Below are 57,671 nucleotides of genomic sequence, written 5' to 3'. Positions count from 1 at the left end.
CTGAAATTAAATGCACAATACGCAGTGTTAATTATTTGTCAATTACAAATAATTTTAGTTAAATAGAAAATGTATAAAATTCGCACCCACACCAACGTGTGAACGGCGAATTTGGCCTATTCCTACTATTTTAGTTGGGTTAAGTAAAGTGAATATAAGAACGGTTCTTAGAGTTTTAAATCTCTGCTCAAGAAAAAAAGTGTCCCATCTTTTCATAACGATAAAGAGTATGAGGATATAGTGTTCACTTCTGTGCCCTAATTCTGCCTTGCTCGGGGTGTAGCAGCTTATCCAATTTGTCGTTAATCGAATTTTTTGAGCTATTATCATGCAAGCTGTCTTAATCTTCTCAATCATCGCGCCCCCTATTTTAGCCTTTTTATATGACGTAAAATTTCAAACCGTGATTTCGCGGGGGGAATTCGTTGTTCGTTTTGTGGCGGTCATGGCATTTAATATTATTGCCAGTATGATTATGGAAGAAGCCTTGGCAGGCATGGAAATCATTGTGGTGAATTATCTTCTGACCTTTGCCAGTTCCACATTTATGTATGCGTCCATGATCGGTCGTATCCGTTCAACGGCCTTGCGCCCGGTTGGACGATATTATCTGGTTAATCTGGTTTTGTGCGCAGGTGTCGTGGTGGTCTTTGGCGCCCTTTCTCCCTTGGTTGGGTTTGTGGCGGCATTGGGGATTGTCTTGTTGTTCTGTATCTATCCCCCAAAAAGGGACGAGTTACAAACAAGCGAGGCGGTATAAAAAAAGCCCGCTGTCCTGTTCAGGATCAGCGGGCTTTTTTTATTGATTGTGTCAGCGTTTAGCCAGCAACAGCTTCTTCGTCTTCGTGCTGTTTGACTTCGCCACGGTTACGTTGAACCCATTCTTTGATTTGGCGACGTGCAGCATCAAACGCATCACGGATTGTGACATAGACGTCTTCGTGTGCGTGGTCATCTTTGTGGTTTTTGTTCACAACGATTTCTTCGCCCGGCATGCTGATGTCGAGACGGATGTCATACAGTTTGCCTTTAGTCTGGCTTTTGTGCGGCGCGCTCACGGTGACGCGGCAGCTAACGATTTTGTCAGAATGTTTTTCCAACATTTCTACTTTTTCGCGGATACGCGCTTCGACAGCGTCGGAGTGGTCAACATCGCGAAAAACGATTTGCAAAGGAGACTGCATTTATCTCGTGCCCTAAAAAAAAACTTTACAGATTGCGACCTTGCGTGCCGGAAAACGGCGCAATGGTCAGTGAATTTCCCACTCTCATACCTGCTTATTTTTGATTACGCAACATAAGAGATGCAAGTTTTGCAGATTCTTTATACAAGAAGGGTTGCATACGGGTGTTTTTTTAGACATATCCACCACATCCATTTTCAATATAGGGATATTTAATTTTAGCCATGACCGAAGAAAAACTATCGTTTCAGGCAGAAGTCAGCAAACTTCTGCATATTGTCACCCACTCGTTGTACAGCAATAAAGAGATTTTCCTCAGGGAACTGATCTCTAACGCATCGGATGCGTGCGATAAATTGCGTTATGAAGCGCAAACCGATTCGTCTCTTCTTGATGGTGATTCAGATTTTAAAATCTCGTTGTCGCTTGATAAAGAGGCCAAAATCTTAACGATTGCCGATAACGGTATCGGTATGAACCATGACGACCTGATTAATAATCTGGGTACGATTGCCAAATCCGGCACCGAAGCCTTTTTAAAGGCGGCAGAAGAATCCGGTAAGTCGGATGTGAACTTGATCGGCCAATTTGGGGTCGGGTTCTATTCCTCCTTCATGGTGGCCGAAGAAGTGGTGGTGACCACCCGTAAGGCGGGCGAAGACAAGGCCTGGTCCTGGACCAGCAATGGTGAAGGCGATTATGTGATCGGGGATGCGACACGCGACGGCCACGGCACAACCATTCAATTGAAGATGCGCGAAGATCAAAGCGAATTTTTAGAAGATCATCGCCTGCGCCATATCGTCAAAACCTATTCCGACCACATCAGTATTCCGATTGAGCTCAAAGGCGAAGAAGACGAAACGCTGAATTCTGCCTCTGCCATCTGGACACGTTCGCAAAGCGATGTCAGTGAAGAACAGTATAAAGAGTTCTATCACCATGTGGCCCATGCCTTTGATGAACCGTGGCTGACTTTACATAACCGGGTTGAAGGGGTGATTGAATATACCAACTTGCTGTTCATTCCCGGTTCACGCCCGATGGATTTGTTCACACCGGAACGTAAAAACCACCTGAAGCTATACGTCAATCGTGTGTTTATCACCGATGATTGTGATGAAGTTATCCCGCAATACCTGCGTTTTGTACGCGGTGTTGTCGATAGTGGGGATTTGCCGTTGAATGTGTCACGCGAAATGCTGCAACACAATCCGGTTCTGGCGAAAATCAAAGCCGGTCTCACCAAGAAAATTTTGGGCGAGCTGAAGAAAAAGGCTGAAAAAGACACCGAAGGCTATGTCACATTTTGGGAAAACTTTGGCGCGGTGATGAAAGAAGGCATCTACGAAGATTTTGCCCATAAACAAGACTGTCTGGCCTTGGCTCGTTTCAAATCAACACAGGATGATGATTGGGTTTCCTTGGCGCAATATGTCGAACGCATGAAGGAAGGTCAGGACCAGATTTTCTATATTTCCGGTGATGATATCGATGCCTTGAAGAAATCTCCGCAATTGGAAGGCTTTAAGGCCAAAGGGGTTGAGGTTCTGTTTATGACCGACCCGATCGATGAATTCTGGATCCCCGGTGTCGGTGCTTTTGAAGAAAAGCAATTCCAGTCGATCACCAAAGGTGGGGCTGACCTGTCCAAGATTAAAAAAGACGGGGAAAGCGACGAGGACGCCAAAGAAGAGAGTGCAGATAAAGACGGTGTCGACCGTTTATGCGCTGCTTTTAAGGCCGTATTGGGCGATAGCGTTCAAGAAGTTCGTTCCACGGACCGTTTGACCGATAGTGCGGTTTGTTTGGTCGCCGGCGAAGGGGCGATGGATCGCAACTTGCAACGCATGTTGAAACAACATGGTCAGGCCGTACCGGACGATGCCCCAATTCTGGAACTGAACCCAACACATAGCTTGATTAAGAAATTGGTTGACCTGTCTGCAGACGGCACCACGCCGACGATTGATGATGCAGCCCATCTTTTACTGGATCAGGCCCGTATTATTGAAGGTGAAACCATTCCCGATATGACGGCTTTTGCCCATCGTATGACATCGGCAATGGAAAAAGGCTTGGTTTAAGCCATGTAAAAAATGGGCCACGAAAGAGTTTTCCTTCGTGGCCCATTCTTTTTATCGATATCTTCTAGCGCCTAGAAGTCTGTGTGCCTTAATGTTTGGAACCGATTTTTTTGCGCATTTGTTCGACGCAACCGGCGAGTTCGTGAGGTGCAATTTTGTCGGATTTTGCGATTAAATGGATAATCGGGTCGTCCAGAAGTTCTTTTAATTTGGGTTCTTGCCCACCGCTACCGTAGGGTCCGATAACGGGAAGCTCGACCTTTTCCTTCGGGGACTTCAGGATATTCAGGCCTAATAGCATAGCTTCCTCCTTCACGATGTGACTAGAACCGATATAGTTTGCAGGAGGCTGGTTTCAAGGCATGCTTTGGTTGAAAGACGCTAATCCAGTTTAAAGGCAGCTACGATTTCAAGGGTTTCAGGGTGTTGTAAAAAAAATCCCTGTCCGATGTTGTTTTTCTTTTGTGCGGATAGGTCAAAGTGACTCTGTCCACCCGACCAAGCGCCAACTTTTTGCAAGGATTGGACAATGTGATAATTGGTCAGGCTGCGCCCGCGATTTTCCCCACGGCGGACTTCGGTTGTGTTTTCTTTCAGGTAATTGATCAGATATGCGTTGAGCGGACTTTCTTGCTTCGGACCGCTGAGGGAGAAACCGTCTGATTTGTATTCAAGGGTAATATCCGTTTGGTTGGCAAGCTCACGTGTGATTGCTTTTAAGATACGATCTTGTTGATTGCCGCTGTCTTGATATCGACCAGACACCACCATTTGAGGCGTATAGACATAACGTAAATTAAAGCTGTGGGCATAATCGCGCTGGCGCTGGGTAAAGGCTGCTTTGGCATGGACATCTTTCCAGCCAATATAATCCCAATAATCCACATGATAGGCCAAGGCAAGCACATCCGGGCGCATGGCAAGCTTCCCTAAAAACGCATCGGCAGGCGGGCAGCTTGAACACCCTTGTGAGGTAAAAAGTTCAACAAGGGCCACCGGCTGGCTGGCATTCACCGGAAAGCTGAAACCGAGAAGAAGGCTGAGGCTCAGAAACGTTGCTTTTTTCATCTGTAGGGGCTTTCATTATGGATCACCCCTCAAGAATAGGTATTGTGCCCTTCACAAGCCAATCACATCATAGTGAACACCCTGCATATGTGCCAAGACCCGTCCTGCCATACCAAAGCCGCCGAGACAGAGAATAACGCCATCCTCAGGTCGTTTGTCTTTTGCGAACGTAAGGGCATGCTCGATATCGTGTGCGGTGTCTTTATATGTGGCGTTCAAGTGGGTGAGGATATGATCTGGTGTGTGCATATCGGCATCAAATTGAAGGGCAATCACATGATGAAATGTCCCTTTTATTGCAGCGAGGTCTTTATCATTTTTAAAAGCACAAATCAGACTGAGGGGACGCTCAGGAAAAGCTGAAACAGCCGTTGCAACGCTTTGGGCGTTATGGGCCACATCCACATAGATCGGTGGATGGGTGGACAGTTTTTGCAACCGTCCCGGCACCTGAACACCATATGTTTCGGGTAAGGTATCCAGCGCAAAATGCTGTTTTAAGGCATGGGCGGCAAGTCGGGCATTGCTGTGCAAGGGATCAAGGGGCGGGCAGGAGAGATCAATATAGGTCACACCGTTGGGTATGCAGTCTTCAAGACCACCAACGGCGCTGAGGAGTGTGTCACCTGCTTTGCAAACAGCGGCTTTTTCGCTTGCAATGGCGTGAAGGTTTTCCCCCAGAATGGCGGTATGTTCCAGATCGATTGAAGTCAAAACCGAAATGGTGCCCGGTGCAATGCGAACTGGATCAAACCGCCCGCCCAATCCGATTTCCATAATGGCGAGATCGACGTTTTGTTCGGCAAAAAAAATTAGGGCGGCAAGGGTCAGGATTTCAAACCGCCCACTTTGTGGAAGGGCGACCGCGTGATTTAAGGCCTGTGTCAGGCAGGCATCGAGGTCTTCATCCGTGATCATGCATCCATTGATCTGGATGCGTTCGTTGACCTGCAATAAATGGGGGGAGGTATAAAGCCCGACAGATTTCCCCAATCCCTGTGCCATTCGGGCCATCAGGTGTGCGGTGGTGCCTTTGCCGTTTGATCCGACAACTTTGATGCTGGGCACCATGTTCAGCCCTTGGCAAAGTTGGGCCATGCGTTCATTAACACCGGGTGGACCGAAACGGGGATGTTGAAGCAGGCGATCTATAGCCGTCATATAAAATAAGCCCGTTTAATCAAGCGCAGATAGGTTTGCGTACCGATAAAATAGATCAATCCCGTTTGGGGTAAATCAAGACCGGATTGCAGGGCGCAAACATCGTTGAAATCCCCTTGATAGGCGACCTGATGTTGTTTTGCCTTTTCATATGACAGAAAGCCACGTTCCCCGGTCAGGATGATTTGGGAGACTGTGGCACCCGTTTTTTGCAACAGGTCCATAATACCATCGAAATCTTTATCATCGGGCAGCGACAGATAAAAATGCACCTGTCCGTTATGATCTTGCATAAGTCGTTGTAGAAAGGCCTCGTCCGCGCTGTCGCGCGCGATCATGCCTTCGTACATCAAAGTCCGGTTGACATCTTGTCGTGTTGCGAAAGACGCACAAGGGATATCGATAATATCAATGGCGCGTCCACGAAAGGCGCGTAAGGCTTCGGTGGCACTTTGGCGGGCCAGCTCGTACCAATGTGGATAGGCAAGGTTGGGTGTCTTTGTGTCACGTGCACCTATGACCAGATGGTCACAGGTTTCTGAAATAGAGAGTTTATCGGCGCGTATATCATCCAGTGTCGGCCCCAGATAATCGCCATGTTCAAAAAAGATAGAGGTCACGACACCGGTATGGGCCGGGATTTGACCGCCTTCGTCAAAACGCACACCGCGCCCGGTTTCAATAACAAACAGATCGACGTTTTCCTCTTTGAACCAGTGCAGGGCAATCAATAAAAACAGACCGTAGGGGGAGAGATAATCAGGTGCCGATGGTATCTTAATTTGTGTCCATATTTTCTCAAAACAGGCAATAAAACGGTCTTGGGGAATTGGCTGTCCGTTAATACGCATGCGATCGGTATGGTCGATTTCTTCAGGCGAAATCACCAGACCCACTTTGCCAAACGGTTCAAGACTGCTGGCACAAAGTCGCGCAACCGTGCCTTTGCCCTTTGACCCGGTGACTTTCAGGATTTTATCGGCGGGTGGGATTAAATCCAGTTGCCGGGCCATATTCAGGATAATATGCGGGTTGCGAACATCGCGGTCCAAACGCCCTTTTAACAAAGGTTTGACCGCAATGTAGCTTTCAAAAATCAGATCAAGTGCGTGATTGTAATTCATAGAAGTTAGCCACAAGACTGAGAGAGCCGCAAATCACGATCCGTCCCGTTTTTTTACGTTCGCGTTTAATCAATTCCAAGGCAAGCGGCAAGTCTTCACAGACCGTTGCCGTTGCCCCGATATCCATGACGTTCAGGGCGAGTCTTTCCGGTTTTTTGCACGGCTGGTTCGGGATGGGAACGGTGTAGACATGATCGACAACATCGGCAATTTCACGAATAAAAGGTTTGCTGTCTTTTCGTTTCAGCATGCCAAGCACAAGATAAAGCGGACGGTCATCCCATTTTTTGAGTTGCCGCCGTAACGCTTTTCCCGCTGCTTCGTTATGGGCACCGTCCAGCCAAATCTCCCATTTCGGATCGAAGGTCGGCAGAACGACACGTTCCAGTCGCCCCGGCCAGTGAACGGAACGCATGGCGTTGTTTAAGGCTTCATCAGGGAAATTGAAGCGGTCTTTCACCAGTTCCAGACAGGCCAAGGCCACACCGGCGTTTTGAACTTGATGAGATCCGATCAGGGCGGGGCGGGGCCATGCACGATCAATGCCTTGCCATCCTTCAAAAATGACCCGTTCGCCTGCTTTTTTAATGAACCATTCGCGCCGTTCGCGATACATCAGCACATTCAGTTGCTTGGCCCGTTCGCGAATGGCGTGATAGGCTTCGTCTTCCTGTTTGGCAATGACAACGGGAACGTCTTTTTTCAAAATCCCGGCCTTATGGCAGGCGATTTCAGCAACGCTTTCCCCCAGAAATTCTTTATGATCCAGTGAGATCGGCGTAATGGCACAGGCGATCGGGGCTTCAATCACATTGGTGGTGTCGCCCAATCCGCCCATTCCGGTTTCCAGCAACAGGACATGGCCTTTGCTGCGGCTAAACGCCAGAAAGGCAGCGGCGGTCATGGCTTCAAATACCGTGAGGGGCGCACCCGCATTGGCATCTATGACTTCTTGAAGAAGGGCGCAATAGATGTCTTCGTCTATTTCATTGCCTGCTAAGTTAACGGTTTCGCGGGCATTGAAAAAATGAGGCGAGGTAAAACTGTGCACCTTGTATCCAACGGATTCAAAAAAGGCGCGTAAAAAAGCGATGGTGGATCCTTTACCGTTGGTGCCTGCAACATGAATGGTGGGCGGCAGTTTTTTCTGCGGATTGTCCAACCGTTCCAGCAGGGTCAAAAATCGCTCAAGCCCCAGATCAATATCTTTGTCATGGAGCTTGGCAATTTCTGAGAGAAGGATATCGCTAGTCAGCTTTATGGTCCTCGTCCTTTTCGTCTTTTTCTTCTGTGCCCGGAAGCGGTTCACTGTCAGGGCGGCGGATATCCGGCGGTGGCGGGATGTCGTTGATGTTATCTTCGACTTCCGGCTCGATCGGTTTATCACCGTGCGCCAGTTCGACCAGATCCCCTGCCGGTTTTGTATGGCGCAACAGGCTGAGAACGTTGATCAGGGTCGGGCGCAGTTCGTGACGGCGCACAACCATATCGACCATGCCGTGTTCATACAAATATTCAGCGGTCTGGAAATCATCGGGCAATTGTTCGCGAATGGTTTGTTCGATCACACGGCGACCGGCAAAACCGATAACAGCGCCGCTTTCAGCAATCGCAATATCGCCCAGCATCGCAAAAGAGGCAGAAACCCCACCCGTTGTCGGATCGGTCAGAACGACGATATAGGGCAAGCCGGCTTCCTTGACACGTTCCACACCGATTGTGGTACGTGCCATTTGCATCAGGGACAGGATGCCTTCTTGCATACGCGCCCCGCCTGAGGCTGGGACAACAATCAAGGCTGCATCTTGTACAATCGCCAGTTTGGAGGCCGCAACCAATCCTTCACCGACAGCCGTTCCCATAGACCCGCCCATATAGGCAAAGTTAAAGGCGGCAATGACCACGTTCTGAGCGCCCATTTTACCATGTGCGACAACAAGGGCATCTTCTTCCTTGGTTTTGCTATTTGCTTCTTTGATGCGGTCTTTATATTTGCGGCGATCACTAAATTTCAACGGGTCTTGTTTGACCTTGGGCAGTTCGGCGCGGGTATATTTTCCATCGTCAAATAACAGTTCCAGCCGCTCTGTGACTGACAGGCGCATATGATGACCGCAATGCTGGCAGACATGATGGTTTTTCGCCAGATCACGGTGGAAAATCATTTGACCGCATTTGGTGCATTTGTGCCAAAGGTTATCGGGGATTTCTTTGGGGCGCACAAGGTCGCGCAGTTTCGGTTTTACGTAGTTTGTTAACCAGTTCATCGATTAAACCCCTTTAAGCTTTGGCGGCGCGTACGCCGTCAGCCAATTCTTGTACATAAGAGAGAACGGCCTCGGACAAGCCCGCTTTGGCCTTGCCGTTTTCGTCCAGATTATCTGCGATCCGCTTGACAATGGCAGAACCGACAACCGCCGCATCACTGAGGCCCGCCATTGTTTTTGCCTGATCGGGCGTGTTGATACCGAAACCGATGGCAACAGGCAAGTCACTATGTTGACGAATGCGTTTGACAGCCGCATCCACATCGGATGTGACGGCGGATGCCGTGCCGGTCACCCCGGTGATGGATACATAATAAATAAAGCCACTGGCCCGATCTGCGATCAATTGCAGGCGGGCATCATCTGCGGTCGGTGTGCAGAGATAAATAAAATCCAAACCGGCCTTTTGGGCGGGAATGGCAAATTCGCGTTCTTCTTCCGGGGGCAGGTCCACAATAATAAACCCGTCAACCCCGGCTTGTGCAGCATCTTTGAGGAAACCGTCCACACCATAAGAATAAATCGGGTTGAAATATCCCATCAGGACAATCGGTGTGTCGTTATCAGCTTGGCGGAATTCACGCACCATCGCCAAAACATTTTTCAGGTTCATACCTGCTGCCAAGGCGCGTTGTGATCCCAATTGAATGGCTGGGCCATCGGCCATCGGGTCGGAAAACGGCATACCCAGTTCAATGACATCGGCACCCGCACCGGGCATGCCCATCAGCAATTTTTTCGATGTGGCAAGGTCCGGGTCACCGGCGGTGATAAAGGTGACAAGCGCGGAACGCCCTTCGGCCTTGAGCTGGTCAAAACGTGTTTTTAATCGGGTCTGGCTCATAATACGGTCCCCATCGCCTTGGCAATCGTGTTGACATCTTTATCGCCGCGCCCGGACATATTGACCACGAGGATTTCATCCTTGGACATTTGTTTGGCAAGCTTTTCAGCCTCAGCTAATGCGTGGGAAGATTCAAGGGCGGGAATAATCCCTTCCAGTTTGGTGCAAAGCTGGAACGCCGCGACCGCTTCGTCATCTTTGATCGAATGATATTCCACCCGTCCGGCATCAAACAGAAAGCTATGTTCCGGCCCAATGCCCGGATAATCCAACCCGGCAGAGATGGAATGTGCTTCGATAATCTGCCCATCGTCATCTTGCAGCAAATAGGTCCGGTTGCCGTGTAACACACCGGGACGCCCCCCTGTCAGGGACGCCGCATGTTCATCGGTATCGACACCATGCCCGGCGGCTTCGACGCCGATAATGCGCACGTCTGTATCATCAAGGAAGGGATAGAACAGACCCATTGCGTTGGACCCGCCACCGACACAGGCCACAAGCATATCAGGCAGGCGGCCTTCCTGTTCCATAATCTGTTCGCGGGCTTCTTCGCCAATGATTTTCTGGAATTCGCGGACCATAACCGGGTAAGGGTGCGGTCCTGCGACCGTGCCGATCAAATAATAGGTATCATGCACATTGGCGACCCAATCGCGCAAAGCTTCGTTCATCGCGTCTTTTAAGGTGCCGGACCCGGCGGTTACCGGGCGAACTTCTGCGCCCAGCAATTTCATGCGAAAGACGTTGGGTTGCTGGCGTTCAATATCGGTTGCGCCCATAAAGACGGTACAGTCCAACCCGAACAGGGCGCAAACGGTTGCGGTTGCCACACCGTGTTGACCTGCACCGGTTTCCGCAATGATGCGTTTTTTACCCATGCGTTTTGCCAGCAGGATTTGACCGATGCAGCTGTTGATTTTATGCGCACCTGTATGGTTCAGGTCTTCGCGTTTGAAATAAACCTTTGCCCCACCGCAATGTTCGGTGAAACGTTCTGCGAAATAAAGCGGGCTGGGGCGACCAACATATTGTTTCAGGTAACCTTGAACTTGGGCCTGAAATTCCGGGTCGTCTTTGACCTCGTTAAAATGTTTTTCAACATCAAGGATCAAGGGCATGAGCGTTTCGGCAACAAAGCGTCCGCCGAAAATACCAAAGCGCCCATCTTCGTCCGGGCCTGCCATAAATGTATTGGGTGTGTTCATCGTTAAACGTGACCTATAAATATTTGCTTGTCTTATAGCGCATGTGGAAAAGGACTGGCAAAGAAAAATGGCGTTTTTTACTCAGCCTTTTACGGCTTTGAGGAAAGCTTCTATCAACTCGGGGCTTTTTACGCCTTTTTCGGCCTCAACCCCGCTGGAAACGTCGACCGCTTTGCACCCGCTTTGTTTCACAGCGTCAAGAACGTTATCCACGGTTAAACCGCCCGCCAGCATCCACGGCACCGTCCATTGGGTATCGCGCAGCAAGGACCAGTCAAAGGCAATGGCGTTTCCGCCCGGACGTGTCGCCCCTTTGGGTGGTTTGGCATCAAATAACAAACGATCCGCCACACCGTCATAGGTCCGCGCTTTTTCCACATCCTCAGTCGTTTCGATGGGCAGGGCTTTCATAACCGGCAGGCCAAAGGTCTGGCGAACCTCTTCCACACGTTCCGGGCTTTCGTCACCATGAAACTGGATCAAATCAAGGCGAACCTGATTAAGCACGCTCATCAATTCGTCATCGCTTGGATTAACGAACAGGCCGACTTTTAAAACATCGGCGTCACCGACCATATCAAAAACTTCTGCGGCCTGTTTGGCACTGACATTGCGCGGGCTGGGCGGGAAAAAGACACACCCCAACAGGTCAGCCCCGGCCTGTATGGCAACATGGGCATCCTCGGGTGTTTTTAATCCACAGATTTTAACGGCTATCGACATGGCGTCCTCTCGTTCTTCCATAGGCGAGTGCCCATAACATAGCGAGTAATCCGCCCCCGATAAAGGTTTTGGCGGTTTCCAAAGTTAAAAAGAGTAAATTCCAGACTAGGGCAGATGCTTCATCCCCCATTGCCAATTGGGTGAAAATCGGCATATGCAGGACAAGGCGCAGGATAAACACGGCGACCCATAAAGGCAAGGCGACCAGCACACTGGCGGCAAACAGGCGGGTGAAATCTTGGCGTAAGGCATGAAATGACATGGCGAACAGGTCACGGGCCGGACGGGGGGTGTCTTCCGCAATTGCAGGCAGAACAAAGGCAAAAACCTGCATGATCCAGCCTAAAAACAAACTGGCGTATAAATGCAGGCTGACCCCGTCCAAGGCCGTAATGCCGCCCATCACCAACACATCGGGTTGATGGAAAAACAAGGGTTGGTCAAACCAGAAGGCAAAGATCGTCAGCGGCATCAATACCAGCACGGAGGCCTTGAAAAAACGCCATTCGCGCATATTCAATTTCGGCAGGAAAGATGTCGCACCTTCAAAGGATCCTTTGAGGACAAAGCGTTGTAATTGTAGCGCATAAAAGGTCCAAAGTGTGAGGATCAGCAGCCATTCAACAACCCGTATCCCGTAAAAAGCTTCGAGTCCCCAGCTTTGCGGCGTGTGCCACAAATTAATGGTGAGCAAAAGTAAAAAGGGAAATAATCCCGCCCGGACAAAGATCATGGGATTGCGAAATAAGACGGCATAAACCCCGTTTACAAGGGCGAAAACCGGCAGTTTGTCGTCTAGTTTTGGGATGTCCAGCATGTTTTAAGGCCTTTTCAGGACAATATTTTCATAGAATTTAGCCAGCACCAGCGACGACCAGAGCATTGAGAAGACAATCAGGACATCTGAAAAAATCAGTTGGGGCAGGCTGGCCCAGAAATTATCCAGTGACGGTGTCAGGTCCGGCACCTGCATCAGGGCAAGGGTAAAGAAAATGACCGGGAAATAACAGAACAGGAATGCTGCAATAATGCGAAACCCGTATCCTGTCGTCCAATTGAAACTGGCTTTAACATTGTCCCAGACCGACCCCGGATGATCCATTGCAAGGGCGGGAAAGGCAAGGCAGATTTTCAGATTGACCCAGAAACCGAGCAACATCCAGATAAACATACCCCCCATATATTCTGGCGGGAGGTATTCGAAAATCTCCGCCATATGCCCCAAAAATGTCAGGCAGAAGGTCAGGAAAAAGAAACGGACGAAAGGACGGTTTGCCCCGTCAGCAACAGCATCGGCATCGCGCAGCAGATAAAACCGGGTGGAAGACACCCCCAGTAAAGCAAGCGCAAATGAATTGGAAATTGTCGACAGCGTTAAGCCGACAACAGGAATTTTGACCAGAAACAACGAGGCAATGGACAAGCACAGCGGCAGGAAAATATATTTGCGAAAAACCTTTGCATTTGCGCGCATAAAGGCCAATGCGTCAAAAACGATGGTCATAATTTGCATTTCCATGTCGGCTTACAGCCCTTCCAGTTCGTGTGCAATTTTTTGGGCGGCTTCCACCGGATCATCGGCTTGAGTGATCGGGCGCCCGATGACTAAAATATCGGCACCTGCGAGAACAGCGTCACGCGGGGTCATCACACGTTTTTGGTCGCCTTTGGCGGCCCATGCCGGGCGAATGCCGGGGACGATCAATTTAAAATCGGGACCACAGGCCGCGCGGATCGGGGCAATTTCTTTGGCAGAACAGACCACACCGTCCAAACCATTGTCTTGGGTCAGTTTAGCAAGGCGCACGACCTGATCTTCGATGGTGTCATTGATACCAATAGCATCGAGATCGTCTTGATCCAGTGCGGTCAGGATCGTCACGGCAATGGTCAGGGGAATACCAGCTTCGCGTCCAGCGTTTGCGGCCTGTTTCAACATTTCCGGTCCGCCTTGGGCATGCACGTTGATAATCTGTGGCGCAATCGGTTTTGCCGCACGAATGGCCCCGGCAACGGTATTGGGAATATCATGAAATTTTAAATCCAGAAAAACCGGCATGCCGACATCGCGAATGGCAGCAACCCCTTGCGGGCCATTGGCGGTAAAAAATTCTTTGCCAACCTTCATTCCCCCGACAAGCCCTTTCAGCTTTTGGGCCAGTTCAACAGCATAGGACACATCGGTTGTATCCAAGGCGACATAAATACGTTCAAAAGCTTTCATCGGTAAGGCTCACTTGATCGAAAAGGGGAACAGAAAGAACGTTTTTTGGCTTAGGGGATTTAGGCATCGATGTCAAAGAAAGAAAGGGGGGAAGAGGGGCTATATCAAAGTCATTTTGTGGAAATCCCAATCTTTACCTTGGCAAAAAGACCGTGTCTGCGTTATGAAAATAGGAGGGCAAGGTGAATTGAGGGAACGATGCGGGTTTTAATTGCAGATGATCATCCGATGTTTCGAAGTGGAATATGCGGGTTGATGGCGCAAGCGTTTGACGGGGTGACATGTACGCAGGTTGGTGAGGGAGAAGCCCTCATGGAAGCATTCGAACAGCCGTATGACCTTGCAATTTTGGACCTGTTCCTCCCCAATTTTGATTACAAGAAAGATCTTCCCGATATTCGACAATCCTATCCGTTGGTTCCTTTGGTGATTGTGTCGATGCTGGATCGTAAAGGTGATATTCAGCAGATTATGGATATGGGGGTAAACGGGTTTGTCTCAAAAAGTTTGGACCCGCAAGACATCAGTGCTCATATTCAGGATGTTTGGGCCGGGGAACGGGTCTTGGCGATGGGGGAGTTTCTGATTGATGTCGATACAGAGGAACGCAAAATTCTGTCGAATTTACCACCGCGCCAACGTGAAGTCCTTGACCTGTTGAGCCAAGGCATGAGCAATAAAGAAATTGCCCGCGTTCTGGATTTATCGCCCTTTACAGTGCGCAGTCATATTTCAGCCCTGATGCGGGCGTTAAATGTCAATTCACGCACCGCTGCGGCATCATGGGCGCATAAAATGGATCAGGACGTTAGCGCCTGATCCGGGCAAGCTGGCTTTCAATCGCGGCGCGCAGGCGGGCCGGTTGAACCGGTTTTGGGATCAATAAAAGACCGCGTGTGTGAATTTCATCAATAATCTTTGGATCGGTTTCACCGGACAGGATAATAAAGGGTACCGGATGGGGACTTTGTTGGTTAATTTGTTCCTGCACATCAAAGGCGGTCACGCCGTTTCCCAATGAAAAATCGCTCAAGACCAGATCGGGTGCATCCGAGGGTTTAACTTCATAAAGCGATTGCGCATAACTGACACGTGCCCCCCAATGGGCGAGCAAGGTTTCGCTGGCCCGCAGGCTGTCAGGGTCGTCATCAACGATGAGGATATGTAAACCGTTTAATGAATTGTTTAACGTGGTTTCAGGCGGTGTCGCAGCTTGTGCATGCCCCAGCTTAAGGCCGGAAACGGTGAAAATGGACCCTTTGATTGAGCTGTGCAAATCAAGGTCTAAGTGTAAAGGTATGCAGAGCTTTTTGACAATGGCAAGACCCAGACCGATGCTGTCTTGTGTCTGGACATGGTCTGGTGTGGTGGCGGCACGTTTAAATTCTTCAAAAATCTGGGTGCGTTCTTTCTGTGCAATTCCCCGACCTTGATCTTTTACATGCAGGTTCAAAGTGTTGGAGGTGTGTGTAATCTCCAGCGTAACAGTGCCTTTGCCGCCATATTTCAAGGCATTGGATAGTAAGTTTTGTACAATCCGGCGCAAGAGGACCGGGTCACTTTCAATCCAGTAAGGGGCGCATTTGATGTGAATGGAGGCCTCGCAAATATCAGCCAATGGCTTGAATTCTTCGGCAATGTTTTTGAGAAAGGCCGCAAGGTCAATCACTTGGGTTTGAAATGTAAAATTCCCGGTTTCCAACAGGCTGATATCCAGCAAAGAGGTGAACATATTGCTGAGGTTGCGAATGGATTGACGCAAATGGGCAACGGTTTTTTGCGCAGCTTCAGGTAACGTACTGTCAGATAGTGTTTCCAGATGCAGCCCCATTGCATGAACCGGTTGGCGCAAATCGTGACTGGCAGAGGCAAGCAGCCGGGTTTTTTCCCGATTGGCCAAACGGGCCTGTGCATTGGCATTTTGAAGCTGGGCAATCAGGTCGAGGTTTTCATTCTTGATAGCAACGTAGTCCATGAAAGAGGCCAAGACGTCCTTGGCCAGTAATAACATCATTAACAAAAAGATCAGCACGAGAACGGCCAATGCAACAAAGTCTCCGCCCAATAGAATAAGTTTGAGGGATAACAGGCCCAGATAGGGAATGCCGTAACAGATAAAGGTCCAGCGAAATAAACCAAGGGATTTGACAGACGCCGCCGTTGATCCGGCTGCAATTGCCATTTGCATGGCAAATGACGCCGGGTCATCTGTCGCAAGGGAAAGATAAAGCATCATCCCCCAACTGGTGCCGACCAGACAGACCAAGGCATTGAGAAAACCAATCCAGCGTGCTTGTTGCGGTATTTCTTCCGGGAGGTCTTTTGCCCATATTTTCATGTACAACAGAAGTCCGGGTGTGAGGACAAGTTCCAGAATCGCCCATGCGATCAGAAGACCCGATGGGAGGGCTGAGGATTTCGTTGCCAAATACAATAAAACGGCAAACGAACTGATATGCCCGATCACAATGGTTTTAGGGGCTTTGGCAAATAGTCGGATTTGTTCAGTCTGCACAGATGTCATTTTGTCAACCTATGGTGTTGTCGGCTGTTAAGTATATCCCTGGATGGAAAAAGTGCATGTTCATTGTGTACTAATTAAGAGATGTATGCTACATGTGTAGCAATTGAGTTAAGGGTAAGAACTCATTAATTTAGCCAAGGTTTTGAAGAAAGAGCAAGTTTTTGCTCTCAGGGGAAATGGTTAGGTCCAACTAGAATGTCTCAAATTAACTTTAAATATATGTGTCGTGCGACAATTTTTGCGGGCATATCTGCGGGGTGTGTCACGTTGGCAAACGCCGAAGATCCAAATGCGCAAAAAACATATCAGAAAGTGGCGCAATCCGTTCAAATGGCGGCCAGCAACAATGTTGAAGGGGCAGCTGTTAATCTGGGGCAAGCTGCGATTGAATATTTTTTACCGGCAATCGGCGAAGATTTGCCCGCATGGGCACAACGTATCGAATTTGAGGCTGAAATACAGGATGACGGCAAACCCTATTGGTCTTTGCTGACTGTGCAACCGCTTTACGAGAGTGAAGGCAAGGAACAAACCGTTTTTACGCAACTCAGTCAAAACCGGTATGAATATCTGGGGACGGACCGTGATGTAACTAACATCGGTTTGGGTTATCGTCAGTTATTAAACGACAATACAATTATGTTAGGGGCGAACACCTTCTTTGATTGGGAATGGAAACGCCGCCATAAACGGTTGGGTATGGGGGTTGAAGCCAAATGGTCCGGTCTGGATTTCGCCAGCAATGCCTATTGGGGGCTTGGCGGGGCAACCTCACACGGCCTGAGCGGCGATACCCGCGAAGAAGTTCTGGACGGCTTCGATGTCGAGCTTGGTCTGCAAATCCCTTACATGCCGTGGGCACGGGTCTATAGCAAACGCTATTTTTGGGAATCCGTTCTCAATACTGAAGATATCAAAGGCTGGACAGCCAGTCTGGAAGCCGACATTCATCAAAACCTGACGGTTGAAGCGGGTTGGCGCGATGACAATTTCAGCGACGATGAAGTCTTTATGAAGCTGAGCTTCAATTTCGGCCCCGGTGGGGGACAGCCCAATCGGCCTGCGGCCTTCAGTTCCTCCTTTATTGCCGATCAGGCATGGGATATGCGCGATATGAGCGAACATAATCTGGATAAAGTACGCCGCGAAAATCGTATTATCGTTGAACGTCGTTCCAGCGGCGTTGTGATTAGTCGCAGCAACTAAGCCGGATCGGAGAAAAAAATGTTAAAATTCACGAACATGTTTTTTGTTTTGTTTGCGTTGTCCTTGGCTTCATCGGCCCATGCGAGTCCGATCACAGGGACGAACTCGGGGCAGGCAACACGTTATGATGTGACGATTACCAAGGTTGAGCTCTGCCAAAGTGCGACATGTACCGCGCCATTCGTTTTGGGGAGTTCGTCCAAAGTTTTTGATATTGCTTCTGCCAGTGTCGGGGAAGAAGTCGGTAAATTTATCGATCTGCAAGGCATTCCGCTTTTTCAAACCTGGTCTCATGTCCGGGTAACCATGTCCACATCCTTTGTGATCAGCGGGGATGACGGCACATGTAAAACAAACGGTGGCAGCGGCGCGCGTGGTGCGTTTTTAGCCGGTGCGGCCTCTGGCGGGGCGGTGTTGCCGGCGACCATGCAGCTTCCCAATCAGGCAACGGTTCAAGCGGTGCCGGGGTTAGGTGGGTTTGATTATTCGACCTATGGCATTACGCAAACAGATGGGGCCAGCCAGTTTACAATGACCATCGCACTTGCATCGCCTTACACCTGTAAAGGTGAGCTCCCGCGTATTGATGTGAAGTTCGATACCTCCCAGGCTTTTGGACATGGTGGTGGTGCCTGTACAGTCACTTTCCCGCAACCACCAACCGTAACCATTACGGCAGAAGATCCTTAAAGTCGGTTCTGTAAATCGGTAAACCCACAAAAATACCCTCGCTTGATCAGAGCGAGGGTATTTTTTTGGATATATCCCGATGATGAAAACGCTGTGGGATATGTCCGAAATCAAGGGCTTTTGTCTTTCAGCGTTAAAGACAAAAGCCGTGTATATAAAGAAAAAGGATTAGCTCGCCATTTCAGCGCGGACCTGTTCACGAAGTTCGTCGATACAGACGCGATTGCCCGCTTTTTCCATATGCCAGAAGGTCCAGCCGTTGCAGGCTTGTGCATTTTGAACACGGGCACCGACCTGATGGATAGATCCCCGGAAATTGGCGGCACTGAGCGTCCCGTCTGCACGGACCTTGGCTTGGTAACGGCCCTTTATATCGGTCAAGGTTGTACCCGGTTCCAGCAGGCCGCGTTCCAGCAATGTGCCGAACGGAATGCGCGGGGCTTGACGTTTGGCCGGTGTGGTGAGTAAGGAGGTATCAACAGTGCCCTTGATCGCCTTGATCCGTTTTTCAGCAACTTTGATATAATCTGTTTCACGTTCCAGACCGATGAAGTTGCGCCCCAGTTTTTTGGCAACAGCCCCTGTTGTGCCGGTGCCGAAGAAAGGATCAAGAACCACATCGCCGGGTTTGCTGGAGGCCATGATCACGCGATAAAGCAGGCTTTCCGGTTTCTGGGTCGGATGTGCTTTTTGTCCGGCATCGTCTTTCAGGCGCTCGCCGCCATTACAGATGGGCAGCAGCCAGTCGGAACGCATTTGCACATCGTCATTGAAGGCTTTCATGGCTTCGTAATTGAAATTGTATTTGGCTTTTTCCGATTTGGAACACCAGATCATTGTTTCATGCGCGTTGGTGAAGCGACGACCCCGGAAATTCGGCATTGGGTTTGTCTTGCGCCAGATAACATCGTTGAGCATCCAATAGCCCAAATCCTGCAAGGTGACACCGACACGGAAAATATTGTGATAAGATCCGATCACCCAAATCGTGCCGTCATCTTTTAAAATGCGGCGTGCGGCTTTCAACCAGGCTTTTGAAAAATCATCGTAAGCCTTGAAGCTGTCGAACTGGTCCCAATGATCATCGCAGGCGTCAACCTTGGTATTGTTGGGGCGGTGCAGGTCACCACCGAGTTGCAGGTTATAGGGCGGATCCGCAAAAATCAGATCAACAGATTTTTCCGGAAGGCTGTTCATCATCTCAATACAATCACCTTGCAAGATCTGATTCAGCGGTAAAGTTTGTAGCGTTTTCATAAGAGCGAATCTACGGCGAATCGGGTAAAAAAAGTCTTAACGGCTACAAAGTTTTTTATTAATAACTTATTGATTCTAAATAAAAATTTACCTTTTGTTAACGAATGTATCAAAGCATGAAAAAGCCCGCAGAAACACACGGTTTTGCGGGCTTAGAGATTGTTTGGTTTGTGTATTTTTATTACTTGGCGACAATCGGGCTAAGGCCGTGTTTTTTGGCAGAATCTGCCAGCCGCCCGTCTTTCTTAACGGTTTGCAGGAATTCATTGACCTTTACCAACCAGGCAGGTTCCCCTTTGGGGACGGCATAGGCATAAGGTGTCGGGGCCAATGCTTTTTTCGGCTCCATCAAATGTGCCCAGGTGGTGAGGGATGCCATGCGCCGACCATAGGGAAAATCAGTCATAAAGACATCGGCGCGTCCAGCTTCGACTTCCTGTTCACGGGCTTTGAAGCTATCTACAACGGAAAGTTCGGCCTTTTTCAGATAGTCCCGCATGACCGGTTCCATATAGGTTCCTTTTTGAACCACAACAATGTGACCGTCTTGATCAATATCTTCCCAATGTTTGATCGTCGGGTTGGATTTCATAGAAACCGCATAAATCCCGCTGATCAAGTGTGGTTCGGAAAAATCCATAAAGGGTTTGCGATCTTCACGCACGCCCACACCATGCATGGAAATATCACAGGCGTCATTGGTCATATTCTCTTTGATTTTACCAAAAGAGCTATCGACAAATTTAAGGTTTACCTTCAGATACTTGGCAAATTCATGCGCCATATCAATGTCGATACCTTCCAGTTCCCCCGTTCTGGGATTGCGATAGGAAATGGCAAAGTATCCCGGCCAGATACAAACGCGCAGTTCATTGTTTTTTTGAATTTTTTCCAGTCGGTCTGCGGCATAAGAGTTTGCAGGCATTGTAAGAAGTGTAAATAAAATCACACTCACAATTATACGCAACATTTTCGTAATTCCCCCTCGAAATTAGCTGGTCATTAGTAATTCAGGGTTTAATGTGAAGCAAGTTGTAACTTTTATAATTACTGATATCGTGGTGTTTCTTTAAATATTTGTATATAGAATAAATACAAAAATATATTTTCGGGAAAGTGGGTCTCTTGGCATCGAAGAAGTATCGTATATTTAAAAGACACCGTCCGCCTTTTCTGCGCTATACGATTATTTCGTTTGGGGTATTGGGGCTGGTGATTTCGATGCTTTGGATCAGTTTTCAGGCTTCGATTGCCGAACGCGACAACCTCAGTAAGCTTTATGCACGTATGATCGAAAGCAGTATCACGCGCATGGTTGAAGCGGTTGAAAATAACCTGTTCGGAATTTTACAGGATTTGGAACTGGAAGAAGGTGACATTGATTTCGCCATTTATGAGCGGCGCATTGATAACCTAATTCGATTTGCGCCTCATATCCGGCAGATTATTCTTCTGCGCGGGGATGATGTTCTGTTTAACAGCAATATGCGCAGCCCTGCCAAGATTGATCTTGCACGTTTAAATTTTCCTGAGGAATTGTCGAATGCATTGTCATTGGGCATACAAATCGGTGATACCGTTCATGGACGTTTTTTACCGGAAGTCGGTGATGTCACGTCGAAATCCTCACCGCGCAAGCTGATCCCGTTACTCTTAAGTCTCAAAAACAATCCGCCGGAGGCGACCTATCGGGTTTTGGTGGGGATGAATGCACATTATCTGGATCGTCTGTTTAAGACAACCGATCTGGGGGACCGTGATAGCTATGCTTTATTGCGTGCCGATGGGACCATCCTTTTATCCAGAGGGCGCGAAAGTACGAGTCTGCATGTCATTCAAAAAGCGATTTCCAGCTTCAAAGAAGGGCGTGATGAAAGTCATCTGAAAGAACAAGACGGCGGGTTTGAAAAAAGTAAAACGACAATCCGTTTTTCCAGCAAATACCCCTTGGGCATTGTGGTCAGTGTCGATCATGGGGCAACATTTAGCAATTGGCTGGATGAAAACAAAATTCTGATTTTGGCCCTTTTTCTTGCCACGCTGGGTGTCTTGTTTATTGCGTTCTGGCTTTATATGGATTTGCAGCGTTCGAAAATTTTACGCAAAGAAATTCGCCTGTTGTCGTCGGCTGTCCAGCAATCTCCGGTATCTTTTTTAATTACGGATAAACAAGGCGTCATTCATTATGCCAACCCGGCGTTTGAGAAACTTTACGGCTATTCAAGGGCCGAGTATATCGGTCAGCACCCTTCAATTATCAAAAGTGGATTAGCATCAGAAGAGGTTTATAAAAACTTATGGGACAGCATCAACCGGGGCGAGACATGGCAAGGAGAGTTTATCAATAAAACCAAGCAAGGCCGGTTGATCCCGACATCGAGCGCGATTTCACCTGTCATTGATGACGATGGTAATTTTGATTATCTGGTCGGTGCGCTGATGGATATTTCTGTGCAAAAAGCCTTGCAGGAAAAAGCCTTGGCCGCGTCTCGTGAAGCACAGTTGGCAAGCGAAGCCAAGTCGCATTTTCTGGCAACGATGAGCCACGAATTACGTACCCCCATGACCGGGATCAACGGGATTATCGAACTTTTGCAATCAAATCAATGTAACCCGCAACAAGTTTCTGACCTTTTGGATGATCTGGGCAGTTCCTCCAACGCCTTGATGATGTTGTTGAATGATATTCTTGATTTGTCGAAAATCGAGGCCGGAAAGCTACAAATTGAACTTTTACCCTGTAATCCCGGTGCCATTATTGAAAATGTGCTGCATTTGTTTCGGGAAACAGCGCAAGCCAAAGGCATGGAACTGGTTTCAAATGCCCAAGAATATAGCGATATCTGGGTGAAAACAGATGGTTTGCGATTGCGCCAAATTGTATCCAATCTGGTGAGCAATGCGGTTAAGTTTACGGAAATAGGCCATGTGCGGGTGAACCTGCGCATCACTCCCTTGGTGGCGGGCAAGGTTTCTCTGAAAATTGTGGTGGAAGATACGGGTATCGGCATGACTCCGCAACAAGTGGATACCGTGTTTCAACCCTTTACGCAGGCGGATGCATCGACAACGCGCAAGTATGGTGGAACGGGGCTTGGGTTGACGATTACACAACAGTTATGTCAACTCCTTGGTGGTCGTTTAACAATCAAGAGTGCGCTGAATTCAGGTTCGACCTTCGCCGTAGATATACCCGTTGATCAGGTGCATGCCCCTCATGGGGATGCATCTCGGGATGTGGATATAGGCTCGCTTCAAATGTTGTTGGCCGAAGACAATAGGGTTAATCAAAAAGTTGTTTCGACCCTTCTGCGACAAAAAGGGCATACGGTTGATATTGTTTCAAATGGTCAGGAAGCCGTCGAGATTGCGCAGCAAAAGAAGTTTGATATCATTCTCATGGACATGCAAATGCCGGTGATGGATGGCGTTGAGGCCATTTCACATATCCGAAAGGAACAGGGCCTTAATTATACAACGGCCATTTTTGCATTTACGGCCGATGCGTTCCCCGAACATCGGGGCAAATATTTGGAAGCCGGTGCAAATGACGTGGTGACCAAGCCCTTGAACTGGGTGCAGTTACACGAAAAACTCACGGAAGTCTTTCGGGCACGTGTGAAATGAATTAAATAAAAAACGGCGCTGTTTTCAGCGCCCAGATTATTGACAAAGCCCCTAAACTGTCATCCCCGACCCTGATCGGGGATCCATGTTTATCGCATGAGTAATGTTTAACTCATTGATTTTAAATGGATCCCGTATCAAGTGCGATGAATTATTTTGCACCCGTTGGAATTGGGCCGAGGATCATAATCATCTGGCGGCCTTCCATCTTCGGCTGATGTTCGACTTTTGCGATTTCTGTCGTGTCGGCTTTCACGCGGTTGAGAACTTCCATCCCCAATTCCTGGTGAGCCATTTCACGTCCACGATAGCGCAAGGTAATCTTTACCTTATCGCCACTTTCCAGGAATTTGACGACATTGCGCATCTTGACTTCATAGTCGTGTTGATCAATGCCGGGTCGCATTTTGATCTCTTTGACCTGAACGACTTTCTGTTTTTTCTTGGCTTCAGCTTTTCGTTTCTGAGCTTCATATTTGTATTTCCCTGAATCCAGGATTTTACAAACAGGCGGCTCGGCATTGGGCGACACTTCGATCAGGTCGATGCCTGCCTTTTGTGCGCGTTTCAGTGCCTCATCAATTGAGACAACGCCAACCATTTCACCATTCTCATCTACGAGCCGAACTTGCGGAGCGCGGATTTCTTTATTGACGCGAGGACCATCTTGGGCCAGTTGCGCCTTCATCGGACGACGAGCTATTGAAATTCTCCTATATCTTGCTACGCCAAAAAAACGAAGAAGGGCCGCCCTATTTACCGGTCGGGCGGGCCGCTTCGCTCACTAGTTTATCTACCGCTTCGTCAAGTGCAAGAATTTCTTGCGTTTTTCCACCCAAACGGCGCATGGCAACGCTGCGATTTTCGACTTCTTTGCCACCGACGACCAGAATAACTGGCACTTTTGCATGGGAATGTTCGCGGATTTTATAGTTGATACTTTCATTACGGAAGTCCGTTTCACAAGACAAACCGTGCTGTTTAAGCGTATCGCACACGTCCTGAGCATAATCGTTATGATCACTTGTGATGGAGGCAACGACAACTTGCTGCGGTGCCAGCCATAACGGGAAGCGTCCGGCGAAGTTTTCGATCAAAATGCCGATAAAACGCTCGAAGGATCCGAGAATCGCACGGTGTAACATCACGGGGCGGTGTTTTTGTCCGTCTTCACCGATGTAATCCGCATCCAGTCGTTCCGGTAAAACGAAATCAACCTGCAGGGTACCGCATTGCCAATCCCGACCAATGGCATCGCGCAGAACGAATTCCAGTTTCGGACCGTAGAACGCGCCTTCACCCGGGTTCAATGTCCATTCCAGACCGGCCGCTTCGGTTGCTTCTTTCAAAGCATTTTCGGCCTTGTCCCATGTTTCGTCGGAACCGGCCCGTACGTCTGGTCGGTCAGAAAATTTAACTTTGACCTCTTCAAAACCGAAATCTTTATAAACGGATTTGAGAAGGTCACAGAAAATCTTGGTTTCAGAAATAATCTGATCCGGGCTACAGAAAATATGCGCATCATCCTGTGTAAAGGAACGCACGCGCATCAAGCCGTGCAAGGCACCAGATGGTTCGTTACGGAAGCAAGAACCGAATTCCGCCATACGTAACGGCAGGTCACGGTAGGATTTCAAACCTTGGTTAAAGATCTGGACGTGACAGGGACAGTTCATCGGTTTGATGGCGAGAACTTTGTCTTCAGCCCCGGTGATGAACATATTTTCACGGAATTTTTCCCAGTGACCGGAATCTTCCCATAGTTTACGGTCCACCATTTGCGGTGTGTTGACTTCAACGTAGCCTGCGTTTTCCAGACGATCACGCATGTAGCCCTGAACGGTGCGATAGATTTTCCAGCCGTGCGGGTGCCAAAAGACGGAACCGACAGCCTCTTCCTGAAAATGGAACAGGCCCATTTCCTTACCGAGTTTACGGTGGTCACGTTTTTCGGCTTCTTCCAGCATATGCAAGTATTGGCGCAGGGCTTTTTTATCTGTCCAGGCTGTCCCGTAGATACGTTGCAACATCTCGTTATTGGAATCGCCACGCCAATAGGCGCCCGCCACTTTCATCAGTTTGAACGCCTTGCCCAGTTTGCCGGTTGACGGCAGGTGCGGGCCGCGACATACATCGAACCAGTCGCCTTGACGATAGACGGTGACATCTTCGCCTTCTGGGATGCTTTCGATAATCTCGGCCTTATAATGTTCGCCCATTTCTTTGAACTTGGCGATGAGTTCGTTGCGTTCCCAGACTTCGCGCTCGATGGGGAGATCGCGGTCCACGATGTCTTCCATACGCTTTTCGATCTTTTCCAGATCGTCCGGGCTGAACGGTTTGTCGGTTGCAAAGTCGTAGTAATAGCCGTTTTCAATCGCCGGGCCGATGGTGACCTGAACATTGTCGAACAGTTCCTGTACGGCCTGTGCCATGACGTGAGCGGCATCGTGGCGCAAAAGTTCCAGTGCGTCTTCGTCTTTGGCCGTGACAATGGACATCTCGCAATCTTGCGTGATCGTCAAAGACAGGTCTTTCATTTCGCCATTGATGCGCACAGCCAAGGCAGCCTTGGCCAAGCCCGCACCAATGTCGGCAGCCACTTGGGCGCCGGTGACAGAACCGTCGAATTCACGTTTAGAGCCATCGGGCAAAGTAATCGCGACCATTGATCTCGCACTCACTCTTTAAAATAAGAAATTAACATCAAGAGGGGCAAATTAGCGAGATTGTGCGGTGTGTCAAGGTAAACCGTACCTTGCGGATAATAAGCTAATGCCCTGCACCTTATTTGCACAGAAGAAAGGGCAGGGCATTTTTATCTAGCTGAGCAACAACTTGTCATCGTCGATTTCTTCGCCGCGTACTTTTTCAAACATATGCAGCAGGTCTTCGACTTTCATATTTTTGCGTTGATCGCCTTCCACATCCAGAACAACGCGGCCTTCGTGCAACATGACGGTTCGTTGACCGTGATCAAGAGCTTGTCGCATGGAATGGGTGACCATCATGGTCGTCAGTTGGCCTTCGTTGACCAGTTTTTCGGTCAGTTCAAGCACGAAAGCGGCTGTTTTGGGGTCAAGGGCAGCGGTATGTTCATCCAGCAAAAGGATTTTCATCGGATTCAATGTCGCCATGACAAGGCTAACGGCTTGACGTTGCCCACCGGACAGCAGGCCCATTTTGTCTTCAAGACGATTTTCAAGGCCAAGACCAAGGACGGAGATTTTTTCGCGGAATAATTCACGACGTTCTGCGGTGACCGCGTGGGAAAAACCACGCTTTTGACCGCGCCCGGAAGCCAAAGCGAGATTTTCTTCGATGGTCAGGCTTTCACATGTTCCGGCCATCGGGTCCTGAAAAACGCGGGCGACCAGACCGGAACGCTGTGCCGTTGACCAGTTGGTAACATCCTGTTCATCGATTTTAACCGAGCCTGCGTCCGCTTTAATCTCACCCGCTAACACATTCAGGAAAGTGGATTTCCCCGCCCCGTTTGATCCGATCACGGTGACAAACTGGCTTTCGGGGATTTGCAGGTTCATGCCGCGCAGGGCTTTGTTTTCAATGGCGCTACCCGGATTGAAGACGACTTGAATGTCTTTTGCTTCGATCATTGGCCGGCTCCTTTCACGGATTTACGTTTTGCCCATTTTTGGCGTGCGCCGGGTAATGTCATGGCGAGAACCACGAGAACGGCGGTGACGAGTTTCAGGTCTTGGGCTTGCAAACCGATAAAGTCGGCGTTCAGGGCAACGGCAACAACAACGCGATACAGGATTGATCCGATCACGCAGCCGATTGTTGCTAAAATGATGGTGCGCGTCGAAAAGGTTGCTTCGCCCAGAATAACGGCGGCCAGCCCGACGACAATCACACCGACACCCATTGTAATATCAGCCCCGCCTTGAATTTGGGCAAACAAGGCACCGGCCAAGGCAACCATTGCGTTGCTCAGTGCAATACCGACCAGTTTCATTTTACCGGTATTGATGCCTTGTGCGGCTGCCATACGTCCATTGACACCTGTGGCCCGCATACCAAGCCCGGTTTCCGAAGACAGGAATAAATTTAACAAAATCAGCAAGACAACGATAACGGCGAATAAAACAATGGGGGTGACCCAATAATAAGGCAGGTCGATCAGTTTTTCGAACGGGGTAAAGACGGTTTCTTCCCCCAGCAAGGCCTGGTTGGGTTTGCCCATGATGCGCAAATTCACCGAATAAAGCGCGATCATGGTCAGTATACTGGCAAGAAGGTGCAAAATGCCGAGTCTTACGTTCAACCATGCCGTGACCAGTCCGGCCAATGCCCCGGCAATAATCGCCCCCAGAAGGGACAGAAAAGGATTGACGCCCGCAACGATCAGGGTTGCACTTGTGGCTGCCCCCATAGGCAGACTGCCGTCAACCGTCAAATCGGGAAAATCAAGAACGCGGAAACTAATAAATACCCCAAGCGCGACAATACCGAACAGGAGGCCGGTTTCTATTGCACCGAGAAAGGCGATTAAACTCATACCAGAACCTTACATCTATATAGTATGATCCGCCGCCCTCAAGGATGAAGGCAGCGGATCAATCAGAACAGGTCGTGAAATCAAGAAAGATTATTCAACGACTTTTGCGGCCTTTTTAACCATTTGTTCGTCGAAAGTCAGCCCCATTTGTTTGGCTGTCCCCAGATTGATGTGCAAATTGGTTTTATCCACGCCTTGAACATCGATATCACCAGCTTTTTTGCCTTTCAGAACATCCAGAACGATCTGGCCTGTTTGACGCCCGATGTCGTAATAGTCAAAACCAAGGGCGGCTGCCGCGCCGCGCTCAACCGAACCCGTATCGCCAGCAAAGACCGGGATTTGGGCATCGATACCAACTTTGACAACGGATTCAAATGCGCTGACGATGGTGTTGTCGGTTGTGACATAGATCGCATCGACTTTACCGACGAGGCTGCGAACGGCCATCAAAACGTCACCACTGGAGGGGGCAGAGGCCGTGACAACATTGATGCCTTTGCTTTCGGCAATTTTTTTGAAGTTTTCGACCAGAACAACGGCGTTGGTTTCACCCGGATTGTAGGGAACACCAATGGTTTTTGCGTTCGGCAGAGCATCTGTGATGAGTTGCAGGTGTTTTTCCAGCGGTAACATATCGCTGACCCCGGTGACAGAACCGCCGGACGCTTTCCATGATTTAACGAGTTTGGCGGCAACCGGGTCGGTTACGGCAGAAAAGACAATAGGGATCGTGCCGCGCGCAGAAGCTACAGCAGCTTGTGCAGACGGGGTGGCGATAGCAACGATCACGTCAGGGTTTTCGCCAACGAATTTTTTGGCGATTTGCCCGGCAATGCCGACATCGCCTTGTGCACTTTGGAATTCCCAGTTCAGGTTCTCACCCACTTTATAGCCATTTTCACCCAAAACGTCTTTGACGCCTTTGCGCACAGCGTCCAAGGCGGGGTGTTCGACGATTGCAGTGATTTTAACGGTTTTGCTGTCGGCTTGGGCAACAGCGGGGAAAAGAGCGCTGACACCGATGTAAGCGGCAGTTGCAAAAGCGCCGAGAATTTTTTTGTTGAACATAGCAGTCCCTGCTTTTCAGTTTGAAACGAAGTGGATGGTTAGGGTGAACCCCTAGTATTCTGCCCTAAAAGGCCAGAGTTGGTACTAAGTTAATTTAATCATGCCACATTACAATTTTTATTTTCTCTGTTGAGTGAAAATTTACAGTTTGTGCGGGTTTTAAGGGGGGAATAAGCGTGTGTACACCTCAAAACCTGACCGAACAGTCGAAGTTATGACGAATCCGGCGATTTGATATCCCCGCAAAAGATATTTTGAGAATTGATCTGCAAAAAAAAGGCAGGGCAGCAAAATAACTAAATTATATTTCTGTAATGTAAATTGTGCATCTGCGAGGGTGCATTGCAAGAAAACTCAACCGTTTCAGGTGAGTTTCTCTTTCTTTTAAGTTTTTATATTTTGATAAAAATCGGTAAGACCAGCAGAAACCTGCGATAAAATGCAGAAATCGGTATTTTGATACTGGATTATTAGATTAAATCGGTATATGGCAAGGGGGCAGATTTAATGACCCAATTTCATATTGGGCGGGGAGAAAAAAATGTCTGAACATATTTATGAGCGGATCAAGAAAGATCCGCGATTTAGTGACTTGCAAAAACGTCGGGGACGTTTTGCTCTTATTTTGTCTATCCTTGTTTTGACCGTTTATTACGGTTTTATCATGGTTGTTGCCTTTGCCCCTGAAAAGCTGGCGACACCGTTGGCGGAAGGCATGACGACAAGCATTGGCATACCGATCGGGGCAGCGATTATTATTTTGGCATGGTTGAGCACAGGGATTTATGTGCGCCGTGCCAACAGCGAGTTTGACAGCCTCAACAAACAGATTGTGGAGGATGCAAGCAAATGAGTTTGAACCGTATTTTGACCATATCCGGTCTTTTTGCCCTTATGTTGCTTGCTGGCGACCCGGCATGGGCCGCTGGTGCGATTGAAGGCGAAGTTACGAAACAGCCGGTCAATCTTTCTGCGATTTCCATGTTCGTGATTTTCGTTTGTATTACCTTGGGGATTACATACTGGGCGGCACGCCGTACAAAATCGGCAAAAGATTTCTATACTGCTGGTGGCGGGATCACGGGGTTCCAGAACGGTCTTGCGATTGCAGGGGACTATATGTCTGCGGCAACTTTGCTGGGTCTATCTGGTCTGGTGTTTGCCAAAGGCTATGACGGTTTTGTTTATTCCATCGGTTTTTTGGTCGGTTGGCCGATCATCCTGTTTATGATGGCGGAACGTTTGCGTAATCTTGGCAAATTTACGTTTGCTGATATCTGTTCTTTCCGTTTGCAACAAACACCGATCCGTTCTTTGGCGGCTTCCGGTGCGTTGTCGGTTGTTGTTTTGTACCTTATCGCGCAGATGGTGGGTGCCGGTAAACTGATCCAATTGCTGTTTGGTCTGGACTATGCTTATGCCGTTGTTCTCGTCGGTATTATGATGATGGTCTATGTGACGTTTGGTGGCATGATTGCAACCACATGGGTGCAGATCATCAAGGCCTGCCTGTTGCTGTTCGGTGGTACGTTCATGGTTGTGATGGCCATGTCCCAGTTCGGCTTTAATTTCGAAGCACTGGCAACCAAGGCAACAGAAGTTCACAAATCCGGTATTTCCTTGATGGCACCGGGCGGTTTGTTGGCGGATCCTGTTTCTGCGATTTCATTGGGCTTGGCCCTGATGTTCGGGACAGCCGGTTTGCCGCATATCCTGATGCGTTTCTTTACGGTAACGGACGCGAAAGAAGCCCGTAAATCTGTGTTCTACGCAACCGGGTTTATCGGTTATTTCTTCATGGTTGTTTGTACGATGGGCCTGTGTGCGATTGTTATCGTTGGCACGGATTCTAGCTTCTATGATGCAGCCGGTAAATTGCTGGGTGGTGGCAATATGGCGGCGATGCACCTTGCACAAGCGGTTGGCGGTGACTTGTTCTTCGGCTTTATTTCAGCTGTTGCCTTCGCAACAATCCTTGCGGTTGTGTCCGGTCTGGCTTTGGCTGGGGCGTCTGCGATTTCACACGATCTGTATGCTTCTGTCTTCAAAAAGGGTAAAGCAACAGAACAACAGGAAATCCGCGTTTCTCGTATTGCAACCATCTGTCTTGGTCTATTGGCCATCGTTTTGGGGATTGCGTTTGAGAAACAGAACATTGCCTTCATGGTTGGTTTGGCCTTCGGTATTGCCGGTTCTGCCAACTTCCCGGTTCTGATCCTGTCTATGTACTGGAAAGGTTTGACCACGCGCGGTGCGTTCATCGGTGGCTTTATCGGCCTGTTGACAGCATTGATCTTGGTGATCCTGTCCCCGACCATCTGGGTGAGCATCTTCGGTTTTGAAGAAGCAATTTTCCCGTACAATCACCCGGCTCTGTTCTCTATGACAACGGCATTCCTTGCGATCTATGTTTTCTCGAAACTGGATAATTCTGAACAAGCCCGTAAAGAAGCAGACCTGTTTGACTCACAATCTGTTCGTTCACAAACAGGTGTGGGTGCAGAAGGTGCCTCTGCCCACTAAAATGGGTACAATAGATCGAAAGGGATGCGACCCATGTCTTTCGATCTCTAGACTTGTCAAACTTGAAGTCCTGAAAGGGGAGGGAAATTTCAGCCCTTCCTTTTCGGGATTTTTCTTGTGAAAGCGATCACACGATGACCGAGTTTTTTAATTTTGATTTTCCGCCTTTCAACCTGTTGACCCCGTCTGAACGCGATAAGTTCAGCGAGGCGCTGGATATCGGCTACTTTCAGGAAGGCGAGGTTCTGATTGAACCGAACAAGGATATCCAGTCCCTTTTCATTTTAATTAAAGGCATTGTCCATGAAACACAGGACGGGGAAACCCTGAATGTGCATGGCGAACATGATGTGTTTGGTGCCCGTTGGCTGATTGAGGGAAAACGTTCCAGTACCTTTACGGTGGTGGAAGAGGCCTTGATCTATTTGCTGCCCGCTGCCCTGTTTGAAGATATTTTGAAACAGAATGAAGATTTTCATAGTTTCTTTTTTAAATCCATCCGTGACAAAGTGAACATGACCCCGGCGCGGGCCTCCAGTTACACAGCCAGCCCCTTGTTGGCAACACCTGTGCAAAAAGTTGTCCCGCACCCTTTATCAATTGCAGCCAGTGCACCGATGTCGGATGCGGCGCGTTTGATGCGTGATCATGCGACGACATCTATTTTGGTGACGGATCGCCAAAACGAGGTATGCGGGCTGATTACATCCTCAAAACTGCGTGACAGTGCTTTGATTGACGGCATACCGGCCCAAACCCCTGTTGGGGATGTTTGTCTAATTGATTTAATCGGGGTAAACCAGCAAGACCCCATGAGCCATGCCATGATTACAATGGTGAAGCATAAGATTAACCGGGTTGTTGTGCGGGATGGCGACCATATTACGGGGGTGTTGGAACTGACCGATTTGCTCAGTTTCTTGTCCAACCATTCCTATTTGTTGTTTTTGCAGGTGGAACGCGCACAAAATCTGTCAGAATTAAAAGATGTGGTCAGTGGGATTAACGATCTGGTTTGCTTGCTGCATGATAGCGGAACCAGTATTGCGATTATTACGCGTTTGGTGTCCGAGGTAAATCAGCGTGTCTTTACCAAGTTGACGCACTTCATTGCCCCAAAGGGGATGATGGAAAATACGTGCCTGATTATTATGGGCAGTGAAGGGCGGCGCGAGCAGGTTTTGCGTACCGATCAGGATAATGCGCTGATTATTCGCGATGGATATGATGTGGACACTGTGCGTGCCTTTGGTCAAAAGTTTTCAGAAGTGTTGGACAGTTTTGGCTTTCCACCTTGTCCCGGTCATATGATGGTGTCCAACCCGGACTGGTGCATGAGCCTGAGTGAGTATAAGCGCAAAATTTTCCAATGGATCAATCAACCGGATGAAAACAGCATGATTGGCTTGTCGGCCTTTGTCGATGCGGTATCTGCCTGTGGGGATAAGAATTTATTGCGCGAGGCCAAAGAATATTTTCATCAGGTTCTCAGCGACCATGATGGATTTTATGCCATGTTTGCCGCCCCGATTGTGTCGTTTGATACACCATTGGGCATGTTTCACCGTTTGAAAGTCGAAAAGGGCGAGCATGAAGGCGAGATGGATTTGAAAAAAGGTGGAATTTTCACCATCGTTCACGGTGCGCGCGTTTTGGCGATCAAGCATAAAATCCATACCACCAACACCTTGCGTCGCATTTCGGCCTTGGCAGAAGCAGGTGTCCTTGATAAGCGGTTTGGCGAAGACTTAATTGATGCCTTTGAATTTTTGCGGGGACTAAAATTAAAAGCCTCGTTCAATGCGGATGGGGAATTTAAAGGGGCGACTAATTTTGTGCGGATCAAGAGTTTGCACAAGCTGGAAAAAGACCTTCTCAAAGATTCCTTGCAGTTGGTGAAAGAATTTAAAAACGTGGTCAGTCATCATTTCAATCTGGGACATTTTTAATCATGTGGCAGAGGTTAAAACGGGCATGGATGAAAAAGCGGTTGCAAGACCCGTCTTATGGTTTCCTTTTTGAAGAAGAGCCGGAAAATGAATATGTCTGCTTTGATCTGGAGACCACCAATCTGGATCCGCGCATGGCACAAATTTTATCAATCGGGGCGGTGCGTATCCGCGATCACCGTGTGCTGAGTAGCCAAAAATTTTATCTGGAAGTCCGCGCCGAAGGTAATTTTGATGAAGAGGCGATCAAGGTGCATCGTATTCGTAAAACCGATGCAAAAAAAGGCCATTGCGTACAGGATGCGGTTAAGCAATTGGTGGAATTTATCGGTTCTCGTCCTATTGTTGGTTATTACCTGGAATTTGATGTTGCGGTGGTCAATCGATATTTGAAGGATATGATCGGCATTGGCCTACCTAATCGTCAAATTGAAGTTTCCGCCCAATATTATGATTGGCAAACGCGCGGGGATATCGACCGCTATGTTGATTTGAGTTTCGAAAATATTCGAAAGACACTCGATCTTCCCGCGTTACCAGCGCATAACGCGGTTCATGATGCCTTGATGACGGCCCTGTGTTTCGTGAAACTCAAACACCAAACCATGTCGGCCTGGCGCAGAGGTCACGAAAAACAGTTGAATTGAGGTATCGCCTAATTTTTAAGCGCGGCGATAAAATCATGGCTGGAACTTGAAATGCTTTCGCTTAACCCTTTGATGGATTGCACTTGTGTGCTGGCATTTTGTGCCAAGTTCAGCAGGTCTGCCGATGCGTTGCCCATTCCTGCAATGTCCTGTCCGATATGGGCAAAGGTGCCTTGGGCATCTGTTAGATTTTGGCGAATGGTTTTGGTGGCTTGATGTTGTTGATCGACAACGTTGCTCAGATTTCCCGTACAGTTTTCCAGCATATCCATAGACTGACGAACGGTCTGCATGCAGGTGATACTGGAATCGGCAATTGTGCGAATTTCACTGAGCTGGGTGGAGATGTCCTGTGAAGATTTTTCCGATTGTTGAGCCAGAGACTTAATTTCACCGGCGACAATGGCAAAACCTTTACCGGCAATCCCAGCCCGTGCCGCCTCGATGGAGGCATTGAGACCGAGCATGCGCACTTGGGACGATATTTCAGAAACGTTCTGGGCAATACTTTCAATTTGGGCGCTGAGTGTGCCCAACTGGCGTAATTCCTGTAAGGTTGTCATGACGTTTTTTGCCAGCTCTTCAACCGTTGAGTTGACGGTCGTGCTGGACTGCAACGTTTGACCTTCAATATGGACGAGGTCTTCCATTGCCTGTTGCAAGGTTTCCATATTACCGGCAATGGAATTGCTGCCGCGTGTCACCTGATCGCTTTGACGGTTGGTTAAGTTGGCTTGCTGCTGAACACCGCTGGCCACATTTTCCAGTTCATGGGAACCTTCGGCCAGTTTTTGGATGGATGTTTGCACATTGGATTGAAACTGTTTGATCAATTGTTCCTGATGATCAAGATGGGTTGCCCGTTCATAAAGACGTGCCAGTTGTGAGCTGACATATTGCATGATCTCCAAGGCTGTTGGGTCAAGCAGTCCGGTCTGACGACTGTAAAATTCAGCAACGGCGACACATTTTTGATTAACCAGAATGGGAAAACCAAAAAAGCCACGCACGCCGTTACGCGCTGCCGCCTCGGCTCTGAGAAACTGTGTCAGGACGGTAACGTCTTCGATGGCTTTGGCTTCTTTTTCCTGTGCGATCAGGCCAATAAGGCCTTTGCCCGTTTCAAAGATACTTTCTTCGCTGATGGTGACGAATTCATCAATGGCGTTTTTGTCAAACCCGTTTTCTAAAAACCAAATGCCGTTGGAAATATAAGTCTCCGGTTTTTCTGTTGTATTGATATAAAGATGGGCAATCGGCCATTGGGTGTATGTACAGACTTCGGCAAAGATTTTCCGGGTTGCTGTTTTAAAATCGTCATGGCGATCAACAATCGCGGACACACGGTTTAGAAAGCTCAAGGCCTCGGTTAAGCCTGTGTTCTGGCTTTGGATTTTATTCTTGGGCTGAAAAGCTACAATCTTGGCCAACATGGGAAACTCCTCAATAAAATGGGTGAGGACCCTACCGTGTGAGCGGTCTGGCGATCGGGCCTTTGATTTCTATCAAGCACTTTCCATGCCACTTGGAAAAGTTATAGAAAGCAATGAATTAGAAATACCTCTCTCTTTGTTTGCCTAAAAAATGTGCGTATGCCGCCTGATATTGTGCAGCGCAATATGCGCAGTTAAGGCAAAAGTACTGAAAAACCTCATCCTTTAGTTCCGGCATGGCTTTTGCTTAAGAATACTCAATAAGTTTAAATTTTTGAAAGTGCTCAGCCGTGGACGCTGAACTTAAAATATTAGTCATTGACGAAAATGAAACACGCGCCGCCATATTGCTTGAAGGATTGTGTGCCAGTGGTCTGACATGTGTGGAATGGCTGAAGGATACGCGTGGTTTGTCTGAGCGTATTTTTAGGCTTGATCCCGATGTGATTTTAATTGATCTGGAAGATCCGAACCGCGATGTGCTGGAACAGATGTTTCAGGTCAGCCGGGAAGTGCGCCGCCCGATTGCCATGTTTGTCGATAGTTCGGACAGTCAGTCCATATCGCAGGCGGTCGATGCCGGGGTCAGCGCCTATATTGTTGACGGTTTAAAAAGTGAACGGGTGCGCTCTATTGTTGAAATGACGGTGAGCCGGTTTAACGCATTCTCTAAACTTCATAAAGAATTGGCAGAGGCCAAAAACGCCCTTCAGGATCGTAAGGTTTTGGAACGGGCCAAAGGAATACTTATGACACAGCGCGGCATTGGGGAGGGGGAAGCCTATGCGTTGTTGCGTAAGACAGCTATGAACAAAGGTCAGAAAATCAGTGATATCGCCAGCAGTATTGTGACCGCATCAGAGATCTTGGGGTAGTTATGAAATCAAAACTGCAAAATGTGAATATCGGATTTGTCCCGCTTGTGGATTGCGCGGTCTTGGCGGTTGCCCGTGAAAAGGGAATTGCACAGGCACACGGTCTGGACCTGTCTTTGTCAAAAGAAGTTTCGTGGGCAAATATTCGCGATAAGGTGTTTTTAGGATATCTGGATGGCGCGCATATGTTGGCCCCGATGGCCTTGGCGGGTAATTTGTCCTTGATGCCTAATAGTTGCGATATTGTTGCGCCCTTTGTTTTGGGGCGCAATGGTAATGCGATTACTGTGTCACATGATTTATATGATGCCATGAGTGCTCATACACAGGGGTTACTGGAAAGCTGGGACTTGTCTGTCACCGGAGCTGCGTTGAAGGCTGTGATTGAGGCACGCAAAAATGCAGGGCAACCTGTGCTGCGCTTCGGGATGGTCTTTCCGTTTTCCTGTCATAACTATCATTTGCGTTATTGGCTGGCGGCCTGTGGGATTGACCCGGATGTTGATGTTCATTTGCAGGTTGTCCCCCCGCCGTTTATGGATCAATACCTTGAACAAGGGCGCCTTGATGGTTTTTGTGTGGGGGAACCGTGGAATTCTTTGGCGGTTGCACAGGATATTGGGGTGATTATCGCCTCGACATCACAAATTTGGCCGCAAAGCCCCGAAAAACTATTGGGCGTTCGTAAAAACTGGTGTGAGGCAAACCCCAAAGCCTTAAAAGCTTTGTTGTGTGCAATGAAGGAAGCGGCTGATTGGGCCGGGAATGCGGAAAACTTCGATGAATTGGCGCATATTTTATCAGACCATCAATATTTGGATGTCCCGAAAGAGATTATCCTTAAAGCATTGAGCGGGGATTTATCCCTTAAGAAGGGGGAGCCGTCGCGCCATGTTGATGGTTTTATGTCTTTACATGGGGATAGCTGTCCCCATTTAAGCGCAGCCTTTTGGTTGACGCGACAAATGGAACGCTGGGGGCAAATTCAGTCGGACATGATTGTGGAAACCGCCCTGAAAGATGCCTTCTCAACGCAAACTTATCTGGATTGTATTGGTGGGGAATTTTCCGACATCAATGAAGCTGCCCTTTTTGATATTGCATAAAAAATAAACAAATAAAAATAATGATTAAAAATTATGCATAATATTTTTGAACTGCTCTAATATTTTGCATTGCACAAGGTTAAAAAGAAGCCGTACTGAATAAAATGCCGCATCGCACAATATGTAACTATATGATTTTATTGGTGTTTGTTGTGGGTGAGTAAAAGTTGGCACGAACCTTGTAAGGTAAGAAGCAGATGTCCGGCAAAGACGCCGGATCCTATATCGTCCTTTAGGACAATCAGCAACGCCGCTGACAATCGCATCCCCCATCGTCCTCCCCGGGTGCGCTTTGTGAGCGGCGTTTTTGTTTTTTTAGATCGGTTCTGGCGATCCGGTTTGAAAAAACAAGGCAAACTTTTAAGGAGAGCAAGCCGATATGAAAACGTTTAAGTCATTCAAATCCGTTCTGGCAGGTGCTGTTGTCGCCCTGAGTGCCATGAGCGGTTCTGCCTTGGCGGAGATGCTGGATCTGGAGAAAGAGGAACTGAAATTCGGTTTCATCAAATTGACAGATATGGCCCCGCTGGCCATTGCTTATGAAAAAGGTTTTTTCGAAGATGAAGGCCTTTATGTCACGCTGGAACCCCAAGCAAACTGGAAAGTTCTGCTGGACCGCGTGATTGATGGCGAACTGGATGGTGCGCATATGCTGGCCGGGCAACCGTTGGGGGCAACGATTGGATTTGGTACACAGGCCCATATTATTACGGCTTTTTCGATGGACTTGAATGGAAACGGGATTACGGTTTCCAATGACGTTTGGGCGGAGATGAAAAAACATATCCCGACAGACGCAGACGGTAAGCCCGTGCACCCGATCAAGGCTGATTATCTGAAACCGGTTGTGGAAAAATTTAAGGCAGAAGGCAAACCCTTCAACATGGGGATGGTCTTCCCTGTCTCTACCCATAACTATGAACTGCGGTATTGGCTGGCCGCCGGTGGCATTCATCCCGGGTTTTATTCCAAAACCGATATTTCCGGTCAAATTCAGGGTGATGCGTTGTTGTCTGTAACACCGCCGCCGCAAATGCCTGCGACGTTGGAAGCCGGGACGATCTCTGGGTATTGTGTGGGCGAACCGTGGAACCAGCAAGCCGTGTTTAAAGGAATCGGTGTGCCGGTTGTGACCGATTACGAAATTTGGAAAAACAACCCGGAAAAAGTGTTCGGTGTATCGAATGAATGGGCTGAAAAATATCCAAATACACATACTGCCGTTGTTAAAGCCTTGATCCGTGCAGCAAAATGGTTGGATGAAAATAACAACGCCAACCGCCCGGAAGCTGTGAAAATTTTGGCGAAATCCGCATATGTCGGGGCGGACGTTGAAGTGATTGCAAACTCCATGACCGGGACGTTTGAATATGAAAAAGGCGATAAGCGCGATGTGCCGGACTTCAACGTCTTTTATCGTTATTTCGCGACGTACCCCTATTATTCCGATGCGATTTGGTATCTGACACAAATGCGCCGTTGGGGCCAAATCCCCGAAGGCAAAACAGACGAGTGGTTCTTTGAAACCGCGAAGAAAGTCTATCGCCCGGATATCTACCTGAAAGCTGCGAAAATGCTGGTCGATGAAGGTCAGGTCGCGAAGGAGGATTTCCCGTGGGATACAGATGGTTTCCGTGATCCGCAAACGCACTTTATCGACAATGTGAGCTATGACGGCCACCAACCGAACGCTTATCTCGAAAAATTCGGTATTGGCTTGAAGGGCGCACAAGTCATCAAAGGCACGGAAGTCGCTGCCAAATAACAAGTTTGCCCTCGGCGAGGGGGTGTCAAATCATCTCGTTGATCTTGATACCCCTAAGCCACCCAAAAACAAGACCTCTTTCATTTTTAACTTTTGAATCCATTTATTTTTTACAGGTGCCATATGTCCGAAACTTCTGTTCAAACTGCTGATGTCGGCTTTCTGGGACGAATTGTTCCCGGTGCGACGTCTTCCTCGGATGCGATGAAAAAAATCTGGCAAAATGTCGGTATTCCGCTTCTTTCCATCCTTATTTTCCTGTTTGCCTGGCAGCAGGCATCAACCTCAATCGAAACCAGTCTGGGCAATATTCCCGGCCCTGTACAGGTTGCGGAAGAAACGGTCTTGTTATGGCAGGATCATGTGGAGATGCGTGAAAAGGCAGATAAATTCTATGAACGCCAAGAAAAACGCAACGCCGCCAAACTGAAAAAGAACCCGGATGCGGACGTCAAAATCCGTCAGTTCACCGGCAAGCCGACTTATATCGATCAGATCCTTACCAGCTTGAAAACGGTGTTTATGGGGTTTGTGTTGGCAACGTTGGTGGCGGTTCCCCTTGGGATCGCGTGCGGCTTATCAAAAGCGATGAACGCGGCCTTTAACCCGCTGATCCAGATTTTTAAACCGGTTTCACCACTGGCATGGTTGCCGATTGTAACGATGGTGGTTTCTGCCCTTTATGTCAGTGATGATCCCATGTTTGATAAATCCTTCCTGACATCTGCGATTACGGTGACGCTGTGTTCCTTGTGGCCGACGTTGATCAATACCACGCTTGGGGTTGCTTCGATTGACAAGGATTTATTGAACGTCTCACGCGTTTTGCGACTGGATGCGAGAACCACGATTTTCAAGATGATTTTACCGTCTTCCCTGCCGTTGATCTTTACAGGCTTACGTCTGTCACTCGGTGTGGGGTGGATGGTTCTGATTGCCGCAGAAATGCTGGCGCAGAACCCGGGACTTGGCAAGTTTGTCTGGGATGAATTCCAGAACGGCAGCTCCCATTCTCTTGCACGCATTATGGTGGCGGTTTTCACCATCGGGATCATCGGTTTCGCCCTTGATCGTGTCATGTACACGCTGCAAGACCTCTTCACATTCAGTGACAAACGCTAACCCAAACGCAAAAAGGATTACCCCCATGTCATTCTTAGAGCTAAAAAATGTAAATAAGGGCTATGGCAAAGGTGCGGAACGCACCGAAGTCCTGAACAACATCAATCTTTCGATTAAAGAAGGTGAGTTTGTTGCCATCGTCGGATTTTCCGGTTCCGGTAAAACCACATTGATTTCGGCAATCGCCGGACTGATCGAACCGGACAGTGGCGAAATTACCCTGAACGGCAAGAAAATCGAAGGTGCAGGCCCGGACCGTGGACTGGTTTTTCAAAGCTATTCCCTTTTCCCGTGGATGTCTGTTTTTTCCAATGTGATGCTGGCGGTTGACAGTGTTTTCAAAAAAGCCAGCCGCAAGGAAAAAGAAGAACGCGTTCACCGTTATGTGGAAATGGTCGGTCTGGGCCATGCTAAGGATCGTAAACCGGCAGAATTGTCCGGTGGGATGCGTCAACGGGTAGCTGTTGCGCGTGCCTTGGCCATGAGCCCGCAAATCCTGTTGCTGGATGAACCGCTGTCTGCGCTTGATGCATTAACACGGGCGAACCTGCAGGACGAGATCGAACGGATTTGGGAACAGGAAAAGAAAACCGTTATTTTAATCACCAATGATGTGGATGAGGCGATTTTGCTGGCCGACCGTATCATTCCGTTGACACCGGGGCCGAACGCGACCTTTGGACCGGATTTTGTGGTGGATCTGGATCGTCCGCGTGATCGTACGGCCATGAACCATGATGAAAAATTCAAGAAGCTGCGCAAAGACGTCACTCAGTATCTGATCGATGTGGGGATTGAAAAGAATGCTGAAACCGGCGAATTTGCGCCGCTGCCCTCCGTCAGCCCGATTATGCCGGGATCACGGATGCCGAAAAAGGCGAAAGAGGCAGCGCAAGCCCGCAGTGGCGATACCCATCGTTTTGTTGATTTCTCCCATGTTCACAAGGTCTATCCCACTCCTAAAGGCCCGTTGACAGTGGTTGATGATTTTAATCTGCAGCTCAAGAAAGGGGAATTTATCTCGGTTATCGGGCATTCCGGGTGTGGCAAGTCCACAGTTTTGACAATGGCTGCCGGATTGAACGAGATTTCCAAAGGCGGGATCATTCTGGATGGACGCGAAGTTGATGGGGCAGGCCCGGACCGGGGCGTGGTTTTTCAGGCCCCCAGCCTGTTTCCGTGGCTAACGGCGCGTGACAATGTGATGATCGGTGTCGAACGGGTATATCCCCATGCCAATCAACAGGAACGCAACGATATCGTTGAATATTACCTGCAACGTGTCGGTTTGGCCGACAGCATGGACAAGGCGGCTTCTGAAATGTCCAACGGGATGCGTCAACGTGTCGGAATTGCCCGCGCCTTTGCCTTGTCCCCTAAATTCCTGCTGCTGGATGAACCGTTCGGCATGCTGGATAGTCTGACGCGCTGGGAATTGCAGGAAGTCCTGATGGATGTCTGGAAACGCACACAAGTCACCGCCATGTGTGTCACCCACGATGTTGATGAAGCTATTTTATTGGCAGACCGCGTCATTATGATGACGAACGGGCCACATGCAACAGTGGGTAAGATCATGGAAGTGGATCTGCCGCGCCCACGCACCCGCAAACAATTGTTGGAACATCCGCGCTATTACGAACTGCGCGAAGAACTTCTCTCATTCCTTGCTGAATATGAACATGGCGATCCGGAACCGCAAACCGATGATAAAGACGTTTGTGAAGCTGACGATCAAGAAGCCGCGTGAAAGGAACAAAACTTATGAAAAAGCTGGTTGTTATTGGTAATGGTATGGCGGGCATGCGCTGTGTGGAAGAAATTCTCAAACGCAACGCCGATCAATTTGAAATCACTGTTTTTGGCGCAGAGCCTTACGGAAACTATAACCGCATCATGTTGTCGCCGGTTTTGTCCGGGGAAAAGACTTTTGATGAAATCGTGATTAATTCACCTGAATGGTACGCTGAAAATAAAATCACATTGCACACCGATGCCGAGGTCACGGAAATTGACCGAGCGGCAAAGGTTGTGAAATCTGCAAATGGCATTGAAGCGGCTTATGACAAATTGTTAATCGCCACCGGGTCTGAACCTTTTATCATTCCGGTACCGGGTAAAGATTTGGACGGGGTGATTTCGTTTCGTGACATGAATGATGTAAATGTCATGGAAGAAGCGATTTCACAGTATAAAAACGCCGTTGTTATCGGTGGCGGGCTGTTGGGACTGGAAGCGGCTTATGGTCTGCAACGTCGCGGTATGAAAGCAACCGTCATTCACCTGATGGATACCTTGATGGAACGTCAGTTGGATGAAGCCGCCGGTTTCCTGTTGAAGCAGGAATTAGAAGGGCGCGGTATTGATGTTTTAACCGGGGCAAATACCAAAGAAATCATTGGTGAAAATGGCCGGGTTAAAAAAGTCTGCTTGGCGGACGGGCGTGAAATTGCAGCTGACCTTGTGGTGATGGCTGTGGGGATCCGCCCCAATGTCAGCCTTGGGCAATCAGCAGGATTGGAGGTCGAGCGCGGCATTCTGGTGAATGATCAATTGGTAACGTCTGATGCGGATATTTACAGTATCGGGGAATGTGTACAACACCGTGGGGATTGTTACGGTCTGGTTGCCCCGCTCTATGAAATGGGTAAGGTGCTGGCGGATCATATTACCGGAACGGACAACGCTTATCAGGGGTCTGTGACATCGACCAAGTTGAAAGTCAGTGGCGTTGATGTTTTTTCTGCCGGTGATTTTTCAGGTGGTGAGGCCTGTGAAGATATTGTCCTGCGAGATGCGGCCCGTGGTATCTACAAACGCGTGGTCTTAAAAGACAATAAAGTTCAAGGGGCCGTTCTTTATGGCGACACCACCGATGGCGCATGGTATTTCCAGATGTTAAAGGATGGTCAAGATATCAGCGATATCCGCGATCTGTTGATCTTCGGTCAGGCGTTTGCGTCTGGGGGAGGAGCGACAGCGGACCCTCTTGAAGCCGTTGCAGCTTTGGCGATGGACGCCGAAATTTGTGGCTGTAACGGCGTATGCAAGGGCGATATCGTGACGGCGGTAAATGAAAAAGGCCTGACAACTTTGGATGAAGTCAAGGCCCATACCAAGGCATCGGCTTCTTGCGGGACATGTTCCGGTCTGGTGGAAAACCTGCTGAAGGTGACATTAGGCGATAGTTATCAGGCACAAACCGTTAAACCCATGTGCGGTTGCACCGAACATACCCATGATGAAGTCCGCGCTGCGATTGTGGAACAAGGGCTGAAATCTATCCCAGAAGCCTATCAGGCCTTGGAATGGAAAACACCGGACGGATGTTCATCATGTCGTCCGGCGATGAATTATTACCTGTTGTGCGCATGGCCCGGTGAATATGTCGATGATACCCAATCGCGATATATTAATGAACGCGCACATGCCAACATTCAAAAAGACGGAACCTATTCTGTTGTGCCGCGCATGTGGGGTGGTTTAACCAACCCGAAAGAATTACGCGCCATTGCCGATGTCGCGGAAAAATTTGATGTGAAAACGCTCAAAGTGACTGGCGGTCAACGTATTGATCTGTTCGGGATCAAGAAAGAAGATCTGCCGGCGGTTTGGGCGGACCTGAACGCAGCAGGGATGGTGTCAGGTCATGCTTATGGCAAATCGTTGCGCACGGTGAAGACCTGTGTGGGTAAGGAATGGTGCCGTTTTGGAACACAAATGTCGATGGACCTTGGTGTGCAGTTGGAAAAACTCAGCTGGGGGTCCTACATGCCGCATAAATTCAAAATGGCGGTTTCTGGCTGTCCGCGAAATTGTGCAGAAGCCACCATCAAGGATTTCGGCGTGATTTGTGTGGATAGTGGGTATGAACTGCATATCGCAGGTAATGGCGGCATCCATGTCCGCGCAACGGATTTGTTGTGCAAAGTTGCATCGGAACAAGAGGTTCTGGAATATTGCGGTGCCTTTGTTCAGCTTTATCGCGAAGAAGCCCGTTATCTGGAACGCACAGCCCCTTGGGTTGAACGTGTCGGTCTGGATTACATCAAGCAAATTGTTGTTGAAGATGAAGCCAAGCGTAAAGAGTTGAACGCACGCTTTATCTATTCACAAAAATTCTGGCAGGACGACCCGTGGGCCAAAGCGGTCAACGAAGAAGCGGCTGCGCGTGAATTTAAACCATTATCCGCTGTTGCGGCTGAGTAAAGGGAGATTGGAAAATGAGTAACTGGATTGAAGTCGGCACCGTTAACGATATCCCCAAGCTGGGGGCACGTGTGGTCAAAAGTATGCGCGGTGATATCGCTGTCTTTCGAACAGCCGATGATGAAATTTTCGCCATCGTCGATAGCTGTCCCCATTCCGGCGGCCCGCTGTCACAAGGAATTGTGCATGGAAAGGCGGTTGCCTGCCCGCTGCATAACTGGAATATCGATCTGGAAACAGGCGATGTGCTGGACCCTGATCATGGCTGTGCGCGCGTGATCCCGGTTTCCAGTAAAGACGGCATTGTCCGTATCTACGTTGAGGCGGAGGCAACAGGAACGCATGGCTGACAGCATTCGCACCACTTGCCCTTATTGCGGCGTCGGTTGCGGGGTACTGGTTTCAAAAGATAATGCGGGTGGGGTTGTCGTTAAAGGCGACCCCGACCACCCGGCAAATTTCGGTAAGCTCTGTTCCAAAGGGGCGGCTCTTGGGGATACATTGGGCCAAGATAACCGTTTGCTGACACCGAAAATCAATCATCAGGTTGCAACATGGGAGCAAGCCAGTGATTTGGTGGCCGCCCGTTTTAAGGAAACGGTTGAACGCTATGGACCGGATAGTGTGGCCTTTTATGTATCGGGCCAGTTACTGAGCGAAGATTATTATGTGGCGAACAAGCTGATTAAAGGTTTTATCGGAACCGCCAATATAGATACAAATTCACGCCTGTGTATGAGTTCTTCCGTCGCCGGGCATAAACGTGCATTTGGTTCTGACACGGTACCTCAAACCTATGAAGATTTGGAAACATCCGATCTGGTTGTTCTGGTTGGATCAAATCTGGCATGGTGTCATCCTATCCTGTTTCAACGTCTGAAAGCCGCGAAAAAGAAGCGGGGAACCAAGGTTGTGGTTATTGATCCGCGCAAAACGGCGACCTGTGAAATTGCCGACCTTCATTTGGCAATCAAACCGGGTTCGGATGTTCTGCTGTTTAATGGTCTGCTGAGCTATCTGGATCAAAATGGTGCAAAAGACCAATCCTATGTGGCGGCATTTGTCGAAGGTCTTGAAGAAACATTACACGCAACGGCTGTTGATATCCTGAGTGTTGCAAAAGGTTGTGATGTGTCTGTTGCAGATGTGCTTGCCTTTTATGACGGGTTCTTAAAGACGGATCGGACCTTGAGTGTTTATAGCCAAGGGGTCAATCAGTCGTCCCAAGGCACCGATAAAGTCAACAGCATTATCAATTGTCATCTCTTTACCGGTCGCATTGGGCGTGAAGGTTGTGGCCCGTTATCTGTAACCGGACAACCCAATGCGATGGGCGGGCGCGAGGTTGGCGGATTGGCCAATATGCTGGCCGCTCATATGGATTTTACACCCGATGACATTGATCGGGTATCGCGTTTTTGGCAGGCCCAGAATATTGCGAAGGAACCGGGTAAAAAAGCATTGGATATGTTTGAAGCCATTCACGAAGGTCAAATCAAGGCGGTGTGGATTATGGCGACCAATCCCTGTGTTTCCCTTCCCGATGCGGGGCGGGTACGCGAAGCCTTGGAAAAATGTGATTTTGTGGTGGTGTCTGATTGTGTGGATCATACCGATACGATGGCTTATGCCGATGTCGTTCTGCCAGCCGCTGCCTGGGGGGAACGTAACGGAACGGTGACAAATACGGAACGCCGTATTTCAAGACAACGCGCCTTTTGTGATCTTGCGGGCGAGGCACGGCCCGATTGGAAAATTATCACGCAAGTTGCCCGTAAAATGGGGTTTGAGGAGGCTTTCCCTTATGAAAGTTCCTATGACGTTTTTCACGAGCATGTCGCCTTATCTGCGTTTGAAAATCAAGGCAGGCGTGATTTTGATTTATCCGGTTGGATCGATTTATCGCGTGCTGGATTTGATGAAATTGAACCCACGCAATGGCCTGTCGGCACATATGCGAAAGATCGTTTTTTTGGGGATGGTCGTTTTTATACCGCTTCGGGTAAGGGCAATATGGTGCCTGTGCAACCCAAAAGCCCGGTTTATCCTGTCACGGCGGATTATCCCTATGTGTTGAACAGCGGGCGTATCCGTGATCAATGGCATACCATGACGCGCACCGGGCTGTCCCCGCGCTTATCGACACATGTGATTGAACCCTATCTGGAAGTTCACCCCGAAGCCGCCCTGTGCGAAGGATTGCTGGACGGTGGTTTGGTGGAAGTTACCTCAAATTGGGGCCGGGCGATTTTACGGGTCAAAATCAGCGAGAATATGAAGCGCGGCGAAGTCTTCATGCCGATGCATTGGAGTGATGAAAACAGTGCGGAAGCCGTTGTCGGTCGTCTGGTAAATCCGGTTTGTGATCCTTATTCCGGTCAGCCGGAAAGCAAACATACACCTGTTTGTTTGAAACCTTTTGCCGCCGATTGGCATGCGTTGTTGATTGTACGGGAGAAGTTGGAACCATCCGGTTTTGCCTATTGGACGCGCAGTCTTGCAAACGGGTGTTATATCTATGATGTGGCAGGTGTCGGGGATCCGTCCAGCTGGGATGATTATGCCGGTGTTTTGTTGGGCCAAGGTGAAATGTTGGCGATGAGTGATGAACGCCGTGGTGCGCGCCGTTATGCGGTTTTGTGTGACGATAAACCGCTTGGTGTGATGATTATGGCGCGCACACCTGAAGGTATTCCATCGCGTAACTGGATTGCCAGCCTGTTTGCACAGGAAGAACTGAATGCACAAGACCGCTTATCATTATTAAGCGCAAAACCTGCGGGTAAAGTGGCGGAAAAAGGCGCGATTGTTTGTTCGTGTTTCAATGTCGGCTTGCTGGAAATTCAACGCGCGATCGTCGAAGAAGGCCGAATGAGTGTCGAAGCCATCGGCGTTGCGTTGAAAGCCGGAACCAATTGCGGGTCCTGTCAGTCTGAAATCCAGCAAATTCTGGAGGAAACGCAAACAAATGACCAAAAACAAAAAGTTGCCTAAGAGGGGGATAGGTTCTTAACTCGATTGAAAAGTGGTGTTTTTTGCACTCTCTACCACCGCACTCAATATAAGCAGGAACCTATAAAACAGGGCCGGAAGATAATTTTTCCGGCCCTTTTTCTTTATCAGTACTGACGTAGCATTTTACCCACGTAACTCGCCGCCGGTGTTTTTAGCAACACTGGCAACCACGTTATCACTGACGGTTTGAATTTGTTCATCCGTCAGGGTGTCGGTGGTGGGTTGTAAGGTGATGCTGATGGCAACGGATTTTTTACCCGCTTCCACATTTTCGCCTTCATAAACATCGAATATGGTCACATCGCTGATCAATTTTTTATCAGCTGTTTTGGCCGATTGAATGATCTTGGCCGCAGGAACATCGCGATCCACCACAAAGGCAAAGTCACGTTCGACACTTTGGAAGGCGGAAAGTTCCAACACAGGGCGTAACGCGCCTGTTTTCTTGGATTTTGTTGCCGGAATAGCATCGAGATAGATCTCAAAACCAACGGCAATCCCCTTGTAGCCCATTTTCTTGAGCGTACCGGGATGCAATTCCCCGAAATAGGCCAAGGTGTTTTTCGGCCCCAGTTTCAAGGCACCACTTCGCCCCGGATGATAATGGGCGGGCGCGCCTTCGGGGTCCACTTGCAGGCTTTCAACTTTGGCACCGGCTGCTTCCAGAACCGCCATTGCATCAGCCTTGGCATCAAACACATCAAAGCGGCGCGGGGCTTGCGCCCAGTTACGCGGGCCGGTTTGACCTGTACGTACGCCGCAAACCACAACGGGTTGCTTGTCGGCTGTATCACCGTCAAACTGCGGACCAACTTCGAACAGGCAGCCATTGGGTAGGCCACGATCATTGTTGCGCTGGCAAGCGGCCAGCAGATTGGGCAACAGGCTTGGACGCATAATCTCCAAATCTTTGGAAATCGGGTTGGTTAGACGCAGGTTTTCATCAGACCAACCAAACAGTTTGGCCTGTTTTTCTGGCAAGAAAGCATAGGTCACGGCTTCGGACAGGCCGCGTGAAACCAGTGTGCGACGTGAAATATCGCGTTTGATCTGCATGGGGGTATAGGCAATCCCCGGCAGGTTGGTTTCACGAACCAAAGACACTTCTTCGATATGCTCGTAACCATAAACGCGGATGATTTCTTCAACGAGGCAAGCTTCCAGTTCAATATCTGAACGCCATGACGGCGGTTGAACATCAAAGGTGTCGCCTTTGTCTTCCAATTTGCAGCCTAAAACGTCGAGGATGCGGACCATATCACTTTCCGGCACGTCAACACCGGTCAATTGTTTGACACGGGCTTTGCGCAAAGTGATGGTGCGTTGCCATTGGGGTTCTTCACCGGCAATAACCAGATCAGAGGCTTCGCCACCGCATAACTCAAGGATCAGGCGGGTTGCCATTTCCGTCATGTCAACAACGCCTGCCTCATCAACACCACGTTCGAAACGATAACGGGCATCGGACAGGATATCCAGTTTACGTCCGGTCATAGCGGTGCGGATCGGGTCGAACAACGCACATTCTAAGAAGACATTAGTTGTGTCGTCCTGACAGCCGGAAGCTTCGCCCCCCATAATACCACCAAGGGCATGCGGGGTTGTGTCGTCACACACAACGGTCATGTCCGCATCCAGCGTGTATTCTTTTTCGTCCAGTGCTTTCAGTGTTTCGCCTTCTTTGGCGAGACGGACATGCACATCACCGTTGAGTTTGTCGGCATCAAAGACGTGCAGCGGGCGGCATAGGCCTTGGCTGAAATAGTTGGTGACATCAACGAGTGCGGAAATCGGACGCAGGCCAACAGCAAGCAGCTTGTCTTGCAGCCATTTCGGGCTGGGGCCGTTTTTTACACCGCGAATATAACGCCCGGCAAATTGCGGACAGGCTTTTGCGCCGTCTGCCGGATTGTGCAGATGGATTTTGATCGGGCTTTCATACATCCCTTTTACCGGATCAGTATTGATCGGTTTTAAAGTGCCAAATCCGGTTGCGGCCAAATCACGGGCAATACCGCGCACGCCTGCGCAATCGCCCCGGTTCGGGGTAATGGCAATTTCAATAATCGGATCGCTCAGGCCCATAATGTCGATCGCGCGTGCGCCAACTTCAACATCGCCCGGCAGATCGACAATGCCGTCATGGGAATCGGACAAATTCATTTCTGCTTCGGACATCATCATGCCCTGACTGTCCACACCGCGAATTTTTGTCGGCTTCAAGGTCACGTCCAGACCGGGAATGTAGGAACCGGATGTGGCAAACACACCTTTCAGGCCGGCGCGTGCGTTCGGGGCACCGCAAACGACCTGATATTCTTTTTCACCATCAAAGACTTTCAGCAGTTGCAACTTGTCTGCATCCGGGTGTCGTTCTGCGGTCAGAATTTCAGCAACCTTAAACGTTTCCAGACCTTTGGAGCGGTCTTCGACGCCTTCGACCTCCAATCCGATCATGGAGAGTTTTTCAACGATTTCGTCACAGGTCTTATCTGTTTCGAGATGCTCCAAGAGCCAGCTTAAAGTGAATTTCATCGGGTCAGCCCTCCTACCATGCTGGGAATGTCCAAGGCCTTGAAGCCATAATGGCGCAGCCAACGCAGATCAGATTCATAGAATGTCCGCAGATCGGGAATGCCGTATTTCAACATGGCAATCCGTTCGATCCCCATGCCAAAGGCAAAGCCTTGATATTTGCTGGAATCGATACCGCAGTTTTCCAAAACTTTGGGGTGAACCATGCCGCAGCCTAAAATTTCCAGCCAGTCATCACCGGCACCGATTTTGAATTCACCGTCTTTACGGGTACAGCCGATATCGACTTCCGCGCTGGGTTCTGTGAACGGGAAATAGCTGGGACGGAAACGAACGGGCAGATCGTCTACACCAAAGTAGGCTTTGCAGAAATCAATCAAGCAGCCTTTCAGGTGACCGAAATGGGTTTTTTCGTCGATGACCAGCCCCTCGATTTGGTGGAACATCGGTGTATGGGTCGCATCGTAATCACAACGATAGGTGCGCCCCGGACAGATAATACGGATGGGTGCGCCCTTTTCCTGCATGGAACGGATTTGTACAGGGGAGGTATGGGTGCGCAAGACCATACGATTGCCGTCTTGTTCGCGTGGCAGATAAAATGTGTCGTGATCCTGACGGGCGGGATGTTCCGGGCCAATGTTCAGGGCACCGAAATTGCGCCAATCGTCCTCGATATTCGGCCCTTCGGCAACGCTGAAACCCATCTCGCCAAAGATGGCAATGGCTTCATCAATGGTTTGGCTGACCGGATGAACCGTGCCGGTGTGTTCCGGGCGCACAGACAATGTCACATCAATTTTTTCCGCCATCAAGCGGGCGTTGAGTTCGGTATCGGCCAATTCTGTTTTACGCGCATCAATGGCTTGGGCGACTTCATCTTTAATGAGGTTGAGCTTTTGTCCGGTTTCTTTGCGTTCTTCCGGTGTCAGGTCTTTCATGTTCTTCATCAACGAGGTGATGGACCCTTTTTTACCGAGCGCACTGACGCGAATGTCGTCTAAAGCCTTGGAGTCGGTCGCGGCAACGACAGCTTCCAGGACTTCTGTTTTAATCTGATCGAGGTTTTCCATATCCGTTCCCTATGGAAGTGTTTAGAGCAAACAAAAAAGGAGACCAAGGCCCGAAGGCCCCAGTCCCCTTTTCCAAGAATTTTCAACGTAAAACAATCAGCTTTACGTGAGCGTTTTGTTACTTGGCAAGAGCGGCCTGGGCCTGTTCTACCAAAGATTTAAACGCGTCCGGCTCACGAGCGGCCAGATCAGCCAGAACTTTACGGTCCAGCTCGATACCAGCCAGTTTCAGGCCATTCATGAATTGAGAGTAGCTTACGCCATACTGACGAGAACCAGCATTGATACGCTGGATCCACAGTGCGCGGAAGTTACGTTTTTTGTTGCGACGATCGCGGTACTGATACTGAAGGCCTTTATCGACCTTTTCCATAGCAACGCGCAGGACGTTTTTATTACGGCCGCGATAACCCTTGGCCGCCTTGATGATCTTCTTGCGACGAGCGCGGGAAGCAACTGCTACTGTTGAACGCATGTGTCTTAATCCTTATTCTGGGCTTGTAATCGTGTACTTAAGCGTACGGCATCAAAGATTTGGCCATACGTGCATCAGCTGCACACAGAACCATTGTGCCACGTGCCTGACGTTTCATTTTCTGAGAACGTTTGCGCAGGTTGTGGGATTTGAATGCGTAAGCACCGCGTACTTTGCCAGTAGCCGTGATCTTGAAGCGTTTTTTCGCGCCAGATTTCGTCTTCATTTTAGGCATTTCATTATCCTTTATGTATCTACATTGAAACCAACGCTTCGGCATGCCTTAGCCTCAGTTCGTTATCCTTCAATGCCTTTAACAAAATATGCGCCGCTGACTAAAATTTCAGCGACGAGGTAGCGGGTTATAGACTCAAGATCATGGGAATGCAAGGGCAAAATATGTTTCAGGGCACACGCTATTCTTTATAAAGGGCCGCAAAATTATCTTCTTTTGCCAGAAGCTCTGAAAATCGTTCCATAAAGGGGGCATATTTTGCATGGAGATAATGGTAAAAATGGCGGGTCTCAAGGGTCATAATTTTTTTGAGCGATGCGCTCAACAACCCTTCTTTTTGAAGGAAATCAACGTAGGGATCATTGCTGAGAAAGGACCCGATAATGCCCTTGTTGAAGGCAATATATAAATCGTCTTCGTTCTTATAGGCCACGGGTGTCAGCAGAGGTTTTTGCCGGATAAAACGTTCCTGCCATGCATAACCTTTGATATAGCCCAGCGGACGTGTTTTATATATTTCCGGGTCTGCGGAAGCCCAAAGGGAGGCAGGAATGGAAAGCAGCGGGAATTGAGAGCGCACAAAGGTTTGTGTGTAACTTTTCTCGATATCTTCCAGTCTGTAGAGTTCCCCGTCAATGAGAGAACTGTTGAAATATATAACACTGCGTTTGGGCGGCAACAGACGAACCGATAGCTTACAGCCCAGCTTTGCATACATCTCTTCAAATATATGGCGCGCCTTCAGCGTCAACTTGTTTTCCGCATACATACTGAGAGTTTGCGGACATTGCGGCGGGGTCGCATAAGCAGGGGTATTCAGGTAGAACAAGGTGGTCAGAACAAGTATTGATACAATTCTCATCTTTAAAATAAGCCAGCATGAAATAATGAATAGAACGTTTTTAATAAATGTTTCTACGTCTTGGGAAAAGGGTATTAATTGACGCAATGGACATCAAAGGGGCTGTCGAGTGAAAATGTCGGAACGGTCACCTCCAGACGTTCGCCATTTCCACTGATCATTTCATAAGACCCGCCCATAAAACCGCTTGGGGTTTGCAAGGGAACACCGCTGGTATATTCGTAAAAACCACCGGGGCTGATGAGAGGTTGTTCACCGACCACGCCTTCGCCGCGAACTTCCTGTACACGCCCTAAGGCATCGGTGATTTTCCAGTAACGCGAGAGCAGTTGTATGGGTTCAAACCCGCTGTTGTGAATGCGGATATGATAGGCCCACATAAAGGCATTTTTTTGCGGATCGGATTCCTGTTCCAGAAAAAAAGGTTGGACAGTTATGTGTACCATCCGCGTTGTCGCTGAAAATTCCATTCTTAAGGCCCTGTTTTATATGTTCAGATTCTAAAGATGGGGAGGCGGGATGTTTTACGCAATAAGGAAATGGGCATGAGCTGCGGCGACCGGGCGATTTTCATCGTCTTGCCAAGCCGTAACGCGCACGTTTGCAACGCGTTTGCCTTGCTTGACCACTTGTCCACGGGCAAAGGTATCCTTATTGAGGGCAGGGCGAAGATAGTCGATCGAGACATTTATGATACGGGGAATGCGCACCGGGTTGGCAAGTTCGTCCAGCAGGTGAAAAGAAGCCGCATGCTCCATAAGACCGGCAACCACCCCGCCATGAACAGCCCCGATGATTTCATTACCGATATTGTCATCATGTGCGCGCAAAATCGTCAGCAAACCGTGTTCATCACTTGAAATATCCAGCCCGACCAGTTGAGCATAAGGGATCAGGGTGTTGATATCCTGTAAACTGCTTGTTCCAAAAAGGGTTTTCATCACATATCTTCCTTTTGCAGTTTGAATGTACCGCTGGCCATAAAGGTTCCGGTGGCTTTGGCAACCATTTTGTCTTCGCTGTCCTGCCAGGCCCAGCCGCGCACATAAGCAACATCATCATTATGATGAAAACATTCCGCCTTGGCGTAAAGGGTACGATCACCATGCAGTCGGTCCAGATGATCCAGACGTAAATCCAGTGTCGCAACGGTACGGCCTTCGCTGTAAGCCGACGAGGCAACGGTGCCACACAAGGTATCCAGAAGGGTGGTGACAATTGCGCTATGCATGAAATTTTGGGCCGTATTGCCGATAAATTCGGGTTTAGGGTCCAGTTGCATGGCACCGACACCTTCGTCAAGCTGTGTGAACTTCAGCCCCAGTTTTTTGCAATGGGGCAGGTTTTCAACGGTATGGCGCATAAACTTAAAAACGGAAAGAGACACGTTCATTGTCCTGATGGTGACGCAAGGCTAAAATGTAAGGTTTGTGAACTGTAAGTGCAACATACAATGTTTAAGTTTGCTTAAATGTTTGTACTTTATTTACACTTTTGTGCGATTATCCTTGTTACTTGTTCTCGTCGCAATGGAGAAAATGCGTGGCAAGACTTTTGATCGTCGATGACGATGAAGCCGTTTTAGCGGTTATGGCAGAGGCATTGCGAAATGCAGGATTTGACGTTGAAAGTGCTGTGAACGGTCAGCAGGCGCTGGAGCAAATACGAAAGGGTCGTTTCGATCTATTGATTACGGATATTTTAATGCCGGAAATCGACGGGCTTGCCATTATTGATAAAGCAATTGCGGGTAATCAGGATATTTCCGTTCTCGCCATTTCAGGGGGTGGCCCGGATCAAGATGGCGGCGATTTGCTGGAGGCCGCTATGCTCAGTGGGGCGGATGCCATTTTGGAAAAGCCCTTTTTGCCGGATGAGCTTATCCGTACAGCGCGTGCTTTATTACGTTAAGCCTGATTGATGCCGCAAGCCGATCATATGAACCTTTATGGGTTTGGTTTATCCTGCTTGCCATAGGTTTTAAATTTTTCAAGAACCTCGTCCATTTCGCTATCGCTCAAGATATAAGGTTCACCAACCTGCAAGGCGCTCAGGTATTGTTCACAAAGAAGTTCCAGTTCTTGTGCAATTTTCAGGGCTTTGTCCAGATTTGGGCCTGTCACAATCATACCATGATTGGCCAGCAGGCAGGCATGACGGTCTTGAAGCGCGTCAAGGGCCGCATCGGATAAAGCTTGTGTGCCGAACGTGGCATAAGGGGCACAACGGACATCTTTGCCACCACAAACCGCAATCATGTAATGAAAAGGCGGCAGATCCCGGCGCAGGCAGGCCAAGGTGGTCGCAAATTTGGAATGGGTATGGATAACGGCATGGACATCGGGTTTTGCCAAATAGATATCGCGATGAAACAGCCACTCGCTTGAGGGTTTAAGTGATCCCGTGTAGGTGCCATCCATATGGACGTTCACGATATCTTCGGGACGAAGCGCGTCATAATCCAGCCCCGATGGTGTGATTAAAAAACCATTGTCCGATCTTGTCGAGACATTGCCGCTGGCACCTTGATTGATACCCAGGGCATTCATTTTTAAGGCGGTGTTGATAACCTGTTGCCGAGTCATAATTGTTTACTCTTTTGATGTTGCCAAGGCTCGTTCGCCTATGTTTATGCAAACTCGGGGAACAGTTGTACCAAGCCGTCTTTGCTGGGGTGTGCGACACCGCGTTCAGTGATCAATCCGGTGACATATTTCGCCGGGGTGACATCAAAGGCGTAATTTGCCGCCTTGCAGCTTTGTGGGGTGATGGTGACTGTGGCCGTGCTGCCGTCTTTTAAACGTCCGGTCATTTCGGTGACCTCGGTGGCATCGCGCTGTTCAATCGGGATTTCCTTTACGCCGTCATCCACCGTCCAGTCGATGGTCGGGGACGGCAGGCCCACATAAAAGGGCACACCATTGTCATGGGCGGCCAAGGCTTTCAAATAGGTGCCGATCTTGTTGCAGACATCCCCGCTGGCGGTGGTGCGGTCTGTGCCGACAATACATAAATCAACCTCGCCATGCTGCATCAAATGTCCGCCGGCATTATCAACGATCAGGGTGTGGGGTACACCGTGATTGCCCAGTTCCCATGCGGTCAGGGATGCACCTTGATTGCGCGGGCGGGTTTCATCCACCCAGACATGAACAGGAATACCCGCATCAAAGGCTTTATAAATCGGGGCGGTTGCGGTGCCCCAATCCACTGTGGCCAGCCATCCGGCGTTGCAATGGGTCAGGATGTTGATCACACCTGTTTTGCCTTTTTTCTCCCAAATCTCTTCAATGATTTTCAGGCCATGATCCCCAATGGCGGAATTTTGTGCGACATCGTCATCACAGATTTGCGCTGAAAGTGCGTAAGCCGCTTTTACACGTTCAGCAACCGGCAAGGGCAAAATCTGTTTACGCATTTCATCCAGTGCCCAGCGTAAATTTACGGCTGTTGGGCGGGTGGCATAAAGTTCTTTGTAGGCTTGTTCAAATCCTGCGTCAGTGGCATCAGCATGCAAGGCAAGCGCCATACCATAGGCCGCCGTTGCCCCGATCAATGGCGCGCCACGCACCAACATGTCAAAAATCGCATGGCATGCATCGGCTAATGTTTCCATACGCACTACTTCGTAGGCGTGTGGCAATTTGGTTTGATCAATAATATTGACGCCAAATCCATCATCATCCAGCCAGATCGGGCGGGTGGGAGTGCCATTAACTTTCATTGGTGTTATCCTTTCAAAACCCGGCCGGCAACCGCGTCCAGTTTGGCTAGCACTTCCGGGTCGCGGGCATCCGGGGCGGTGATGAGCGCGTATTCAAGCGCAGTGTGACAGCCAGATGGGCAGGGGAGTGGGGCTTTTGCGATTTTTGGGGCAACAGCTTTGACAAGGCTGCGGCCTTTTTCGGCATTTTCCAGCAACACTTTGATGACTTGCTCAACGGTGACATCGTCGTGATCTTCATGCCAGCAATCATAATCGGTGACCATCGCGACAGTGGCATAGCCCATTTCAGCTTCGCGGGCCAATTTGGCTTCGGGCATGTTGGTCATTCCGATGACGGAACAGCCCCAACTACGATAGAGGTTGGATTCTGCCTTGGTGGAAAACTGCGGGCCTTCCATCGCAAGATACGTCCCGCCTCGGGTATAATCGATATCCAGTTCTTTCAGGGCGTCTTCCAGACAATCGACCAGTCGTTTCGACACCGGTTCGCCAAAAGCAACATGGGCAACGCAGCCGGTTGTGAAGAAAGATTTTTCGCGGGCGAAGGTACGATCAATATAATCATCAGCCAGTACAAAATGCCCGGGCGGCAGTTCTTCTTTCAGCGAGCCACAGGCAGAAATCGAAACAATATCTGTCACGCCGGCACGTTTCATTGCATCGATATTGGCGCGGTAATTGACATCGGACGGGGAAATGCGGTGACCGCGCGCATGACGGGGCAGGAAACGCATTTGAACGCCGTCCAGTTCACCAAAAAGGATCTCGTCTGAAACGGTACCGAAGGGCGAGTCGATTTTCGTCCAACGGGTATTCTCCAGCCCGTCTATCTCATAGATTCCGCTGCCGCCCATGATGCCGATGATGGTCTCTGACATGTTTAAAACACTCCTGCCTGAAAGAAAATTCAGAGACTCTTTTGCCACGTCTTTTAAGGGAATGCCAAGAAATAATGTGTGCCAACTTTGGGAATGCACAATTAATATGCGTCATGGTGAATATATACCCACTATTACGCATATTTTTTGAACAGATGGTAAAAAAAACGACTTATTCCGGAATTTGGTCTTGCAAAGAGGTAAATTAAGGGTAAAGCTTGGATGTGTGCATGAGAAACAACGAATGTTTTTTCGCATGTGCAAAAAGAAAATCATGGAAGAGGCCGATTTTTCGGGCTCTTTTTGTAGATGTTCTGGCTAAATAAAAAGTAACTATATGTTGTCTAATAGCGGTCCTTTTTGTCAAGCTCCATCTTTGTCATCTTAGCCGATTTCATGGTTGTCTTCGCGGTCTGTTGGCCTTTAATTTTATGAAGGCCGCCGCATGATGGCTT

Annotated in this window: 52 protein-coding genes; 19 read left to right on the top strand and 33 right to left on the bottom strand. The window is 49.0% G+C overall.

Annotated features, from left to right (window positions below; genetic code table 11):
* The first annotated feature begins 328 nt into the window (after positions 1–328).
* Entirely contained in the window at positions 329–760 is a 432-nt protein-coding gene (locus tag IEW74_RS07780) for a hypothetical protein (RefSeq protein WP_188663524.1), read from the top strand.
* A 58-nt stretch (positions 761–818) separates the two neighbouring features.
* Here the strand turns inward: IEW74_RS07780 and IEW74_RS07775 are convergent, their stop codons facing one another.
* Positions 819–1,184: an HPF/RaiA family ribosome-associated protein gene (locus IEW74_RS07775; protein WP_188663522.1), complete on the bottom strand. Its 366-nt coding sequence runs from the start codon at positions 1,182–1,184 to the stop codon at positions 819–821.
* A 224-nt stretch (positions 1,185–1,408) separates the two neighbouring features.
* Here IEW74_RS07775 and htpG point away from each other — a divergent pair, with 224 nt between their 5' ends.
* Complete coding sequence (gene htpG / locus IEW74_RS07770; protein ID WP_188663520.1) at positions 1,409–3,271, top strand: molecular chaperone HtpG; 1,863 nt, start codon at positions 1,409–1,411, stop codon at positions 3,269–3,271.
* 88 nt (positions 3,272–3,359) lie between these two features.
* Here htpG and IEW74_RS07765 read toward each other — a convergent pair whose 3' ends face one another.
* The 12 genes from IEW74_RS07765 to pyrF form a co-directional block, all read right to left on the bottom strand.
* Positions 3,360–3,572 (bottom strand): hypothetical protein, encoded by a 213-nt coding sequence (locus IEW74_RS07765; protein ID WP_188663518.1) that lies wholly within the window; start codon positions 3,570–3,572, stop codon positions 3,360–3,362.
* An 80-nt stretch (positions 3,573–3,652) separates the two neighbouring features.
* Positions 3,653–4,339 carry a DUF1223 domain-containing protein gene (locus IEW74_RS07760; protein WP_188663516.1) on the bottom strand — a complete coding sequence of 229 codons (687 nt, stop codon included), beginning with the start codon at positions 4,337–4,339 and terminating at the stop codon, positions 3,653–3,655.
* A 51-nt stretch (positions 4,340–4,390) separates the two neighbouring features.
* Positions 4,391–5,500, bottom strand: coding sequence for a bifunctional folylpolyglutamate synthase/dihydrofolate synthase (locus IEW74_RS07755; protein ID WP_188663515.1), 1,110 nt, complete (start codon positions 5,498–5,500; stop codon positions 4,391–4,393).
* Positions 5,497–6,624, bottom strand: coding sequence for a Mur ligase family protein (locus tag IEW74_RS07750; RefSeq protein WP_188663513.1), 1,128 nt, complete (start codon positions 6,622–6,624; stop codon positions 5,497–5,499). Before IEW74_RS07750 ends, IEW74_RS07755 begins: the two co-directional genes overlap by 4 nt.
* Positions 6,602–7,933, bottom strand: a complete 1,332-nt coding sequence (locus tag IEW74_RS07745) for a bifunctional folylpolyglutamate synthase/dihydrofolate synthase (RefSeq protein WP_188663511.1) — start codon at positions 7,931–7,933, stop codon at positions 6,602–6,604. Before IEW74_RS07745 ends, IEW74_RS07750 begins: the two co-directional genes overlap by 23 nt.
* Positions 7,872–8,891 carry an acetyl-CoA carboxylase, carboxyltransferase subunit beta gene (accD, locus tag IEW74_RS07740; protein WP_188663509.1) on the bottom strand — a complete coding sequence of 340 codons (1,020 nt, stop codon included), beginning with the start codon at positions 8,889–8,891 and terminating at the stop codon, positions 7,872–7,874. The genes IEW74_RS07745 and accD overlap by 62 nt, the downstream gene beginning before the upstream one ends.
* Positions 8,892–8,904: 13 nt before the next feature.
* Positions 8,905–9,735, bottom strand: a complete 831-nt coding sequence (gene trpA, locus IEW74_RS07735) for a tryptophan synthase subunit alpha (RefSeq protein WP_188663507.1) — start codon at positions 9,733–9,735, stop codon at positions 8,905–8,907.
* On the bottom strand, positions 9,732–10,943 hold the full coding sequence (gene trpB, locus IEW74_RS07730; protein WP_188663505.1) for a tryptophan synthase subunit beta: 1,212 nt from the start codon (positions 10,941–10,943) through the stop codon (positions 9,732–9,734). Before trpB ends, trpA begins: the two co-directional genes overlap by 4 nt.
* Before the next feature lie 81 nt (positions 10,944–11,024).
* Positions 11,025–11,666: a phosphoribosylanthranilate isomerase gene (locus tag IEW74_RS07725; RefSeq protein ID WP_188663485.1), complete on the bottom strand. Its 642-nt coding sequence runs from the start codon at positions 11,664–11,666 to the stop codon at positions 11,025–11,027.
* Complete coding sequence (locus tag IEW74_RS07720; protein WP_188663483.1) at positions 11,650–12,483, bottom strand: hypothetical protein; 834 nt, start codon at positions 12,481–12,483, stop codon at positions 11,650–11,652. The genes IEW74_RS07725 and IEW74_RS07720 overlap by 17 nt, the downstream gene beginning before the upstream one ends.
* Before the next feature lie 3 nt (positions 12,484–12,486).
* Positions 12,487–13,185 (bottom strand): hypothetical protein, encoded by a 699-nt coding sequence (locus tag IEW74_RS07715; protein ID WP_188663481.1) that lies wholly within the window; start codon positions 13,183–13,185, stop codon positions 12,487–12,489.
* Positions 13,186–13,191: 6 nt separating this feature from the next.
* Positions 13,192–13,890 (bottom strand): orotidine-5'-phosphate decarboxylase, encoded by a 699-nt coding sequence (gene pyrF, locus IEW74_RS07710; protein WP_188663479.1) that lies wholly within the window; start codon positions 13,888–13,890, stop codon positions 13,192–13,194.
* Positions 13,891–14,088: 198 nt separating this feature from the next.
* Between pyrF and IEW74_RS07705 the strand changes: the two genes are divergently transcribed.
* A complete protein-coding gene (locus tag IEW74_RS07705; RefSeq protein ID WP_188663477.1) occupies positions 14,089–14,709 on the top strand; it encodes a LuxR C-terminal-related transcriptional regulator in 621 nt (206 codons plus the stop codon).
* Here the strand turns inward: IEW74_RS07705 and IEW74_RS07700 are convergent.
* Positions 14,699–16,414 (bottom strand): hybrid sensor histidine kinase/response regulator, encoded by a 1,716-nt coding sequence (locus IEW74_RS07700; protein WP_188663475.1) that lies wholly within the window; start codon positions 16,412–16,414, stop codon positions 14,699–14,701. The two genes, IEW74_RS07705 and IEW74_RS07700, sit on opposite strands and share 11 nt — an antisense overlap.
* A 195-nt stretch (positions 16,415–16,609) precedes the next feature.
* Between IEW74_RS07700 and IEW74_RS07695 the strand changes: the two genes are divergently transcribed.
* Complete coding sequence (locus tag IEW74_RS07695) at positions 16,610–17,620, top strand: inverse autotransporter beta domain-containing protein (RefSeq protein WP_188663473.1); 1,011 nt, start codon at positions 16,610–16,612, stop codon at positions 17,618–17,620.
* A gap of 18 nt (positions 17,621–17,638) precedes the next feature.
* The gene (locus tag IEW74_RS07690) at positions 17,639–18,310 is read left to right on the top strand and encodes a hypothetical protein (RefSeq protein ID WP_188663471.1); all 672 of its coding nucleotides are present in this window, start codon (positions 17,639–17,641) and stop codon (positions 18,308–18,310) included.
* A gap of 168 nt (positions 18,311–18,478) precedes the next feature.
* On the opposite strand, the gene IEW74_RS07685 is transcribed toward IEW74_RS07690, so the two are convergent.
* Together IEW74_RS07685 and IEW74_RS07680 are read right to left on the bottom strand one after the other, a co-directional pair.
* Entirely contained in the window at positions 18,479–19,510 is a 1,032-nt protein-coding gene (locus IEW74_RS07685) for a site-specific DNA-methyltransferase (RefSeq protein ID WP_308419089.1), read from the bottom strand.
* Between the two features lie 238 nt (positions 19,511–19,748).
* A complete protein-coding gene (locus IEW74_RS07680) occupies positions 19,749–20,537 on the bottom strand; it encodes a substrate-binding periplasmic protein (RefSeq protein ID WP_188663466.1) in 789 nt (262 codons plus the stop codon).
* 155 nt (positions 20,538–20,692) lie between these two features.
* On the opposite strand from IEW74_RS07680, the gene IEW74_RS07675 reads away from it, so the two are divergent.
* The gene (locus IEW74_RS07675) at positions 20,693–23,194 is read left to right on the top strand and encodes an ATP-binding protein (RefSeq protein WP_188663464.1); all 2,502 of its coding nucleotides are present in this window, start codon (positions 20,693–20,695) and stop codon (positions 23,192–23,194) included.
* Positions 23,195–23,345: 151 nt separating this feature from the next.
* Here the strand turns inward: IEW74_RS07675 and infC are convergent, their stop codons facing one another.
* The 5 genes from infC to IEW74_RS07650 all read right to left on the bottom strand — a co-directional run bounded on the left by infC (position 23,346) and on the right by IEW74_RS07650 (position 28,787).
* The gene (infC, locus tag IEW74_RS07670) at positions 23,346–23,882 is read right to left on the bottom strand and encodes a translation initiation factor IF-3 (RefSeq protein ID WP_188663462.1); all 537 of its coding nucleotides are present in this window, start codon (positions 23,880–23,882) and stop codon (positions 23,346–23,348) included.
* 64 nt (positions 23,883–23,946) lie between these two features.
* Complete coding sequence (gene thrS / locus IEW74_RS07665; protein WP_188663460.1) at positions 23,947–25,863, bottom strand: threonine--tRNA ligase; 1,917 nt, start codon at positions 25,861–25,863, stop codon at positions 23,947–23,949.
* Between the two features lie 153 nt (positions 25,864–26,016).
* A complete protein-coding gene (locus IEW74_RS07660) occupies positions 26,017–26,811 on the bottom strand; it encodes an ABC transporter ATP-binding protein (protein ID WP_188663458.1) in 795 nt (264 codons plus the stop codon).
* Entirely contained in the window at positions 26,808–27,716 is a 909-nt protein-coding gene (locus tag IEW74_RS07655; RefSeq protein WP_188663456.1) for an ABC transporter permease, read from the bottom strand. The genes IEW74_RS07660 and IEW74_RS07655 overlap by 4 nt, the downstream gene beginning before the upstream one ends.
* Positions 27,717–27,806: 90 nt before the next feature.
* On the bottom strand, positions 27,807–28,787 hold the full coding sequence (locus IEW74_RS07650; RefSeq protein ID WP_188663454.1) for an ABC transporter substrate-binding protein: 981 nt from the start codon (positions 28,785–28,787) through the stop codon (positions 27,807–27,809).
* Positions 28,788–29,328: 541 nt separating this feature from the next.
* Between IEW74_RS07650 and IEW74_RS07645 the strand changes: the two genes are divergently transcribed.
* The 4 genes from IEW74_RS07645 (at position 29,329) to IEW74_RS07630 (ending at position 33,906) form a co-directional block, all read left to right on the top strand.
* On the top strand, positions 29,329–29,640 hold the full coding sequence (locus tag IEW74_RS07645; protein ID WP_188663451.1) for a DUF485 domain-containing protein: 312 nt from the start codon (positions 29,329–29,331) through the stop codon (positions 29,638–29,640).
* Positions 29,637–31,310, top strand: a complete 1,674-nt coding sequence (locus tag IEW74_RS07640) for a cation acetate symporter (RefSeq protein WP_188663449.1) — start codon at positions 29,637–29,639, stop codon at positions 31,308–31,310. The genes IEW74_RS07645 and IEW74_RS07640 overlap by 4 nt, the downstream gene beginning before the upstream one ends.
* A gap of 134 nt (positions 31,311–31,444) precedes the next feature.
* A complete protein-coding gene (locus tag IEW74_RS07635; protein WP_188663447.1) occupies positions 31,445–33,259 on the top strand; it encodes a putative nucleotidyltransferase substrate binding domain-containing protein in 1,815 nt (604 codons plus the stop codon).
* A gap of 2 nt (positions 33,260–33,261) precedes the next feature.
* Complete coding sequence (locus IEW74_RS07630; protein WP_188663439.1) at positions 33,262–33,906, top strand: 3'-5' exonuclease; 645 nt, start codon at positions 33,262–33,264, stop codon at positions 33,904–33,906.
* 8 nt (positions 33,907–33,914) lie between these two features.
* Here IEW74_RS07630 and IEW74_RS07625 read toward each other — a convergent pair whose 3' ends face one another.
* Complete coding sequence (locus tag IEW74_RS07625) at positions 33,915–35,339, bottom strand: methyl-accepting chemotaxis protein (RefSeq protein WP_188663437.1); 1,425 nt, start codon at positions 35,337–35,339, stop codon at positions 33,915–33,917.
* A gap of 290 nt (positions 35,340–35,629) precedes the next feature.
* On the opposite strand from IEW74_RS07625, the gene IEW74_RS07620 reads away from it, so the two are divergent.
* The 8 genes from IEW74_RS07620 to IEW74_RS07585 all read left to right on the top strand — a co-directional run bounded on the left by IEW74_RS07620 (position 35,630) and on the right by IEW74_RS07585 (position 47,410).
* Entirely contained in the window at positions 35,630–36,214 is a 585-nt protein-coding gene (locus IEW74_RS07620; RefSeq protein WP_188663427.1) for an ANTAR domain-containing response regulator, read from the top strand.
* 2 nt (positions 36,215–36,216) lie between these two features.
* The gene (locus IEW74_RS07615) at positions 36,217–37,320 is read left to right on the top strand and encodes a CmpA/NrtA family ABC transporter substrate-binding protein (RefSeq protein ID WP_188663425.1); all 1,104 of its coding nucleotides are present in this window, start codon (positions 36,217–36,219) and stop codon (positions 37,318–37,320) included.
* Positions 37,321–37,699: 379 nt separating this feature from the next.
* On the top strand, positions 37,700–39,085 hold the full coding sequence (locus tag IEW74_RS07610; RefSeq protein ID WP_188663423.1) for a CmpA/NrtA family ABC transporter substrate-binding protein: 1,386 nt from the start codon (positions 37,700–37,702) through the stop codon (positions 39,083–39,085).
* 123 nt (positions 39,086–39,208) lie between these two features.
* Entirely contained in the window at positions 39,209–40,207 is a 999-nt protein-coding gene (locus IEW74_RS07605) for an ABC transporter permease (RefSeq protein ID WP_188663421.1), read from the top strand.
* Positions 40,208–40,232: 25 nt separating this feature from the next.
* Entirely contained in the window at positions 40,233–41,957 is a 1,725-nt protein-coding gene (locus IEW74_RS07600; RefSeq protein WP_188663419.1) for an ABC transporter ATP-binding protein, read from the top strand.
* A gap of 14 nt (positions 41,958–41,971) precedes the next feature.
* Positions 41,972–44,416, top strand: coding sequence for a nitrite reductase large subunit NirB (gene nirB, locus IEW74_RS07595; RefSeq protein WP_188663410.1), 2,445 nt, complete (start codon positions 41,972–41,974; stop codon positions 44,414–44,416).
* 14 nt (positions 44,417–44,430) lie between these two features.
* Positions 44,431–44,766, top strand: coding sequence for a nitrite reductase small subunit NirD (gene nirD, locus IEW74_RS07590; protein ID WP_188663408.1), 336 nt, complete (start codon positions 44,431–44,433; stop codon positions 44,764–44,766).
* Complete coding sequence (locus IEW74_RS07585) at positions 44,759–47,410, top strand: nitrate reductase (RefSeq protein ID WP_188663406.1); 2,652 nt, start codon at positions 44,759–44,761, stop codon at positions 47,408–47,410. The genes nirD and IEW74_RS07585 overlap by 8 nt, the downstream gene beginning before the upstream one ends.
* Before the next feature lie 144 nt (positions 47,411–47,554).
* Here IEW74_RS07585 and pheT read toward each other — a convergent pair whose 3' ends face one another.
* The 8 genes from pheT to IEW74_RS07545 all read right to left on the bottom strand — a co-directional run bounded on the left by pheT (position 47,555) and on the right by IEW74_RS07545 (position 53,998).
* The gene (gene pheT, locus IEW74_RS07580) at positions 47,555–49,966 is read right to left on the bottom strand and encodes a phenylalanine--tRNA ligase subunit beta (protein ID WP_188663404.1); all 2,412 of its coding nucleotides are present in this window, start codon (positions 49,964–49,966) and stop codon (positions 47,555–47,557) included.
* Positions 49,963–51,039, bottom strand: coding sequence for a phenylalanine--tRNA ligase subunit alpha (gene pheS / locus IEW74_RS07575; RefSeq protein ID WP_188663402.1), 1,077 nt, complete (start codon positions 51,037–51,039; stop codon positions 49,963–49,965). Before pheS ends, pheT begins: the two co-directional genes overlap by 4 nt.
* Before the next feature lie 118 nt (positions 51,040–51,157).
* Positions 51,158–51,514 carry a 50S ribosomal protein L20 gene (gene rplT, locus IEW74_RS07570; protein WP_188663400.1) on the bottom strand — a complete coding sequence of 119 codons (357 nt, stop codon included), beginning with the start codon at positions 51,512–51,514 and terminating at the stop codon, positions 51,158–51,160.
* Positions 51,515–51,551: 37 nt separating this feature from the next.
* Positions 51,552–51,749 (bottom strand): 50S ribosomal protein L35, encoded by a 198-nt coding sequence (gene rpmI / locus IEW74_RS07565; RefSeq protein WP_188663398.1) that lies wholly within the window; start codon positions 51,747–51,749, stop codon positions 51,552–51,554.
* 181 nt (positions 51,750–51,930) lie between these two features.
* Positions 51,931–52,611 carry a hypothetical protein gene (locus IEW74_RS07560; RefSeq protein WP_188663396.1) on the bottom strand — a complete coding sequence of 227 codons (681 nt, stop codon included), beginning with the start codon at positions 52,609–52,611 and terminating at the stop codon, positions 51,931–51,933.
* 74 nt (positions 52,612–52,685) lie between these two features.
* Positions 52,686–53,081: a Co2+/Mg2+ efflux facilitator ApaG/CorD gene (gene apaG, locus IEW74_RS07555; RefSeq protein ID WP_188663394.1), complete on the bottom strand. Its 396-nt coding sequence runs from the start codon at positions 53,079–53,081 to the stop codon at positions 52,686–52,688.
* A gap of 54 nt (positions 53,082–53,135) precedes the next feature.
* A complete protein-coding gene (locus IEW74_RS07550; protein ID WP_188663392.1) occupies positions 53,136–53,552 on the bottom strand; it encodes a PaaI family thioesterase in 417 nt (138 codons plus the stop codon).
* Positions 53,552–53,998, bottom strand: a complete 447-nt coding sequence (locus IEW74_RS07545; protein ID WP_188663390.1) for a PaaI family thioesterase — start codon at positions 53,996–53,998, stop codon at positions 53,552–53,554. The genes IEW74_RS07550 and IEW74_RS07545 overlap by 1 nt, the downstream gene beginning before the upstream one ends.
* Before the next feature lie 155 nt (positions 53,999–54,153).
* On the opposite strand from IEW74_RS07545, the gene IEW74_RS07540 reads away from it, so the two are divergent.
* Positions 54,154–54,522, top strand: a complete 369-nt coding sequence (locus IEW74_RS07540) for a response regulator transcription factor (protein WP_188663388.1) — start codon at positions 54,154–54,156, stop codon at positions 54,520–54,522.
* Between the two features lie 35 nt (positions 54,523–54,557).
* On the opposite strand, the gene IEW74_RS07535 is transcribed toward IEW74_RS07540, so the two are convergent.
* Genes IEW74_RS07535 through IEW74_RS07525 form a run of 3 tightly spaced genes read right to left on the bottom strand, consistent with a single transcriptional unit; the run spans position 54,558 to position 57,216 of the window.
* Entirely contained in the window at positions 54,558–55,196 is a 639-nt protein-coding gene (locus IEW74_RS07535) for a class II aldolase/adducin family protein (RefSeq protein WP_188663386.1), read from the bottom strand.
* A gap of 44 nt (positions 55,197–55,240) precedes the next feature.
* Complete coding sequence (gene mtnA / locus IEW74_RS07530; protein ID WP_188663384.1) at positions 55,241–56,335, bottom strand: S-methyl-5-thioribose-1-phosphate isomerase; 1,095 nt, start codon at positions 56,333–56,335, stop codon at positions 55,241–55,243.
* Between the two features lie 5 nt (positions 56,336–56,340).
* Positions 56,341–57,216: an S-methyl-5'-thioadenosine phosphorylase gene (locus IEW74_RS07525; protein ID WP_188663382.1), complete on the bottom strand. Its 876-nt coding sequence runs from the start codon at positions 57,214–57,216 to the stop codon at positions 56,341–56,343.
* Positions 57,217–57,671: the final 455 nt, after the last annotated feature.

This window comes from Terasakiella brassicae, assembly GCF_014641495.1.
Taxonomy (GTDB): domain Bacteria; phylum Pseudomonadota; class Alphaproteobacteria; order Rhodospirillales; family Terasakiellaceae; genus Terasakiella; species Terasakiella brassicae.
Note: the sequence above shows the minus strand (reverse complement) of the source record. Positions and strands in the feature narration are given on the sequence as shown.

Coding starts and splice junctions, on each gene's coding strand:
- IEW74_RS07680 (WP_188663466.1), bottom strand. CDS start 20,537: ATGTTGCGTATAATTGTGAGTGTGATTTTATTTACACTTCTTACAATG.
- IEW74_RS07705 (WP_188663477.1), top strand. CDS start 14,089: ATGCGGGTTTTAATTGCAGATGATCATCCGATGTTTCGAAGTGGAATA.
- IEW74_RS07535 (WP_188663386.1), bottom strand. CDS start 55,196: ATGACTCGGCAACAGGTTATCAACACCGCCTTAAAAATGAATGCCCTG.
- IEW74_RS07700 (WP_188663475.1), bottom strand. CDS start 16,414: ATGACATCTGTGCAGACTGAACAAATCCGACTATTTGCCAAAGCCCCT.
- IEW74_RS07755 (WP_188663515.1), bottom strand. CDS start 5,500: ATGACGGCTATAGATCGCCTGCTTCAACATCCCCGTTTCGGTCCACCC.
- IEW74_RS07645 (WP_188663451.1), top strand. CDS start 29,329: ATGTCTGAACATATTTATGAGCGGATCAAGAAAGATCCGCGATTTAGT.
- IEW74_RS07720 (WP_188663483.1), bottom strand. CDS start 12,483: ATGCTGGACATCCCAAAACTAGACGACAAACTGCCGGTTTTCGCCCTT.
- rplT (WP_188663400.1), bottom strand. CDS start 51,514: ATGCGTTCAACAGTAGCAGTTGCTTCCCGCGCTCGTCGCAAGAAGATC.
- IEW74_RS07550 (WP_188663392.1), bottom strand. CDS start 53,552: ATGAAAACCCTTTTTGGAACAAGCAGTTTACAGGATATCAACACCCTG.
- apaG (WP_188663394.1), bottom strand. CDS start 53,081: ATGGAATTTTCAGCGACAACGCGGATGGTACACATAACTGTCCAACCT.
- IEW74_RS07640 (WP_188663449.1), top strand. CDS start 29,637: ATGAGTTTGAACCGTATTTTGACCATATCCGGTCTTTTTGCCCTTATG.
- nirD (WP_188663408.1), top strand. CDS start 44,431: ATGAGTAACTGGATTGAAGTCGGCACCGTTAACGATATCCCCAAGCTG.
- htpG (WP_188663520.1), top strand. CDS start 1,409: ATGACCGAAGAAAAACTATCGTTTCAGGCAGAAGTCAGCAAACTTCTG.
- infC (WP_188663462.1), bottom strand. CDS start 23,882: ATGAAGGCGCAACTGGCCCAAGATGGTCCTCGCGTCAATAAAGAAATC.
- IEW74_RS07650 (WP_188663454.1), bottom strand. CDS start 28,787: ATGTTCAACAAAAAAATTCTCGGCGCTTTTGCAACTGCCGCTTACATC.
- IEW74_RS07765 (WP_188663518.1), bottom strand. CDS start 3,572: ATGCTATTAGGCCTGAATATCCTGAAGTCCCCGAAGGAAAAGGTCGAG.
- IEW74_RS07695 (WP_188663473.1), top strand. CDS start 16,610: ATGTCTCAAATTAACTTTAAATATATGTGTCGTGCGACAATTTTTGCG.
- IEW74_RS07775 (WP_188663522.1), bottom strand. CDS start 1,184: ATGCAGTCTCCTTTGCAAATCGTTTTTCGCGATGTTGACCACTCCGAC.
- IEW74_RS07690 (WP_188663471.1), top strand. CDS start 17,639: ATGTTAAAATTCACGAACATGTTTTTTGTTTTGTTTGCGTTGTCCTTG.
- thrS (WP_188663460.1), bottom strand. CDS start 25,863: ATGGTCGCGATTACTTTGCCCGATGGCTCTAAACGTGAATTCGACGGT.
- nirB (WP_188663410.1), top strand. CDS start 41,972: ATGAAAAAGCTGGTTGTTATTGGTAATGGTATGGCGGGCATGCGCTGT.
- IEW74_RS07780 (WP_188663524.1), top strand. CDS start 329: ATGCAAGCTGTCTTAATCTTCTCAATCATCGCGCCCCCTATTTTAGCC.
- IEW74_RS07605 (WP_188663421.1), top strand. CDS start 39,209: ATGTCCGAAACTTCTGTTCAAACTGCTGATGTCGGCTTTCTGGGACGA.
- IEW74_RS07760 (WP_188663516.1), bottom strand. CDS start 4,339: ATGAAAAAAGCAACGTTTCTGAGCCTCAGCCTTCTTCTCGGTTTCAGC.
- mtnA (WP_188663384.1), bottom strand. CDS start 56,335: ATGAAAGTTAATGGCACTCCCACCCGCCCGATCTGGCTGGATGATGAT.
- pyrF (WP_188663479.1), bottom strand. CDS start 13,890: ATGAAAGCTTTTGAACGTATTTATGTCGCCTTGGATACAACCGATGTG.
- IEW74_RS07630 (WP_188663439.1), top strand. CDS start 33,262: ATGTGGCAGAGGTTAAAACGGGCATGGATGAAAAAGCGGTTGCAAGAC.
- pheT (WP_188663404.1), bottom strand. CDS start 49,966: ATGAAATTCACTTTAAGCTGGCTCTTGGAGCATCTCGAAACAGATAAG.
- rpmI (WP_188663398.1), bottom strand. CDS start 51,749: ATGCCTAAAATGAAGACGAAATCTGGCGCGAAAAAACGCTTCAAGATC.
- pheS (WP_188663402.1), bottom strand. CDS start 51,039: ATGGAAAACCTCGATCAGATTAAAACAGAAGTCCTGGAAGCTGTCGTT.
- IEW74_RS07560 (WP_188663396.1), bottom strand. CDS start 52,611: ATGAGAATTGTATCAATACTTGTTCTGACCACCTTGTTCTACCTGAAT.
- IEW74_RS07585 (WP_188663406.1), top strand. CDS start 44,759: ATGGCTGACAGCATTCGCACCACTTGCCCTTATTGCGGCGTCGGTTGC.
- IEW74_RS07655 (WP_188663456.1), bottom strand. CDS start 27,716: ATGAGTTTAATCGCCTTTCTCGGTGCAATAGAAACCGGCCTCCTGTTC.
- IEW74_RS07725 (WP_188663485.1), bottom strand. CDS start 11,666: ATGTCGATAGCCGTTAAAATCTGTGGATTAAAAACACCCGAGGATGCC.
- IEW74_RS07625 (WP_188663437.1), bottom strand. CDS start 35,339: ATGTTGGCCAAGATTGTAGCTTTTCAGCCCAAGAATAAAATCCAAAGC.
- trpB (WP_188663505.1), bottom strand. CDS start 10,943: ATGAACACACCCAATACATTTATGGCAGGCCCGGACGAAGATGGGCGC.
- IEW74_RS07600 (WP_188663419.1), top strand. CDS start 40,233: ATGTCATTCTTAGAGCTAAAAAATGTAAATAAGGGCTATGGCAAAGGT.
- IEW74_RS07685 (WP_308419089.1), bottom strand. CDS start 19,510: ATGATGAACAGCCTTCCGGAAAAATCTGTTGATCTGATTTTTGCGGAT.
- IEW74_RS07525 (WP_188663382.1), bottom strand. CDS start 57,216: ATGTCAGAGACCATCATCGGCATCATGGGCGGCAGCGGAATCTATGAG.
- IEW74_RS07610 (WP_188663423.1), top strand. CDS start 37,700: ATGAAAACGTTTAAGTCATTCAAATCCGTTCTGGCAGGTGCTGTTGTC.
- IEW74_RS07715 (WP_188663481.1), bottom strand. CDS start 13,185: ATGGAAATGCAAATTATGACCATCGTTTTTGACGCATTGGCCTTTATG.
- trpA (WP_188663507.1), bottom strand. CDS start 9,735: ATGAGCCAGACCCGATTAAAAACACGTTTTGACCAGCTCAAGGCCGAA.
- IEW74_RS07615 (WP_188663425.1), top strand. CDS start 36,217: ATGAAATCAAAACTGCAAAATGTGAATATCGGATTTGTCCCGCTTGTG.
- IEW74_RS07660 (WP_188663458.1), bottom strand. CDS start 26,811: ATGATCGAAGCAAAAGACATTCAAGTCGTCTTCAATCCGGGTAGCGCC.
- IEW74_RS07750 (WP_188663513.1), bottom strand. CDS start 6,624: ATGAATTACAATCACGCACTTGATCTGATTTTTGAAAGCTACATTGCG.
- IEW74_RS07635 (WP_188663447.1), top strand. CDS start 31,445: ATGACCGAGTTTTTTAATTTTGATTTTCCGCCTTTCAACCTGTTGACC.
- accD (WP_188663509.1), bottom strand. CDS start 8,891: ATGAACTGGTTAACAAACTACGTAAAACCGAAACTGCGCGACCTTGTG.